Annotated in this window: 45 protein-coding genes (2 of these 45 cut by a window edge); 26 read left to right on the top strand and 19 right to left on the bottom strand. The window is 63.0% G+C overall.

The genetic code is table 11. The annotated features are described in order from the left end of the window. The 7 genes from ACU8YE_RS05420 to ACU8YE_RS05390 all read left to right on the top strand — a co-directional run. On the top strand, positions 1 to 837 hold the 3' portion of the coding sequence (locus tag ACU8YE_RS05420) for an aldehyde dehydrogenase (NADP(+)) (protein WP_232039382.1). 735 nt of this gene lie to the left of the window's left edge; the window shows 837 of its 1572 coding nt (coding positions 736–1572); its start codon lies beyond the left edge, outside the window; it ends in the stop codon at positions 835 to 837. A 99-nt stretch (positions 838 to 936) separates the two neighbouring features. Beyond that, on the top strand, positions 937 to 2289 hold the full coding sequence (locus ACU8YE_RS05415) for an MFS transporter (protein WP_313903718.1): 1353 nt from the start codon (positions 937 to 939) through the stop codon (positions 2287 to 2289). An 18-nt stretch (positions 2290 to 2307) separates the two neighbouring features. Further along, positions 2308 to 3717 carry an enolase C-terminal domain-like protein gene (locus tag ACU8YE_RS05410; protein WP_446928262.1) on the top strand — a complete coding sequence of 470 codons (1410 nt, stop codon included), beginning with the start codon at positions 2308 to 2310 and terminating at the stop codon, positions 3715 to 3717. Between the two features lie 35 nt (positions 3718 to 3752). After that, entirely contained in the window at positions 3753 to 5354 is a 1602-nt protein-coding gene (garD, locus tag ACU8YE_RS05405) for a galactarate dehydratase (RefSeq protein WP_440838829.1), read from the top strand. A 1-nt stretch (position 5355) separates the two neighbouring features. Further along, on the top strand, positions 5356 to 6201 hold the full coding sequence (locus ACU8YE_RS05400) for an NAD-dependent epimerase/dehydratase family protein (protein WP_232039385.1): 846 nt from the start codon (positions 5356 to 5358) through the stop codon (positions 6199 to 6201). A 4-nt stretch (positions 6202 to 6205) separates the two neighbouring features. Beyond that, on the top strand, positions 6206 to 7108 hold the full coding sequence (locus tag ACU8YE_RS05395) for an SMP-30/gluconolactonase/LRE family protein (protein ID WP_260804284.1): 903 nt from the start codon (positions 6206 to 6208) through the stop codon (positions 7106 to 7108). Between the two features lie 54 nt (positions 7109 to 7162). Further along, positions 7163 to 8464, top strand: a complete 1302-nt coding sequence (locus ACU8YE_RS05390; protein ID WP_440476436.1) for an MFS transporter — start codon at positions 7163 to 7165, stop codon at positions 8462 to 8464. Between the two features lie 23 nt (positions 8465 to 8487). On the opposite strand, the gene ACU8YE_RS05385 is transcribed toward ACU8YE_RS05390, so the two are convergent. Further along, positions 8488 to 9069 carry a hypothetical protein gene (locus ACU8YE_RS05385; protein WP_446928261.1) on the bottom strand — a complete coding sequence of 194 codons (582 nt, stop codon included), beginning with the start codon at positions 9067 to 9069 and terminating at the stop codon, positions 8488 to 8490. 256 nt (positions 9070 to 9325) lie between these two features. Here ACU8YE_RS05385 and ACU8YE_RS05380 point away from each other — a divergent pair, with 256 nt between their 5' ends. Continuing rightward, positions 9326 to 10111, top strand: a complete 786-nt coding sequence (locus ACU8YE_RS05380) for an MHYT domain-containing protein (protein WP_322018294.1) — start codon at positions 9326 to 9328, stop codon at positions 10109 to 10111. A gap of 95 nt (positions 10112 to 10206) precedes the next feature. Continuing rightward, positions 10207 to 12960 carry a DNA translocase FtsK 4TM domain-containing protein gene (locus ACU8YE_RS05375; RefSeq protein ID WP_446928260.1) on the top strand — a complete coding sequence of 918 codons (2754 nt, stop codon included), beginning with the start codon at positions 10207 to 10209 and terminating at the stop codon, positions 12958 to 12960. A 27-nt stretch (positions 12961 to 12987) separates the two neighbouring features. Here ACU8YE_RS05375 and ACU8YE_RS05370 read toward each other — a convergent pair whose 3' ends face one another. The 10 genes from ACU8YE_RS05370 to tssJ all read right to left on the bottom strand — a co-directional run bounded on the left by ACU8YE_RS05370 (position 12988) and on the right by tssJ (position 24904). Further along, positions 12988 to 13500 (bottom strand): hypothetical protein, encoded by a 513-nt coding sequence (locus tag ACU8YE_RS05370; protein WP_446928259.1) that lies wholly within the window; start codon positions 13498 to 13500, stop codon positions 12988 to 12990. 51 nt (positions 13501 to 13551) lie between these two features. Then, positions 13552 to 14262 (bottom strand): hypothetical protein, encoded by a 711-nt coding sequence (locus tag ACU8YE_RS05365; RefSeq protein ID WP_446928258.1) that lies wholly within the window; start codon positions 14260 to 14262, stop codon positions 13552 to 13554. A 28-nt stretch (positions 14263 to 14290) separates the two neighbouring features. After that, positions 14291 to 15238: a hypothetical protein gene (locus tag ACU8YE_RS05360; RefSeq protein ID WP_446928257.1), complete on the bottom strand. Its 948-nt coding sequence runs from the start codon at positions 15236 to 15238 to the stop codon at positions 14291 to 14293. Between the two features lie 157 nt (positions 15239 to 15395). Continuing rightward, positions 15396 to 16436 carry an Imm71 family immunity protein gene (locus ACU8YE_RS05355; RefSeq protein WP_446928256.1) on the bottom strand — a complete coding sequence of 347 codons (1041 nt, stop codon included), beginning with the start codon at positions 16434 to 16436 and terminating at the stop codon, positions 15396 to 15398. 212 nt (positions 16437 to 16648) lie between these two features. Further along, a complete protein-coding gene (locus tag ACU8YE_RS05350; protein ID WP_446928255.1) occupies positions 16649 to 17638 on the bottom strand; it encodes a PoNe immunity protein domain-containing protein in 990 nt (329 codons plus the stop codon). Between the two features lie 10 nt (positions 17639 to 17648). After that, positions 17649 to 19214: a hypothetical protein gene (locus ACU8YE_RS05345; RefSeq protein ID WP_446928254.1), complete on the bottom strand. Its 1566-nt coding sequence runs from the start codon at positions 19212 to 19214 to the stop codon at positions 17649 to 17651. Beyond that, positions 19211 to 21985 carry a type VI secretion system Vgr family protein gene (locus ACU8YE_RS05340; RefSeq protein ID WP_446928253.1) on the bottom strand — a complete coding sequence of 925 codons (2775 nt, stop codon included), beginning with the start codon at positions 21983 to 21985 and terminating at the stop codon, positions 19211 to 19213. Before ACU8YE_RS05340 ends, ACU8YE_RS05345 begins: the two co-directional genes overlap by 4 nt. Positions 21986 to 22055: 70 nt before the next feature. Then, positions 22056 to 22841 carry a type IVB secretion system protein IcmH/DotU gene (gene icmH, locus ACU8YE_RS05335; protein ID WP_232039397.1) on the bottom strand — a complete coding sequence of 262 codons (786 nt, stop codon included), beginning with the start codon at positions 22839 to 22841 and terminating at the stop codon, positions 22056 to 22058. Beyond that, a complete protein-coding gene (gene tssK, locus ACU8YE_RS05330; RefSeq protein WP_027678923.1) occupies positions 22838 to 24184 on the bottom strand; it encodes a type VI secretion system baseplate subunit TssK in 1347 nt (448 codons plus the stop codon). The genes icmH and tssK overlap by 4 nt, the downstream gene beginning before the upstream one ends. A 15-nt stretch (positions 24185 to 24199) precedes the next feature. Beyond that, complete coding sequence (tssJ, locus tag ACU8YE_RS05325) at positions 24200 to 24904, bottom strand: type VI secretion system lipoprotein TssJ (protein WP_392397745.1); 705 nt, start codon at positions 24902 to 24904, stop codon at positions 24200 to 24202. A 328-nt stretch (positions 24905 to 25232) separates the two neighbouring features. Here tssJ and ACU8YE_RS05320 point away from each other — a divergent pair, with 328 nt between their 5' ends. The 17 genes from ACU8YE_RS05320 (at position 25233) to tssA (ending at position 47077) form a co-directional block, all read left to right on the top strand. Next, positions 25233 to 25865 carry a hypothetical protein gene (locus tag ACU8YE_RS05320; protein ID WP_232039398.1) on the top strand — a complete coding sequence of 211 codons (633 nt, stop codon included), beginning with the start codon at positions 25233 to 25235 and terminating at the stop codon, positions 25863 to 25865. Positions 25866 to 25899: 34 nt separating this feature from the next. Then, positions 25900 to 26412: a type VI secretion system contractile sheath small subunit gene (gene tssB / locus ACU8YE_RS05315; RefSeq protein WP_009241817.1), complete on the top strand. Its 513-nt coding sequence runs from the start codon at positions 25900 to 25902 to the stop codon at positions 26410 to 26412. Continuing rightward, complete coding sequence (gene tssC / locus ACU8YE_RS05310) at positions 26405 to 27889, top strand: type VI secretion system contractile sheath large subunit (RefSeq protein ID WP_232039399.1); 1485 nt, start codon at positions 26405 to 26407, stop codon at positions 27887 to 27889. Before tssB ends, tssC begins: the two co-directional genes overlap by 8 nt. Before the next feature lie 105 nt (positions 27890 to 27994). After that, a complete protein-coding gene (locus tag ACU8YE_RS05305; protein WP_009241815.1) occupies positions 27995 to 28498 on the top strand; it encodes an Hcp family type VI secretion system effector in 504 nt (167 codons plus the stop codon). Positions 28499 to 28566: 68 nt separating this feature from the next. After that, on the top strand, positions 28567 to 29040 hold the full coding sequence (tssE, locus tag ACU8YE_RS05300) for a type VI secretion system baseplate subunit TssE (protein WP_009241814.1): 474 nt from the start codon (positions 28567 to 28569) through the stop codon (positions 29038 to 29040). 78 nt (positions 29041 to 29118) lie between these two features. After that, positions 29119 to 30969, top strand: coding sequence for a type VI secretion system baseplate subunit TssF (tssF, locus tag ACU8YE_RS05295; protein WP_446928252.1), 1851 nt, complete (start codon positions 29119 to 29121; stop codon positions 30967 to 30969). Beyond that, positions 30933 to 32024 carry a type VI secretion system baseplate subunit TssG gene (gene tssG, locus ACU8YE_RS05290; protein WP_260801760.1) on the top strand — a complete coding sequence of 364 codons (1092 nt, stop codon included), beginning with the start codon at positions 30933 to 30935 and terminating at the stop codon, positions 32022 to 32024. The genes tssF and tssG overlap by 37 nt, the downstream gene beginning before the upstream one ends. Before the next feature lie 39 nt (positions 32025 to 32063). Next, positions 32064 to 34787 carry a type VI secretion system ATPase TssH gene (gene tssH / locus ACU8YE_RS05285; protein WP_316871083.1) on the top strand — a complete coding sequence of 908 codons (2724 nt, stop codon included), beginning with the start codon at positions 32064 to 32066 and terminating at the stop codon, positions 34785 to 34787. Positions 34788 to 34808: 21 nt separating this feature from the next. Then, entirely contained in the window at positions 34809 to 37568 is a 2760-nt protein-coding gene (locus ACU8YE_RS05280) for a type VI secretion system Vgr family protein (RefSeq protein ID WP_446928251.1), read from the top strand. Positions 37569 to 37585: 17 nt separating this feature from the next. Beyond that, positions 37586 to 38719, top strand: a complete 1134-nt coding sequence (locus tag ACU8YE_RS05275) for a DUF4123 domain-containing protein (RefSeq protein ID WP_446928250.1) — start codon at positions 37586 to 37588, stop codon at positions 38717 to 38719. Then, the gene (locus ACU8YE_RS05270; RefSeq protein WP_440838844.1) at positions 38697 to 41426 is read left to right on the top strand and encodes a T6SS effector BTH_I2691 family protein; all 2730 of its coding nucleotides are present in this window, start codon (positions 38697 to 38699) and stop codon (positions 41424 to 41426) included. The genes ACU8YE_RS05275 and ACU8YE_RS05270 overlap by 23 nt, the downstream gene beginning before the upstream one ends. An 8-nt stretch (positions 41427 to 41434) precedes the next feature. After that, the gene (locus ACU8YE_RS05265; protein ID WP_446928249.1) at positions 41435 to 42511 is read left to right on the top strand and encodes an MFS transporter; all 1077 of its coding nucleotides are present in this window, start codon (positions 41435 to 41437) and stop codon (positions 42509 to 42511) included. 185 nt (positions 42512 to 42696) lie between these two features. Next, complete coding sequence (locus tag ACU8YE_RS05260) at positions 42697 to 43473, top strand: putative type VI secretion system effector (RefSeq protein WP_446928248.1); 777 nt, start codon at positions 42697 to 42699, stop codon at positions 43471 to 43473. A 96-nt stretch (positions 43474 to 43569) separates the two neighbouring features. Beyond that, positions 43570 to 44316, top strand: a complete 747-nt coding sequence (locus ACU8YE_RS05255) for a putative type VI secretion system effector (RefSeq protein ID WP_440838847.1) — start codon at positions 43570 to 43572, stop codon at positions 44314 to 44316. Positions 44317 to 44434: 118 nt separating this feature from the next. Further along, positions 44435 to 45388 carry a DUF6708 domain-containing protein gene (locus tag ACU8YE_RS05250; protein ID WP_446928288.1) on the top strand — a complete coding sequence of 318 codons (954 nt, stop codon included), beginning with the start codon at positions 44435 to 44437 and terminating at the stop codon, positions 45386 to 45388. A gap of 171 nt (positions 45389 to 45559) precedes the next feature. Then, positions 45560 to 45967 (top strand): hypothetical protein, encoded by a 408-nt coding sequence (locus ACU8YE_RS05245; RefSeq protein WP_446928247.1) that lies wholly within the window; start codon positions 45560 to 45562, stop codon positions 45965 to 45967. 33 nt (positions 45968 to 46000) lie between these two features. Then, a complete protein-coding gene (gene tssA, locus ACU8YE_RS05240; protein ID WP_440838849.1) occupies positions 46001 to 47077 on the top strand; it encodes a type VI secretion system protein TssA in 1077 nt (358 codons plus the stop codon). Positions 47078 to 47082: 5 nt separating this feature from the next. Here tssA and ACU8YE_RS05235 read toward each other — a convergent pair whose 3' ends face one another. From ACU8YE_RS05235 to ACU8YE_RS05200, 8 genes are all read right to left on the bottom strand, one after another. Beyond that, positions 47083 to 48654: a TIGR04222 domain-containing membrane protein gene (locus ACU8YE_RS05235; protein WP_446928246.1), complete on the bottom strand. Its 1572-nt coding sequence runs from the start codon at positions 48652 to 48654 to the stop codon at positions 47083 to 47085. Between the two features lie 73 nt (positions 48655 to 48727). Beyond that, complete coding sequence (locus ACU8YE_RS05230; protein ID WP_433868036.1) at positions 48728 to 49561, bottom strand: hypothetical protein; 834 nt, start codon at positions 49559 to 49561, stop codon at positions 48728 to 48730. Between the two features lie 155 nt (positions 49562 to 49716). Beyond that, a complete protein-coding gene (locus ACU8YE_RS05225) occupies positions 49717 to 50532 on the bottom strand; it encodes an OmpA family protein (RefSeq protein WP_037032349.1) in 816 nt (271 codons plus the stop codon). Between the two features lie 2 nt (positions 50533 to 50534). Continuing rightward, entirely contained in the window at positions 50535 to 51530 is a 996-nt protein-coding gene (gene tagF / locus ACU8YE_RS05220; RefSeq protein ID WP_045203965.1) for a type VI secretion system-associated protein TagF, read from the bottom strand. Then, the gene (gene tssM, locus ACU8YE_RS05215) at positions 51527 to 55486 is read right to left on the bottom strand and encodes a type VI secretion system membrane subunit TssM (protein ID WP_322018312.1); all 3960 of its coding nucleotides are present in this window, start codon (positions 55484 to 55486) and stop codon (positions 51527 to 51529) included. Before tssM ends, tagF begins: the two co-directional genes overlap by 4 nt. Before the next feature lie 52 nt (positions 55487 to 55538). Then, positions 55539 to 57023, bottom strand: coding sequence for a hypothetical protein (locus ACU8YE_RS05210; protein ID WP_446928245.1), 1485 nt, complete (start codon positions 57021 to 57023; stop codon positions 55539 to 55541). A gap of 11 nt (positions 57024 to 57034) precedes the next feature. Further along, entirely contained in the window at positions 57035 to 57304 is a 270-nt protein-coding gene (locus ACU8YE_RS05205; protein ID WP_024978961.1) for a PAAR domain-containing protein, read from the bottom strand. Between the two features lie 25 nt (positions 57305 to 57329). Then, positions 57330 to 57671, bottom strand: partial view of a M15 family metallopeptidase gene (locus ACU8YE_RS05200; protein ID WP_232039413.1) — the final stretch only. It continues 516 nt past the right edge of the window; 342 of the gene's 858 nt are visible here — the last part of the coding sequence; the start codon falls outside the window, past its right edge — the gene reads right to left on this strand; the stop codon is at positions 57330 to 57332.

The following is a 57671-nucleotide window of genomic DNA, read 5'->3' as shown; positions in this document are numbered from 1 at the left end:
CAGGCGCTGTTGCGCATTGCGCAGGCCCGTCCGCAGCCGATTCCGGTGTACGGCGAACTGAGCGCCATCAACCCAGTCTTCCTGCTGCCCGATGCTCTGGCCAAGCGCGCCGCTGCGCTGGGCCAGCAATACGTGGCGTCGCTCACGATGGGCGCGGGCCAGTTCTGTACGAACCCGGGCCTGCTGCTCGCCATCGATGGGCCGGAACTCGATGCCTTTGAAGCTGCCGCCGCTGCCGCCATGGGCGACGTGGCTGCGCAGCCGATGCTCACGGCCGGCATCCACACCGCTTACACGCGCGGTGTCGACAAGCTGGCCGCCGAGGCCAACGTGCGGTGCGTCGCACGCGGGCAAGAAAGCGACCAACCCAACCGCGGGCAAGCCGGCTTCTACATCACCGATGCGAAGAGCTTCCAGGCGCAGCCGGCGCTGCACGACGAGATCTTCGGCGCGACCGGCCTGGTCGTGCGTTGCCGCGACGCAGAGGAGCTGCGCACGCTGGCCGAATCGCTCGAAGGCCAGTTGACCGCCACGTTGCATCTGGACGCCGGCGACACAGCCATCGCGCGTTCGTTGCTGCCGATTCTGGAACGCAAGGCGGGCCGCATTCTGGCCAACGGCTGGCCGACCGGCGTCGAGGTGTGCCACGCCATGGTGCACGGCGGCCCCTGGCCGGCAACCACGGATGCACGCACGACTTCGGTCGGCACGGCGGCCATCGAGCGTTTCCTGCGCCCGGTGTGCTACCAGGACCTGCCGGCCGAACTGCTGCCCGAGGCCCTGCAGGACGCCAATCCGCTCAAGCTGCGCCGCTTGGTGGATGGAAGCTGGGCCTGAAGCCGTAACAGTCGAATAGCAAAAACAACACGCCGGGCCGAACAGGACCCGGCAACTTGAACCGACCGGCACGACGGGTGCCGGCTTAAGGAGGAGACGATGGACATCAAAGCCCCTGCAGTGGGAGCACAGGCCGTTCCGCGCGCTGAGCGCATGAGCCGCGTGCGTTTCGTGATCCTCGCGATGCTGTTCATCGTGACGACCATCAACTACGCCGATCGGGCGACCATCTCCATTGCCGGCTCGGCCATGCAGAAGGAACTCGGCATCGATGCCGTGTCGCTTGGCTATATTTTCTCGGCGTTCGGGTGGGCCTACGTGATTGCCCAGATTCCGGGCGGCTGGCTGCTTGACCGCTTCGGTTCCAAGCGCGTGTACACGTTCAGCATTCTGCTGTGGTCGCTGTTCACACTGGCGCAGGGCGCGATCGGCTTCTTTACCGGCGCCACCGCCATCATCATGGTGTTCTGCCTGCGCTTCCTGGTAGGGGCGGCAGAGGCGCCGTCCTTCCCGGCGAATAGCCGTATCGTGGCAGCCTGGTTTCCGGCCAATGAGCGCGGCACCGCAGCGGCCATCTTCAACTCTGCGCAATATGCCGCCACGGTGGTGTTTGCCCCGCTGATGGCCTGGCTGGTGCACGCGTTCGGCTGGCATCACGTGTTTATCGTGATGGGCGTGATCGGCATCGTCATGGCGGTCGTGTGGAAGGCATTCGTGCACGAACCGAAGGACCACCCGGGCGTCAACCGCGCCGAAATCGAGTACATCGAAGCCGGGGGCGGCCTGGTCAACATGGACCGCGCGGGCGTGGCCAAGGCCGAGGGGCCGAAGCTCGGCTACGTGAAGCAGCTCCTGCAGAACCGCATGCTGATGGGTGTGTACATCGCGCAGTACTGCATCAATGCGCTCACGTACTTCTTCATCACGTGGTTTCCGGTGTATCTGGTGCAGGCGCGCGGGATGTCGATCCTGAAGGCGGGCATCGTCGCGTCGATTCCCGCGGTGTGCGGTTTCCTGGGCGGCATTCTGGGCGGAATCATCTCTGACGCGCTGCTTCGCCGTGGTGCTTCACTGTCGGTGGCGCGCAAGGTGCCCATCGTGCTGGGCATGCTGCTCTCCATGACCATGGTGATCTGCAACTACGTCGACGCGCAGGCCATCGTGGTGGCGGTAATGGCGCTGTCGTTCTTCGGCAAGGGCCTCGGGGCACTGGGCTGGGCCGTGAACTCGGATACGGCGCCCAAGCAGATCGCCGGCTTGTCGGGCGCGCTGATGAACACGTTCGGCAACCTGTCGAGCATCACCACGCCCATCGCCATCGGTTACATCGTCAACACCACGGGTTCGTTCAACGGTGCGCTGGTGTACGTCGGTATCCACGCGGCGGTTGCCATCGTCTGCTACCTGTTCATGGTGGGCGAGATCAAGCGTGTGGAACTCAAGCCGCTGTAAGCCAGAGGAGCCTTGCAAGTGACGTTGCAATCGATCGAGTCCAGTGCACGCACGCACACTCCGCGTGTGACGGAGATGCAGGTGATCCCGGTCGCAGGCCGCGACAGCATGCTGCTGAACCTGTGCGGCGCGCATGCTCCGTTCTTTACGCGCAATCTCGTCATCCTGAAGGACAACGCCGGGCGTACCGGCGTGGGCGAGGTGCCTGGCGGGGAGGGCATCCGTCTGGCGCTGGAGCGCGTGATTCCGCTGGTGGTTGGTCAATCGATCGGTCGTACCAACGGTGTGCTGAACAGCATTCGCCGGGCGCTGGCCGGTGGCGGCAATGCCGCGCATCAGGCGACGGTGCACCAGGTGACCTCCGCTTCGGAAGCCGCCGTGCTGCGCCAGCCGCACGAGATCAACCTGCGCATGGACAACGTCATCACGGCGGTGGAAGCCGCGCTGCTCGATCTGCTTGGCCAGTTTCTGGAGGTGCCGGTGGCAGAGCTGCTAGGCGCCGGTCAGCAGCGCGATAGCGCGCCGATGCTCGCCTACCTGTTCTACGTGGGCGATCGCCGCAAGACCGATCTGCCGTACCTGGATGGCGCCAGCGGCGCCGACGACTGGCTACGCCTGCGCCACGAAGCCGCCATGTCGCCCGCCGCCATCGCCCGCCTGGCCGAAGCCGCCACCGAGCGCTACGGCTTTGCCGATTTCAAGCTCAAGGGCGGCGTGATGCGCGGCGCTGAAGAGATGGAAGCGATTGCCGCCATCAAGGCGCGCTTTCCGCAAGCCCGTGTCACGCTGGACCCGAATGGCGCATGGTCGCTGAACGAGGCGATTGCGCTGTGCAAGGGCCAAGGGCATCTGCTGGCCTATGCCGAAGACCCGTGCGGCCCCGAAGCCGGCTACTCGGGCCGTGAGGTGATGGCCGAATTCAAGCGCGCCACCGGCATCCCGACGGCCACCAACATGATTGCTACCGATTGGCGCCAGATGGGCCACGCCGTCCAGCTGCACGCGGTCGATATTCCGCTGGCCGATCCGCATTTCTGGACCATGCAAGGCTCCGTGCGTGTTGCGCAGTTGTGCGACGAGTGGGGCCTGACGTGGGGCTCGCACTCCAACAACCATTTCGACGTGTCGCTGGCGATGTTTACGCATGTGGCCGCAGCGGCGCCGGGCAACATCACGGCCATCGACACGCACTGGATCTGGCAGGAAGCCGAAGAGCGCCTGACGCGCGAGCCGCTGCGCATCCACGGCGGCCATGTGGCCGTGCCGGAGCGTCCGGGCCTCGGTATCGAAATCGACATGGACCGCGTCATGGCGGCCCATGCGCTGTACAAGACTTTGGGCCCCGGCGCGCGTGACGACGCCATGGCCATGCAATACCTCGTGCCGGGCTGGACGTACGATCCGAAACGTCCGAGCCTGGGGCGTTGAAGCAAAACCCGTTTGTATCAATCACGGAGTCTGTGATGTCTGAACCGACGCTGGCCCCCGAGGCCGGCAACGCAACTGAAAAGGCGCTGACGATCCGCGTGCACGACAGCGACAACGTCGCCATCGTCGTCAACGCACGCGGCTTGCCTGCCGGCACGGCACTGGCCGATGGCACTGTGCTTGTGGAAGGCGTTCCACAGGGCCACAAGGTGGCGCTGGTCGACCTGGCCGAAGGCGACGCGATCATCCGCTACAACGAGGTGATCGGCCATGCCGTGAAGCCGCTGCCGCGCGGTAGCTGGGTCAACGAGCATGCTGTGAAGCTGCCGTCCGCTCCCGCGCTGGATGAGCTGCCACTGGCCACGCGCCCCGATCCCAAACTCGCCAAACTCGAGGGCTACACGTTCGAGGGCTATCGCAACGCAGACGGCACGGTCGGCACGAAAAACGTGCTCGGCATCATGACGAGCGTGCAGTGCGTGGCCGGCGTGACGGACTACGTCGTTGGTCGCATCAAGCGCGAGCTGCTGCCGCGCTTCCCGAACGTTGACGATGTGGTGGCGCTGAACCACGTGTACGGCTGCGGCGTCGCCATCAATGCGCCGGCCGCTATCGTGCCGATTCGTACGCTACAGAACCTGGCACTCAACCCGAACTTTGGCGGCGAGATCATGGTGATCGGCCTGGGCTGCGAAAAGCTCGTGCCCGAACGCCTTGTGCCGGAAAGGCTCGCACCCGGCGGCCGCATTCCCATCGAAGTTGCCGGCACGGCGGATTCGCCCGTACTGCGCCTGCAGGACGAAGCCTTCGACGGCTTCATCGGCATGACCGACGCCATCATGGAGATGGCCGAGCGCCGCCTGGAACACCTGAACAAGCGCCAGCGCGAAACCTGCCCGGCATCCGACCTCGTGGTCGGGGTGCAGTGCGGGGGCAGCGATGCGTTCTCGGGGGTGACGGCCAACCCCGCCGTCGGCTTTGCGGCCGACCTGATCGTGCGTGCAGGCGGCACCGTGATGTTCTCGGAAGTCACCGAAGTGCGTGACGCCATTCACCTGCTCACGCCGCGCGCCATCGATGAAGACGTCGGCCGTGCGCTGCTGCGCGAGATGGCCTGGTACGACAACTACCTGAGCGGCGGTCAGACCGACCGCAGCGCCAACCCGTCGCCGGGCAACAAGAAGGGCGGCCTGTCGAACGTGGTGGAAAAGGCGCTGGGTTCGATCGTCAAGTCAGGCAGCACGCCCATCGTCGACGTGCTTGGCCCCGGCGAGAAGGTGCGTCGCAAGGGCCTGATCTTTGCGGCCACTCCCGCGAGTGACTTCGTGTGCGGCACGTTGCAGCTGGCCTCCGGCATGAACCTCCAGGTGTTCACCACCGGCCGCGGCACGCCGTATGGACTGGCCATGGCGCCGGTCATCAAGGTATCGACGCGCAAGGCGCTGTCCGAGCGCTGGCATGACCTGATCGATCTCGACGCTGGCCGCATCGCCACGGGCGAGGCGACCATTGCCGACATCGGCTGGGAGCTGTTCCACCTGATTCTTGACGTGGCGAGCGGACGCAAGGAAGTTTGCGCCGACAAGCTGGGCCTGCATAATGCGCTGGCTCTGTTCAATCCCGCCCCGGTGACCTGATATGACCACTGAAGTACACGTTCAACCCGACCCGCTCGCGGGGGTGACCACGCGTTGCCACCGCCTGCTGCTCACTGGCGCAGGCGGCAACCTCGGCAAGGTGCTGCGCGAGCGCCTGCCCAAGTACGCCGATTTTTTGCGCTTGTCTGATATATCAAATCTCGGCGAAGCGCGCACCGGCGAGGAGCTCGCACCGTGCGACCTGGCTGATGCAAAGGCCGTCGATGCGCTTGTTGCCGGCACGGATGCGATCGTGCATCTGGGCGGCGTGTCGGTCGAGAGGCCGTTTGAAGAGATTCTGCCGGCCAATATCGCGGGCACTTACAACCTGTACGAAGCCGCACGTCGCCATGGCGTGCGCCGCATCGTGTTCGCCAGCTCGAACCACACCATCGGTTTCTACAAGCAGGGCGAGGTGATCGACAGCACCGCGCCCACCAAGCCCGATGGCTACTACGGGCTGAGCAAGGTCTTTGGCGAGCAGCTGGCCAGCTTCTATTTCGATCGCTACGGCATCGAAACGGTGGCCATCCGCATCGGCTCTTCGTTTGCCGAAGCGAAGGACCGCCGCATGCTCGTCACCTGGCTCGGCTATGACGATCTGGAGCAACTCATCCGCCGCGCGTTGTTCGTGCCGAGCGTGGGCTTTACCGTGGTCTACGGCATGTCGAACAACCGCGACCGCTGGTGGGACAACCGCCACGCCGCGCACCTTGGCTACACACCTACGGAGACGAGCGAGATCTTCCGCGCCCAGGTCGAAGCACAACCGCCGCTGCCCGCCGATGACCCGGCTGCGCAGTACCAGGGCGGAGCGTTTGTCAAAGCCGGCCCGTTCGGAGACTGACGCAATGCACGTGAATGTAGAGCCGACAGTCGAGCGCGTTGGCAGCATGCAATGCGGTGTGGGCGAAAGCCCCATATGGCACGCCGGCGAGCAGGCGCTGTACTGGACGGATATTCCGGGCCGCAGGCTGTGGCGCTGGAACTTCTTCTCCGGCCAGACCAACAGCTGGGCGCTGCCCGAGATGGCCGGCTGTATTGCCATGACGTCCAACGGTTGGGCGATGGCCATGGAGACGGGCATTTTTCTCGCGCTACAGCCCCGCGCCGGCGCCGAGCTTGGCCCGCTGCAGCGTCTCGCCACGGTGGCGCACTCGCGTCCCGACATGCGCTTCAACGACGGCCGCTGCGACCGCCAGGGCCGTTTATGGGCCGGCACGATGGTGTTCGACACCTCGCTGGGTTTGCCGCTCGGCAAGCTGTATCGCTTTGACGCGGAGGCCGCTCGCGCAGGGCGTGTCGATGCCGTCATTGACGATCTGATCGTGCCGAACGGCCTGGCCTTCAGTCCCGATGGCAAGACGATGTACCTGTCGGATTCGCACGCAAGCCGGCAGACCATCTGGGCCTTCGACTACGACATCGACAGCGGCACGCCGCACAACCGCCGCGTCTTCATCGACATGAATGCGTACCCGGGCCGCCCCGACGGCGCCGCGGTTGACGCCGACGGTTGCTACTGGATCTGCGGCAACGATGCGGGGTTTGTGCATCGTTTCACGCCGGACGGTCGTCTCGATCGCAGCATTGCCATTCCCACGTCCAAACCTGCCATGTGCGCGTTCGGCGGGCCTGGGCTGGATACTTTGTTCGTGACGTCGATCCTGATCGGCGACGACCCGCTCTCGGGCGCCACGTTTGCAGTGCGCCCGGGCGTGACCGGATTGCCCGAACCCGTCTTGCACCTCTGAACCTGCAATACGCCCCGCACATAAGAACAAACCGGGGCTCTTAGGAGACAACACATGAAACCCATCAAAGGCTTGCGCTGGTGGATCATCGTCCTGGTACTCAGCGGACTGATCATGAACTACCTGGCCCGCAATGCGCTGGCCGTGGCGGCGCCCGAAGTGAACAAGGTGCTGAACATCAGCACGCAGCAGTACGGCTATATCGTCGCTGCATTCCAGGCGGCCTACATGGTGATGCAGCCGGTGGCGGGCTACGTGCTTGACGTGCTGGGCACCAAGCTGGGTTTTGCGCTGTTTGCAGCGGCGTGGTCGGTGGTCTGCCTGCTGCACAGTACGGCGGGAAGCTGGCTGTCGCTGGCCGCGTTCCGGGCGATGCTGGGGATGACGGAAGCGGCGGGTTTCCCGTCGGCGCTGCGGGCAACGGCAGAGTGGTTCCCGGCCAAGGAGCGGTCGATTGCAACCGGCTGGTTCAACATCGGCTCGTCCGTGGGCGCGGTTGTGGCGCCTCCGCTGGTGGTCTGGTGCATTTTGCACGGCAACTGGCGTTTTGCCTTTGCCGTGATCGGTGGGATCGGGCTGGTGTGGAGCGTGCTGTGGTTCCTGTTGTATCGCGTGCCCGCCAAGCACCATCGCCTGTCGGATGAAGAGCGTGACTACATCCGCGCAGGCCAGGAAACGCCGGATGACACCGCCAACGTGCCCAAGCCCTCATGGGGCAAGATCGTCAGCGGGCGACGGTTCTGGGGTATCGCCATTCCGCGCTTTCTGTCAGAGCCGGCGTGGCAGACGTTCAATTATTGGATTCCGCTTTATATGGCCACCGAGCGCCATATGAACCTGAAGGAAATTGCCCTGTTTGCGTGGCTGCCATTCCTGGCGGCGGACGTGGGCTGCGTGCTGGGCGGCTATCTGGCGCCATGGTTCCAGAAGCGGTTCTCGGTATCGCTTGTGACGTCGCGCAAGCTGGTGATGGTGACGGGCTGTCTGTGCATGATCGGCCCGGCTTGCATTGGTCTGGCGACGAGCCCCTACACGGCGATTGCGCTGTTCTGCGTGGGCGGCTTTGCGCACCAGACGCTCTCTGGCGCGCTCTACACGCTCACGTCCGACATGTTCGGCAAGCATGAAGTCGGCACGGCCGTGGGGCTGGCGGGCATGTCGGGCTACATGGGCGGCATGCTCTTCTCGCTGGCTGTCGGCACGCTGGCAACGACCATCGGCTACAACCCGCTGTTCGTGGCGCTGGCCGTGTTCGACATCGTGGCGGCCATCCTCGTGTGGACCATGCTCAACGACAACCAGGCGCGTCCGGTGCCGGTGCAGCCGAGCGGCACGGCAACCAGCACGGCTGCCTGAACCGCAACTGCAAAGGCCGTCGGTCAGGCGGCCCGCTGAGCAATCGTCGGGTTGAGCTTGGCCGGGCTGAGTGGGTCGAAGTCGACCCATTCCCCGTTGCGCCAGCGGCCCGCGGCTTCTTCGACATCCATCCCGCCGGTGCTCGCCAGAATGCGCGCGGCTTCAGCTTCCCGGTCGGGTGTCACGCGCACTGCAAGCAGCACGCCGGAATGGCGTGTGCGCAATGTGGCGTCGGGTGGCTGCGCAGGATTGGGCTCGTCGCGTGTTGCGAACATCGCACCCGCCAGCGAGCCGATATAGGCGCCCACCCCGGCCGCCACCACCGAGAAAAGCACGGCCACGTGCAGCGCAAGCAGCACCGCCACCCCTGCGACGGCGCCAATGGTGGCGCCAATCGCCATTCCTTTGCCCGCGCCTGCATGGGCACGCGCAGCACCCGGGTCGGCGTTGCGGTCGCCGCCAATGGGAAACGCCGCGTGCTGGCCGGATGGGTTGACGAAGAAGACGTTCACATCGTCCTCGGAAAAGCGCTGGGCGAACAGCGCACGCGCGGCGCCTTCGGCGCGTTCAAACGTGTCGAAACGGGCAGCGACGATGAGCGACATGGGGCCTCCTGAGAAACGCATTTCCCATAGCGCAAGCAAGCGGGGGGGCTGGGCCCAAAGTGGACCCAAAGTTACCTAGATCAGGTAATTGGCCGGGCAATCACTCGTCGCCATACTTGCCCACCAAGGCCCGAATCGAGGCCAATTTTCCAGCCACACGATAACGAAAACGTGGCTGCCCAGAAATCGGGGGGCAGTCGGCCGATACCGCCCGGCAATCCGGCGGTCTTTTGGTATCCCAACGGGAGGGTGTGTCATGTTCAACGGCTTTTCTGCGGTGCCGGGCGCGGTCGTGCCCTATGCGTACGACTGGCTGCTGGTGGGGCTGTCGTATCTGATCTCGGTGGCGGGGGCGTATGTGGGCTTGCGATGGTCCAGGCGCGTGCGCAACAAGAACGGTGCCATCGACATGGACAGGCTCGTGTGCGCCAGCGTAGCCCTCGGCGGCGGTGCCGTCTGGTCGATGCATTTCATCGGCATGGCGGCCTACCGGACACCGGTCCGGATCGAGTTCGATCTCTTCATGACCCTGGCGTCGCTCGTGGTGGTGATGGTGTTTGCCGCTGGCGGCCTCGTCATTGCATCGCGCACAAAGGGCAACCGCATGCGAAATGTCGCTGAGGGTGGCGTGCTGACCGGCCTGGGCGTGGCGGTGATGCACTACACCGGCATGGCCGCCGTGCACACCAACAGCAATTTCGACTGGGACATCTCCATCATGGGAGTCTCGGCCTTGATTGCAGTGCTGGTGTCGATGGTCGCGCTGTGGCTGGCAACAACCGTCAAGACACGCGGTCAGCAGTTCGGCGCGGCGCTCATCATGGGGGTGGCCGTCTGCGGCATGCATTACACGGGCATGACGGCCGGCACGATGATCTGCACGGGGCAGAGCTACTCGCCGTCGCTGTTCGCCATTGAAGGCAGCAACATCGGTTATGCGGTGTTTGCGCTGGCCGGCACCATCCTGATGATCATCCTGCTGATCGAAGCCTCGCGCAGCGCAAGCAGCGCACGCGCCACTGCATCGGGCACGCTGCGCTGAAACATGTTACGAGAACGCCCGGCCCGGTGTTTTTCGGTCGGGCGATTCTCATGGCGGTGGCGCGCACCGCTACAATCGCGGCCTGGCATTTGTAGATGGCGTTTGAAATGGTGCTTGGCTGGTTTGGCATTTCCACCGTGTGGCTGCTGCCCTTGGTTTGGCGGTATGTAACGCGCGCGCTGGCGGGGGAGCGGGATTTTCTGAAAGGCCGGGGCACCGTGCGGCTCTGGCTGGTGACGCTCGTCGCGCTGAGCGCCAGCGCCGCGCTTGAAGCCCTGACGTCTGGCGCCGACCCGCAGGACAAGGCCGGCGGTGCTGCCGGGCGCGCGGTGTCGTCGCTCTTCTCGCACATGTTGGGCTGGACGGGCGCGTTCCTGCTGATGCTGGGCGTGCTGATCTGGGTCGCGCCCATGGTGTTCGGCCGATCGTGGGGCCAAGTGTTCAACCGCCGCCGCACGGCTGATGCCGAGACGTCTGCCGAGCCAGACACCCGCCACGACGAACCCGTTGACGATGGCTTGAAACCGACCGCGCTTGGTCTTGGCGGGGCAGGGGAGGCGCGTTGGAGCGGTAATACTGGCCACACGCAGCCGGCCGTGCGTCATCGCGGCATCGAAGCCGTTTCTGCGCGGCGCCAGCCGGCGTGGCAGCCACCCCCGCGAACGCGCCCCTCGCCGCCACAGCCGGGCGAGATCTGGCCACTGATCGATGCAAAGAAGGGCACGCCCGCAGAGGCGCCCGCAAGCGCGAAGGCCGCGCCACCCGTCGCAGTGCACACTCCGCCGCAGGCGCCTCCGGCACGCCCCAAACCGCGTGCCACCATCGTCAGCAGCCCGTTCCATCAACCGCAACTGGGTCTGCAGACGCAGACGAGGGTGTCAGCACCAGCATCCGCGGCACCTGTGACGCAGACCACGCCGCCAAGCGAGCCCGTTGTGGTGGCAGAGCCTGCGGTGCCGGAGTTGGTGGAAGCGCAAGCCGCCGTTGCAGAAGCCCACATCGTCGACCTGGACGCCGTGCGTCAGGAGGCGGAAGCGCTCCTGGCCGAACTGCGCGGGCTGATGGCGCCCGCCGTAACGACGACGCCAGATCCGCAGGTTGCCGAACCGCTAGTTGAAGCTGAAGTCGTCCCCATTCTCGAAGCACTGCCCGAGGCGGTAACGCTGCCCACCACGCCGGCTATCGAGCCGGCCGCGCAGCCGGAAGCCGCACCAGCATTGCTCACGCCCAAGCCGCGCATCGTGTTGCCTGCGGTGGTGGGGGAGGTGGTGTCACGTGCGGCACCGGCAGTCGCCGCAGTACCCTTACCGGCGCCCGCTTCTGCTCATGCTCCTGTGCCGGCTCCTGTTGCACAGCGCATTGTCGATTACCGCCTGCCGGGCGCCGCATTGCTGACCGCCGCATCCTCCAGCACTGAAGCGGTCTCCGCTGAACACCTGGAGGAGACCAGCAATCTGATCGCCCAACGTCTGGCGGAGTTCAAGGTGCCGGTGACGGTCGTGGGTGCCTCGGCTGGGCCGGTCATCACGCGTTTCGAGGTCGATCCGGCGATTGGCGTGCGCGGCGCGCAAGTCGTCGGGCTGATGAAGGACCTGGCGCGTGCACTCGGCGTGACGTCCATCCGCGTGGTCGAGACCATTCCCGGCAAGACGTGCATGGGCCTGGAGTTGCCCAATGCCCGCCGCGAAATGATCCGCTTGTCGGAGGTCGTGAACGCGGCGGATTTCCAGTCGCATGCGTCGCACCTCGTGCTGGCCATGGGCAAGGACATCACCGGCAATCCGGTGGTGACAGATCTCGCACGCGCCCCGCACCTGCTCGTGGCCGGCACGACCGGCTCGGGCAAGTCGGTGGCCGTGAACGCGATGATCCTGTCGATGCTGTACAAGGCCACGCCCGACGACGTGCGCATGATCATGATCGACCCGAAGATGCTGGAACTCTCGGTGTACGAGGGCATTCCGCATCTGCTCGCGCCGGTCGTGACCGACATGAAGCAGGCCGCACACGCGCTCAACTGGTGCGTTGGCGAGATGGAAAAGCGCTACCGCCTGATGTCTGCGCTGGGCGTGCGCAACCTGGCCGGCTACAACCAGAAGATCCGCGCGGCAGAACAGGCCGGGCGCAAGGTCCCGAATCCGTTCTCGCTGACGCCTGATGCGCCCGAACCGCTCTCGACGCTGCCGCTGATCGTGGTCGTCATCGACGAACTGGCCGACCTGATGATGGTGGCCGGCAAGAAGATCGAAGAACTGATCGCGCGCCTCGCACAGAAGGCCCGTGCCGCGGGCATCCACCTGATCCTGGCGACGCAGCGGCCATCGGTGGACGTCATCACCGGCCTGATCAAGGCGAACATTCCCACGCGCGTGGCGTTCCAGGTGTCATCGAAGATCGACTCGCGCACGATTCTCGACCAGATGGGCGCCGAATCGCTGCTCGGCCAGGGTGACATGCTGTTCCTGCCGCCGGGCACGGGGTATCCGCAACGCGTGCACGGCGCGTTTGTCGCCGACGAAGAAGTGCACCGCGTGGTCGAACACTGGAAACAGTTTGGCGAGCCCGAGTACGACGAGGCCATCCTCGCCGGCGATCCGGCCGAAGCTGCTGCGAGCGGTGATTTGTTCGGTGGCGAAAGCGCAGATGCAGAAGCCGATCCGCTCTACGACGAGGCGGCGGCGTTTGTGCTCAACACGCGTCGCGCGTCGATTTCCTCCGTGCAGCGGCAACTGCGTATCGGCTACAACCGTGCCGCGCGGCTCATCGAACAGATGGAGGCGGCCGGGCTGGTGTCGCCGATGGGGCGGAATGGGCAGCGTGAGGTGCTGGCGCCGGGAGGTGGGGAGTGACAGCTGCGTGGCTACCGGCGGTTGCGACTAAGGTGCGACATATTCCAGGTACAGAACCCAATCTTCGGCGCTGACCGGGATGGCGATCGCGCGCTTTGCCGGACCAGTCACGAGCGCGCTGATGTTGTACGCCACGCTGGCCTGAGTGGAGACGCGTCGCAACGCGTCTTTCTCCGGAGCCGACAGCCATGCGCGCAGGAACGCTTCGGGAACGGGAGTCGATTCAGAAGAGCGGGGTTGGCTTTCTATCAGCGAGGCACCTGAGCGTGGCAACTTGATCGCGGCAACCAACGCCACATAGTCAGTGGGGCCGGGTACGCCAATGCCGGTGTTGTTCTCCGGCAGCGTGGCAAGCTCGAACCGCGACGCGGTAGGTGGTGTGCTCAGACGAACGTATTGCCGAAGCTCGGCGGCGTTGGTGTTGACCGGCAGCTCGGTTCGAGTGCAGCCAAAAATAGTCGCCGCCACGCAGAGTATTGCCCATCGTTGCGAGATACATCTGTGCATGCGTGCGCTTCGCGCGGCCGGTATCAACTGCATTCCGTCTGATTCACTCTTGTGTTGGCTGTGCATCAACTGCCGGGAAAAACCTCAACTCTCGGCGGTGGCACTCAACGATTGCACCCACTGTTTAAGCTGCGCCTCGCCTTCCTCATCCAACTGCCCCGACAGCACGCCATACCATTGAACAATAGCCTCGCTGGGCAGATTCGCCTTGAGAATGGGCAAGCTGTTTTCAAGGAAGCTCGGGAAGAACGGGATGCCGCGCATGTACAGGAAATGCGAATCCGTAATGCGGACGTGTGCGTAGACATCGCGCAACCAATCCAGATACGGCAATGCTTCGGCCATGTGCCCGCTCTGCGTGAGCGACGAGATGAACTGCGTGCGGGCCGCGACGCTGGACATCTCGTGCGTCTGCTCATTGACCTCGTCGAACTTCATCAGCCAGGCGTCGCCGCGCTTCAATTCGCCGCACATGACGGAGGTCGTCGCCAGCTGCAGCGCGTTATGTGCGCTGGGCTCCTGTTCGAACAACGCAAGCCAGTAAGGGAAGGCCTCGGGATAGCGGCGCATATCTGAATAGGCGAGCGCGCATAGGCGGTTGGCGTCGGCGTGGCGATTCGCGTAGGGTGCCGCGGCGGCGATGGCAGCTTCGTGCCGGCCTTGCTGGTAGGCCTCCAGGGCAGGGGCGAGTTCGGGGGCGATGTCGGGCGAGGGGTCGTCGTCTTTCGGCGATGGGGGCGGGTTGGCGACGCGGTCGTTGGCGTTTCTGCCGAATAGTTTTTTCAGTAGGCCCATAGTTTGTTCCTGAAACTGTGCAGTAGCACTAGAGTCTTGGCACACCCTGATCCGTATCCCACTGCCAGATGGTGCTGCCATAGACAGACGCGATGATCGGCATGACCTCGCCTTGGTTGAAGTGCCGGCGCGAATTGGCCGCTGCAGGCGTGAACCACCAGCCGCTGCGTGGGCAGGTATCCCCCCCGGGTGCGCGTCCCACCGGCCTCTGGCGATTTTGCGGAAGGAGATCAAGCAGTCCATCTGAGGCAGTAGCGCCTGGCACGCGGCGGATGCGGGTCCAAAGCGCTGGCGCTTCGGACGTGTTTTGTTGGCCGTCGTAACCGACTAGGGCCGTCGGGGCTTCGTCTCCGGCGCACAGAAACTGAGCGCTGGATTCATCCAAGTCGGGTAGATAGATGCCTGATTCAACGATCGTCTTGCCTGTGCTGACCTGCAACGTTGGATCCAATTCGTAGCGCGGCCAAACGGTTGGCGCATCCAACGGACCTCTGGCAGTCGCGTTGTAACCCGTGGACAAATTCGTCGCATTCCAGCCGATATGGATCGTGTGGCTAATATTGAGCGCGTATTGGTTAGCCTGATACAGAAGTTCTTCATACCGCGATGCTGCATCCGGCTGTACCTCATCAAACCAGTCCACGGAGAAATCCCGTTGTCCGCGCACATCGCCGGTTACCGCGTCTGCCGCTAGCAATGCGTCATAGTCTTGACGGGTCAATCGGATGACGCTGTCGTCCAGCATGAGTGCCGTTTGGCGGAAGTTCGGAAGTGCACGCTGTCCCCAGCCGATGTCGGGTTGTAGAGGTTGCGGCCGGCTGCGATAGTCCGGCGGCAGCTTGGTCATGAACTGGGCAAGGCAGTCCTCCACATGGTTGACCGCCGCGTGCCACGCATCGCGCATCGCGCCGAAGTACTCGACAGAGGTGTAGCGTTCGAGCAGATAGATTTCCTGCGGATAAAGCGGCGTGCTCATTTGAAACTTCGCATCGGGTGATGGGGCGGTCGATGTCGCCGTCGATGAAAGTCAGCAGCACCTGCGTGCCAGCGCGCGGCAGGTGATTGCCAAAGGGGGGGGCGACGAGCGAACAAGCGCGTTGCCGCTTTCAGGCGATAAGGCGTTTGCCGCCCGGTTACGCCCGCGCGAGCGTCCAACGAGATTTTCTTCCCTGATGCATCGGCAAGATTTCTCCGGCTTGGAGTGTGATGCTGGCTTGTAGGTCATGTTCGGCCAGCCAGCGGCCCGTTTGGGGGGCCGGCTGCCCGCTCTCAGCCCAGATGAGCGGATCGAAAGCGTCAGATGCTACAGATAGCGTTTCCTTCTCTGCTGGATCGGGTTTGAGGAAAACGTAGCCCGCTTCTTCGGCGGGGACGGTCCCGTCCTCGTAGCGTGTATCGCGCCAGAGCAGGCGCCAAGTAACACTTACCCGCAGGCTGTCATCTGCAGTTTCCTGTTTCGCTATTGGCGCAGGCGACCCGCCATGCAAATAGTTCATGCAACCAATGATAGGAAATGGCCCCGTGGGTTTCTCATTGTTGCGGAACAGACTGAACAGTGGGGGCTTTGGCGCATCCACCGGTTCCCATATGCCCGAGTAGGGAATTGTCTTGCCAGTAGGAATAAGTACCTCATCTCTAGGGGTAGGTACGTCAGGTAGGGCAGAGGGGAAATGCATCTTAGGCAGGTTTTCCCGGAACCAATCGCCGTAGATCGTGTGGGCAGGCTCATTTAGCCATTGGCTTTCGAGAATGTCGGGAGAGCACTCGCCCCAGGCATCGGACAGATCCACCAGTGCTTGATGAAACTGCGTCCAGCCAGGCGTGTTACTTTCATCGCGTTGCAGTGTTTCCCCATCCTCCATGCGGAAGAGCATCTTCTCCCAATAGGTGGGTAGGCGGTCGGCCATAGCCAGTTCGCCATTTGCATCAAACTTGAAGATGCGTTTGTCACCTTTCTTGAGACGAAGTACGGCCTCCTCGCAATGCGCCAACCCGTTGAGGATAAGTCCGTAATCTGCAGCAGGCCCTCCCGATTCTGTGGTTTGGCGGGCGCACTCTTCGGTCGCTCGAGCCCAAGCCTGATAGAAGCCGAAGATACGGTTCCATGCGGTATACGAACTAATCTGCTTCAGCCAGAAAAAAATCTGCTTGCGTTCGTGCTCGGTCGGCAGCATGACGCCGCCTTGTGTGGCTTGACTCGTGCTCATGAGGTAACGACGACTTCGTGGTTGTCTTTGAATCCCTGTCAGAAAGCCGTGGTTTGGGTGCGACATGCGATGCGGCCTGCGCTCCGGCGTAGACGAGCAGGCCCAGGTAGAGGACCCAGAGCATGGAAAAATCTCCTCAGCACTTCATTGCTGAAGAAGGCGGTCAGGAGTTCTTTGCTTCACAGCTTAGGTTCGGGCTTCACTTGGTCTTTGTCCCATTGCCAAAAAGTCGAGCCGTAATCAGATTTCACCTCCGGCATGGTCTCGCCTTGCTTAAAGAACTGACGGGAGTCGGTTGCTGCGGGCGTGAACCACCAACCCTCTTTGGGACAAGGCTCGCCAGCTGGTGTACGTGGCGGGGTGCCGTCTGATGCTGAGCTGGCATGCGAGCGGTACCAGTCCACCAAGTCCCGCGGATAAACAAGGTTGTCACGATAACTACTGTCGTCGATATCCCACAGCACAGTGACCAGTGCGGCTTCGAACGCCCAGTAACCGAAGTAAGACGTGCCGTCGGTGTGTGTGCCATGCCAATAGCACGGCTTCATGTGTTTGTACCAAGTCTCGACGAATTCCTTGACCAGCGCGGGGCGCTCTTCGGGCGCGTACACGGTGGCCCGGCCGAGTGGTCGATACGGAAGCGGATGCAGCAAAACCTTTTCGGCTTCGACGTGCTTTCCGGTCAATGCCTGTACAACATTCTCAAAAAGGATGTCACGGCCTCGGTTGAACTCGTAAGTCTTGTCTACCCAGCTCATAACCTTGGGAATCAGCGCCTCATGCCGGAGCAGCTTGCATAGGGCCAGCAGCCAGAATACGTTGACGTAGGCTTCGAGTTGGGTGATTTCAAGTGTGTCGGCTTCGTTTCGAGGAGGATCGTCCTTGCGAGGCGATATCTCATTTGCAACAAAAGTGTCAAAATCTTCAACCACTTTTGTCAGATGCGCACGTAGCTCGCTGATCGACTTGCCCGCGGTGTACTGCAAGATCAGCAGGCTGAGATTGTCGGAGGCGATCCGCCATCTGAAGCTTTCTTTGGCCTCTGGGATCAGCTCCTCGTCCACAAGAATTTTCCGTGCTCGTCGGACGCCATCCTCAAACCAATCATAGTTCGTGAGGTAGTCTTTTTCGCTCAGAAATTTCTGACGACGTACGTCTTTGAAAGCCATAGATCAATAGTTAAAGTGCGTTGCCGCCGACTGGGCTGGGTGTGCCAGTTGGCGGAGCTCCGCTATCCAGATTCATCCCTGTCGCCACGACATCAATGAAGACGTATAGCTTGCTTGAAGCACCCGCCCCAGTTGGGCCAGGCAAACATGCGAAGATCCAGCGTGCGTAGCGGTAAATGATGATTTCGTCCAGCTTCGTCTTCTGTTGCGTTACTGTCAGGCCGCTATCTTTGCGCCCCAGCGCTTGCGGGATGCGTCTCTCTGTCCATTTTGTACCCATTTGTGTGCCATCCTGAGTGCAACCCAAACGATTCTTTGCGGCTTTCTTTATGCCGTCTGTATCACCAGGGTCGAAGCTTCTTGAAATATGCTTGGCTTCCAAGACAACAAATTTTGGGTACGTAGGCGAAGTGGGCCTTTTCAGTTTGGTCGCGACGTAGTCGTAGTCCGATAGCGGGGGCTTTTTGTCCGTGGGGATAAAGACAAGCCTGCCGGGCTTTGGGATGGTTACGGTGGTGGGCATTGGCGCTGGTTGATTCAACGGCAGCTGTTTCTCGAACAGTCCATCCAAGCCCCTGCCTTTGGGTGGGTTGATCAGGCGTTTGTACTCGAGCGCGTTCTCCATTAGTACATAGCCATCATTCTCGCAAACAGCACCGTTCTTCTGGTTGTCCTCGATCTGCGCCTTGCATTCGTTGTTGGACGTGTCGGTGGCTGCGTCAGCCTGTGGCTTGGTATCCGGAATTGGAAGTTGCTTCTTGCGCTCATATTCTTCGCGCATGCGCCGCAGGTCTTCATCCTCCGTGTTCTTCTCGAACGCGTTGCTGGGGATGAGGATCAGCACAACGGCAAGCAGTACAACGGCGCCACCTTCAGCCAGCACTGCAACCAGGCCGCGTCCTGCTGCCCGTGCGGCCCCGCCTCCGGGAGGCGGCAACTCGGGTGGCGGCACAACTCGCAGCGGCGGTCGTGGCTTGGGCATGTACGGGTCATTGGCGGGTACATCCGTCATTGGCCCATTCGGCATCGGCTTGGGCTGTGCCTGGGCGAGCAGAATCGGTTCCCCATACGTTGCCGTTTGCAGTTTGGTGTCCTGCTCGCGCAGAACAGCCTTCCACGCATCAATTTCCGCCTGTGCCTTCTTTTGACCACCGGCCCAATCGAAACCCTCAACGTACTGGCGTGCGTTGCCATACGACTGGCTGTGCATGAACGATTGAACTTCCGACCACGGTTGCCCAGCGGCGACCATGTCCACGAAGATGCATGCCGAACCGTAGCTCGGCATGAATCCCGAGAAGTAGTACGCCAGTTGATCAGAGATGCGAGAGCGTTCGCCACCGCTCAGTACATAACTCAGGAAGTCTCGCGTCAGATGCAGGAAGTCATCATCTTGATGGAAGCCCTTGATGCGGGATAGCCACTGGCCTGCAATCGCCGTCCCTGCATGGGTTTGATTGATCGCTTCGGCGGGATAGAACATCGCCAGGAAGCGTTCGATCTCCGCGACCGCCATGCGCAGCGAGTCGTTCAGGTCGGGTTTGACCTGTGTAATTGGGATGGTGCGAGCGATCATGACAGCAGGCTCTTGATAAGGGCGATTGCAGAATCAGCGTCGGAAGCTGCGCCGAATCGATCATTCGGGCGCTGTGACTCGGCGGCCCATTTGCGCGCGTCCTCGCCCCACTCAACCTTGGCGTCACCCGGCGGTACGCCCTCATGACGAGCGAACCCCTTGTCGTCCACCTTCCCTGAAATAGTGGTGCCGTCACTGAAGTGCAGCTTATAAGGCGCGCCTTTCACGGGCTCAAGATCATCGTAGTGATGATTGAGTTCAATAAAGTGCGTGGGTTCACCCAGAGCGCCTATCGGCAACGCCGGCAACCCCGCCGCCTGCCCCCCCGGGCCCTCAAACGGATGCCCAGCCCCTTTAACCGACAACAACCCCGACGTCTCGAACGTCACCGCGTTCCCTTCCAGCCGGATCAACGAATCCCCACCATGCAGCACGATGTTCTGCTGCGCGAGGATCTCGACCGAATCGGCCGACGAGGTGACGGTGACGGCCTTGTCTGCCAGCACAGCCAGCGCATCGGTATGCGCCTGGATGGACACCGGCCCGCCTTCGGCAATCGCGCGGATGCCGTTGCGTTGGGCGAACAGGCTCACGCCCTTTGCAGCCGCCGCGGCGATGACATTGCCTGCGGCGAGGTGCCAGTCGGCCTGAGCGGTGCCGTGCAAATGCCGCCCCGCGTAGACAGTGGTCGTGGCTTGCGAGGCGAGCGCGATGCTCGATGGCGATTCGGTCACCAGCAGCGGCTGGCCGAACTTGTCGACGGGCTGCTGTGAATCCTGGCCATTGACGTTGCTGGGGTACTTGCCGTCCTGCGCAGGGTCGAGCGCCTTGTCGATCGGCTCGAAGGCTTCGTTGGCGGCCAGCGGCAGCGCTTGCTGGCTTGCGGCAGCATCCGACAAGCGCTGTGCGGTCTTCTGCGCGGCGGTGAGCTGCCCGCGCGCTTCGTGGGCGTCGAGCAACGTGCCGACGGCTTGTGCTCGCGCCGTGGTCGAGAGCAGCAGGCCCGCGCCTGCACGCACGACGGCCCAGGCATCGGTGCGTAGCTCCGCGCCGGTGCCGCGCCAGGTGCCGCGGTCTCCGCCCGTGGCGCCGTGCGATGTGACATAGCCGAGGTTCAGTTGGCTGTTGGCGGTGGAGCTTGCCAGGCGCGTGCGTAACTGGCCCGGGTGATCGTCAATGACCCACTGGTTGTAGCCGTCGCCGCCAAGACCCTGCGAGTGCCAGCCGGACAGCGCCTGCCCAAGCGGCGCATCGGCCGGGGCCCAGGGCAGGGCGTCTTGCGTGTTGTGCAGCTGCATGGCGATCATCGGACGGTCGATGTCGCCGTCGATGAACGTCAGTAGCACCTGCGTGCCGGCGCGCGGCAGGTGATTGCCGCCCCAGTTCGGGCCGGCGCTGGCGCTGGACACGCGCACCCAGGCGGTGACCTGCGTGCGATCGCTGCTGGACGGGTCGGAAAACGCATTGACCTCCGGCGCGCGCAGCCACGGGAAGCGCACGCGCACGCGATGGTCGCGGTCGGTGGTGAGCGGCGCACCGTCGTCGGCAATGACCACGGCAGCCTGACCCTCCGGCGCGGTCGGGCGGCGTCGATAGGGCGGCACGATGGGCGCCTCGGCCGGCACGGCGACGAACCGATTGCGGTAGCTGCCCGATTCGATCTCGGTGGTGGAGAGCAATCTTGCGATGTCGGCGCCGAGGTTGTTGGCGGCTTCGTGTTCGACTTGGAGCGTGACGAACTCGCTGTGCTTGCTGTCGAAATGCTGCGTGAGCGTAAAGCGCTGGCCGGCGCCCAACTGGCGCACGCTGCCTTGGCCCTCGTAGCGCAGGTACGCGCCTTCGTGTGCCTGCATGCGCAACTGCGCAGCGCGGCTGGCCTCTTGCGTATTCGAATATTGATACGAGCCCGAGGCTTCAAAGCGCTCCAGCGTGGGCAGCTCGCCGCCAGGGTCGCTGGCGCTGGCTTGGGCGCTGGTGGCGGCCAAGGCCTTGTAGTCCCACGAGGCGAGCGTCACTGCGTTGGTGCCCACGCTGTGCGCGTGCGAAAAACGCTCGATGGCGTCGTCGCTTTCGGTGGCGTCTACGCGGTGGAAGCGGATCTCCGGCTGCGGGCAGGCAGGCCGTTGCGCATCGTTGTCGAAGATAACGACGGTGTGGCGCGACTGGGCGCTGCCTTGCTGCTGCTTGTCTTCGCTTTGCTCGTGTTCGATGCGGAACGACAGGCCTTCCTCGGCCAGCAACCGCATCACGAAGGCATAGTCGGTTTCGCGGTATTGACAGCAGATCGAGCGCTTGGTGCACGGCTGCGTGGCCGCAACCTTGTAATGCGCGGTGGGGTATTCGCTGAAGACCTCTTCGACGATCTCGAGCGCGGTCTTGTCCTGGTAGACGAAGCAATCGCTGCGCGTGCGCAGGCGATCCAGCCACGGCACCACGCGCAGGCGGTAACGTGCGAGGCCGCCGTCGCCGCCAAGCGATGCGCAATCGGCCACATAACCGTGCCACGCGCGCCGCTTGCCGTCGGCTTGCACCAGGCGCAGCGTGACTTCCTGCGAAGCCAGCTTGGCCGTATCCAGATGCGCCGATGGGCTCAGGCAATCGATATGCAGGACGAACGAGGCCGACACCGCTTCAGTGGCGGTAAAGCGCTCCACGACGAGGTTGTCGGAAGCGAGTGCCGTCTCCAGCGTGATCTGGCGGGTCTGCTGCCCGAGCAGCGCGCCCAGGACGGCTTGTGGCACGGCGGCCGGCAGGTTGGACAAAGGCTTCATCGGAACAGCGTCGCGCTGGGGTTCGTGTTGCGGTTCAGCAGGAGGATGGGCACGCGGCCCATCGTGGCCATCACGGCAGCGAAATCGTCAGGTGCGAGAAGCGCGGCCCGAGCTTGATGACTTGCGAGTAGCCTTCCAGCGTTTCGTTGGTCTTGGTGCTTAGCGTGTGCGACAGCCCCAGGAAGCCCAGCAGCCCGATCAGCGCAAACACGGCGCCAAAAATCCACAGCGGCGTTTCGCGCTTGAGCATATGCGCAACCTTGTCGGGCAGCGGCCAGTGCGGTGCAAATGCGGCGCGCTTGCCTTTGATGGCGGAAATCTCGTCGCCCAGGCGCGCGGTCAGGTAAGCCAGCTTCTCCGGCCCTTCGAGGATGTATTTACCGCGAAAGCCCAGCAGCAGGCACATGTGGAAGACCTCCAGCGCCTGCAGGCGCGGCGCGCCGTGCGCACGCAACTCTTCAAGCTTGACGAAGAAGGTCTCGCCGGCGAGTTGCTCGCCAAACAGCACGAGCTGCAGCGGGCGGCGCTCCCAGGCCGGACGGATCGCAAAGTTGGACGACAGGATGGTTTCGTCCACCGCCGCGCAAAACGCGTACTTGGCGTCGAACACGTCTTCTGCCGACACGTTCAGGCGCTTGGCGCCACGGTCGAAATCGTCAAGGAAGGCGCGTACGCGGTTCAGGAAATCTTCTGCGCTGGCCGGCTGCTGGGCATTGCGCAACTGGAAGAGCATGAAGAAGCCGTCGTACAGCAAATCAAGCAGCGTGCGCGCGTGCGTGTTGGATTCACGTGCATCCGCGGCAGCGGCTGCCGGTGCCGAACCGCCAAACAGTGAAGGGGTGGAGGTAGCGCTCATGAAGTCACCGCGATCAGTTCAAGTTTGAGTTCCCGGATACCGGCCGGGGCATAGATGGTGAGGGTCTGCGCCTGCAGCATGCGTTCGTACAGCATGCCGCGCGCTTCCACGGCGAAGTAGCACGCGCCCGGGCGCACCGGAATGGCAGGCGGCACCTGCGGCGTGTACGTGAGCGGCACGCCGGGCATGGACGACAACACGAGCTTTTCCACATCGTCGGGTGCGCCGACCTTGAAGCGCGCCGGAATGGCTTCCACCAGCTCGGCTGCGGGCATGTCTGCCGACACCGACAGATAGAAGCTGGTCTGATCGTCGATCTTGCCGGAGTCGATGCGGCCAAGGTGGAACGACGGGCGCGTCTCTTCCAGCGCGATCGCAAAGTAGCGTGTGGAGATGACGGTATCGAGCAGCTCGCGCACGATCGTGTCGAGCTTGGCAAACACCGGGCCCGGATTGTCGTGGTCGTAGGCGGGCAGGTCGGCCAGCGTGTAGCTCTTGGTGAACGTCATGAGCGCGCCGGCCAGCCGCAGCATTTCCTGGAACAGGCGCTCCGGGTGCAGGTCTGGGTGGTGATACAGATGCGACAGCGCCGCAAAGGCCGCATTGGCCGTATGCAGCAGCCAGAACGACGCAATGTCGCCGGAGCGGAATTCAATGATGTTCTTGGTCGGTTCGCGGTGGAAACCGTACAGCGCGTTGACCTTGGCCTGCAGCGCGTCCAGCAGCCGGCGCAGGCGCTGATACAGCACGGCCGAGGCGTTGATCGCCATACTGGGGGCGACAAAGTTCTCATCCAGTTCAAAGCCGCCGGTGCCGGTGCGTCGCACGCGCACCACGGGCAGCGAGATGAACTGCTCGCGCGGTTCCGTCTCGGCAATCAGCTTGACCGACTTCTTCAGATACGTGATGGCCGCGGGCTCGGCCTCTGTATACAGGTCGGCCGTTTCCTCTTCCGTGCCGACAAAGCGCGAGACCGATGCGCCTTCGATCTGCTCGCGGTAGTTGCCGCCGTTGTCTTGCAGCGGATACAGCGCGATATGGAAGGTCAACTCCGACACGCCGGCGGGAATGGCGTCGAGCACCAGCGGCGGCGGCAGCGCATCGGCCTGCGGCGCGAAGTACAGCTCGCCGTCGGGAAAGAACAGCGACAACTCGATCACACGCAGCACGCCGCTGGCCAGCGCATCGGTATCGAAGCGTGCATGGCGGATGCCCCATGCGTAAGGCTGGATGACTTGCGCAGTCGCGTGCAGGCGCGACTCGTGGTACGCGTCTTGACGCTGGAAGTGCTGCGGACGCAGGAACAGCCCTTCGCCCCAGAGAATCTTTGCGGAGTAACTCACGTTGGCCCTTGTTGTTCAGCTACCGCAAACCGCGGGGGAGAGCAGGTTGACATCAGTCAGCGGCGTGGCGCCGGCGGGGGTGGTCAGCGTGCCGGACGTGACCGTCATGGCGCAGGCGTGGAGCCCGATCACGATGCCCGACTTCTCGTTCTTCTCGGTGTTGAAGGCAAACTTCCAGCGCTGCGATGCGGGGCTGCGGAACAGCGCCACGATGCCCAGCGTGGTGGCTTCGCGCGAGACTTTCTCGGTGAAGTCGTAACGCTGGCCCGGAATCAGCGTCATCTCACGCACGTTGACGAGGTCGGCGCCCAGCGTTTGCTTCTCGCGCGCCGGGTCGATGAACGTGTCATACGGTGCCTGCAGGAAGCTGGTCGGATCCTTCAATGCATACAGGCGCACCACGATCGCCACCGGACGGCGGTCGTTTGCTGCGTTCAGGTTATTGCCGGCCGTCAGCTTGAGCGGCACTTCGCGCGGCGGCTTCTGCGCGTCGGGCAGGTTCGACGATTTGAGCCCCATCGCTTCCAGGGCGCCGTTGGCCGCACCAGCCAGCACGCTCGCGCCGGTGGAGCAGGCGGCTAACGCGGCCACGCTCGCGCTTACCAGCATCAACTTGAGCGCCCCTGCGAGACGGTGCTTCAGAGAGTGCTTCAGAAGGCTGCCGCAGCCCGGCTGCCTTGCCGCTTGCCCCCAAGCAGCATCGAATTTCATCATCTTCATGCCTGATTTCTGAATTACTTAATTCTCTTTGTTTGACTGCTGTCGCGCCTGTTCCGCTTAAGGAAGTCGGTGAATTGTTTCGATTCCTTAATAAAGGAAAAACGAAGAATGTTTCCGTTTCTTAATAATCGGAGATCGTTGCCTGGTGAGGCTCTAAGGCGTTGAATACAAAGGATGTTTCGGTTCCTTAATAATCCGTTTTTGGTTGTCAACGGCAACGAGCGGAGTGTACTATTTCGCGCCAGTCGAGACCAACATTTAACTCGCCAATTCCGGCGAATTTGATTGGGTATCGACACACCGCTTTGAAACTTTGAAGAGTCTCGCCGTGGCCAAATCCTCGTCTACCTCCGTTCTCCGTTCCTTCATCGTGCTGGCTGCTGCCACCGCCCTCTTTGCGGGTTGCGCGACCAACAACCCCGGACCCCAAACCGACGAGGCCTTCGGCCAGAGCATGTCGGAGGCGGAAGCTGCGGCCAAGGGCGGCCAGCAGGACAAGGCGATTGATCTGTACCAGCAGATCGCCAAGCAGAACCCAACCCGTGACGAGCCGTGGGTGCGCATCGCGCAGATCCAGTTCGGCGCAGAGAAGTACCCGCAGGCCATCCTGGCTGCAGAGGAAGCCCTGCAACGTGACAACGCCGATCGCCAAGCCAAGAGCATCCTGGCTGTGAGCGGTCTGCGCGTGGCGCGCCGTTCGCTGCAAGAGCTGCGTGCAGACAGCGCGCTGGCCGGCGACGTCAAGACCGACGCGCAAGTGCTTGCCAAGATGCTGCGCGACACGCTGGGCGAGCAGGTCCTGTTCCCGGGCGAACAACCGGTTGTCAAGCAACCTGTGCGCCGCCCGACCCGCGTCGTTCGCCGCCCGGCTCACGCTGTTGAGCACGGCACCACTGCTGCGCCGGCAGCTGCCACCGGTGCTGCCAGCGGCAGCGCAGACCCGTTCGGCGCCCTGCGTTAAGCGCAGCGCTGGTTCGCATTCCTGGAGGAACGTGATGGCCAAGAAAGAAAGCGTACAGAAGCGTCTGCAGAAGGTGCGTCCGCCGCGTGTGCAACTGACGTATGACGTCGAAATCGGCGACGCAATCGAGACGAAGGAGCTGCCATTCGTGGTGGGCGTGGTGGCCGACCTGTCGGGCCAATCCGAAGTGCAGCAACCCAAGCTGCGCGATCGCAAGTTCGTCAACATCGACCGCGACAATTTCGACGAGGTGATGAAGGGCGTGGAGCCGCGCGCGGCGTTCCAGGTGCCGAACACGCTGACGGAAGACGGTGGCCGCTTTGGCGTCGACCTGAAGTTCCGCTCGCTGGAAGACTTCAGCCCCGAAGCCGTTGTCGAGCAGGTCGAGCCGCTGCGCAAGCTGCTCGAAGCCCGCTCCAAGCTGGCTGACCTGCGCAACAAGATGGCCGGTAACGACAAGCTGGAAGACCTGCTGTCGGAAGTGCTGAAGAACACCGAAAACGCGAAGAAGCTGGGCGCCAAGCAAAACGGGGGCGAGGATGCTTGAGAACCAATCCGCTGCGCAGGGTGCCTCGGTTGCGGAAGAGGTGAGCCTGCTGGACAGCATCGTCGAGCAAAGCCGCGTCGCCAAGTCCGACTCCGAGCGCGAACGCGCGAAAGACATCATCGGCGAGCTGGCCAGCCAAGTGCTGAGCGGCACCGTGGTGGTGTCCGACAACCTGTCGGCCACGCTCGATGCACGTGTGGCCGAGTTGGACCGTCTGATCTCGCAGCAACTGAGCGCAATCATGCACGCACCGGAATTCCAGAAACTGGAATCGACCTGGCGCGGCCTGCACTATCTGGTCAAGGAAACGAGCACCGGCCAGACGATCAAGATCAAGGCGCTCAACGCGACCAAGCGCGATCTGACGAAAGACTTCAAGACCGCGATCGAGTTTGATCAGAGCGCGCTGTTCAAGAAGGTCTACGAAGAAGAATTCGGTACTTTTGGCGGTGCGCCGTTTGGCGCGCTGATTGGCGACTTTGAAGTCACGCGTCAGCCCGAAGACATGTACTTCATCGAGCAGATGGCACACGTGGCTGCGGCTTCGCATGCGCCGTTCATCGCGTCGTCGTCACCGGAGCTGCTGGGTCTGGAATCGTTTGCCGACCTGGGCAAGCCGCGTGACCTGGCCAAGGTGTTCGACACGGTCGAATACGCCAAGTGGAAGTCCTTCCGCGATTCGGAAGATTCGCGCTACGTGGGGCTGACCTTGCCGCGTTTCCTCGGCCGTCTGCCGTACAACCCGAAGGACGGCACCGTGGTCGAGAGCTTCAACTTTGTTGAAGACGTGGACGGCACCGATCACAGCAAGTACCTGTGGTGCAACGCCGCCTGGGCGTTCGGCGCACGCCTGACCGCCGCGTTTGATGACTTCGGTTGGTGCGCTGCCATCCGCGGTGTGGAGGGTGGCGGCTTGGTGGAAGACCTGCCGACGCACACCTTCAAGACCGATGACGGCGAAATCGCACTCAAGTGCCCGACAGAGATCGCCATTACCGACCGCCGCGAGAAGGAGTTGAGCGACCTCGGCTTCATCCCGCTCGTGCATTGCAAGAACACGGACTACGCCGCGTTCTTCGCAGCGCAATCGGCGCAGAAGGCGAAGAAGTACGACTCCGACAGCGCAAACGCCAATGCGGTCCTGTCTGCGCAGTTGCAGTACATCTTCTCGGTGTCGCGCGTGGCGCATTACCTGAAGGCGATGATGCGCGACAAGATCGGCAGCTTTGCCTCGGCCAAGAACGTTGAGACGTTCCTGAACCGCTGGATTTCGCAGTACGTGCTGCTGGACGACAACGCCACGCAAGAGCAGAAGGCGCAATTCCCGCTGCGCGAGGCGTCGATCCAGGTGGCGGAAGTGCCGGGCAAGCCTGGCACGTACCGCTCGGTGGCGTTCCTGCGGCCGCACTTCCAGTTGGATGAATTGTCGATCTCGCTGCGTCTGGTGGCGGATCTGCCCAAGTCGGCCAACTCGTAATTCCTGACCGGACTCTCCCCGGGGGGGAATGTTCGGGCATAACCACCCGTTACGCTCGTTACCCGTTGCAGTACCAACAACCAATCTATTGAAGAGGGTCTCTGTATGAAGGATATCTACGTCAAGTTCGACAGCCCGGCGATCAAGGGGGAGTCGCAAGACAAGGATCACAAGGACTGGATCGAAATCAACAGCTGGTCGCAAGCAATCAGCCAACCGCGTTCGGCCACGGCTTCGACCGCCGGCGGCCACACGGCTGAGCGTTGCGAGCACCGCGACATGGTCTTCACGAAGGATCTGGACGTCGTCAGCCCGCTGCTGTATCAGCACGCTTCGGGCGGCACGACCTTCGGTGAAGTGACCATCGAGTTCTTCCGCGCAGACGGCGAAGGCAACCGCGTGAAGTACCTCGAAGTCAAGCTGAAGAACGCCATCCTGAGCGAAGTCGATTCGCAAGTGGTGGCCCAGGGCATTCCGACCGACACCTTCAGCCTGCGCTACGCCGCTGTGCAGTGGAAGTACACGCAGCAGAAGAGCGCCGGCGGCCAAGGCGGCAACTCGCAAGGCGCCTGGAGCCTCACCAAGAACGACAAGACCTACTCGGTTTAACGTTTGGTGTTCTCCTGATGACAAGAGCCGCAGCCGCCGTGCTGCGGCATCTTGTTTTCTAGCAGCATATGAAAGGCTTCGAACCCAGCCTGCTCGACAAGCTCTTCGACGACGAGCCGCACGCGCCCATGCCCACGGCATTGCGCCAGCTCTCGCTTGAAGAACTCAAGAGCACCGTGGCACGCGATATTGAATCCTTGCTCAACACGCGCATCGTGTTGGAAGAGGAAGACCTGCACGGCTTGCCGGAATGCAAGCGGTCGCTGCTCACGTATGGCCTGAACGATTTTTCCGGCCTGAGCCTGGCCAGTTTCTACGACCGCAATTACATCTGCCAGTCGCTTACCAAGGCGATCGAGCGGCACGAACCGCGTCTGCAGCATGTGAATGTGTCGCTGGAGATCAATGAGCGCGCGACCAATGCCTTGTGCTTTGGGATCAGCGCGGTGCTGCTGGTGGGGCCCGCCCGCGAGCCCGTGAGTTTTGACGCCATGCTGCAACCCTCGACGCTGCGGTATTCCGTGTCGCGCGGACGCGGCTGAGATTGCACGACCCTGCATACGGCACCACCCGCAACACGCTGAAGCACCCGCAGGATCGCCACCGGACCGCAACGAAGAATGGAAGAGCTGCTGCCTTATTACGAACGAGAACTGGCCTTCCTGCGCCGGTACTCGCGCGACTTCGCCGAGCGGTATCCGAAGATCGCCGGCCGCCTCGCCATGTCGGGCGACGGCTGCGACGATCCGCATGTCGAGCGGATGATCGAATCGTTTGCCTTCCTGACCGCCCGTGTCAGCAAGAAGCTCGACGACGACTACCCCGAATTTACCGAGGCGCTGCTGGAGGTGCTGTACCCGCACTACCTGCGGCCCTTTCCGTCGTGTTCTGTGGCGCATTTCGACGTGCGCGGCGTAGCTGCGCAACTCAGCGTGCCGGTCACGATTGCGCGCGGCACGTTTCTCACTACACGCGTGGTGCGCAAGGTCGAATGCCGTTTCCGCACCGCATACGACGTCACGTTCGCGCCAGTGCGTGTTGCAGGTGCAACGTTCGAGCGCGCGGTGTCGGCGCCGGCCGCCGTGCAATTGCCCAAAGGCGCGACCGGCTCCATTGCGATCACGCTGGAATACGTCGGCGAGCGCGGTGGTTTTGAATCGCTGTCGATGGACAAGCTGCGCGTCTACATGGACGGCGAGCCGTCCTTCGTGGCCGCGCTCGGTGATGCGTTGTTCCTGCACACCGCAGCCGGATATGTGGAAGCCGAACGCGCAGGCGTCTGGAAACGGCTGATCTCGGTGCCCTTGCACGAAGTCGGCTTTACTGAAGACGAGTCCCTGATTGATTGCCCGGCGCGCTCGCACCCGGCCTATCGTCTGCTGACCGAGCACTTCAGCTTTGCCGAGAAGTTCAACTTCTTCGACATCGACCTGGCCGCATTGCGACGCGGCATGACGCCGGGCGTGCCGGTGCGCCGTCTGACACTGCATCTGGTGCTCAAAGACCTGCGCAGTGATTCGCACGCTGCCCGCCTGCTTGAGAACCTTCAACCCGAGCACCTGCGCCTGCATTGCACGCCCGTGGTCAATCTGTTCCAGCAGAAGGCAGACCCGATCCGCATCGAACATACGGCCAGTGCGTATCCGGTGGTGGCCGACAGCCGGCGCGCGCACGGCTTTGACATCTACTCCATCGACAACGTGCAGCTGGTGCGCGAAACCACGGCGCACGAGAAAGTCACAGAGTTCCGGCCGTTCTACTCCCTGCACCACGGCGAAGAGCCCGGCCGCGCGGGCCATTACTGGCTGGCGCGCCGCAATGAGCTGATCGCCCAGCGCAGCCCGGGGTTCGAAACCGAGATCTCCATTGTCGATACACACTTCGACCCGGCAAGCCCGCAGACCGACACGCTGAGCCTGACCGTCACCTGCACGAACCGTGACTTGCCTTCGACGCTGGCGTTTGGCCAGCCCGATGGCGATCTGTCGATGGAAGGCAGTTCCATCGCCCGCAACATCACCTTCCTGCGCAAGCCCACGCCTTCGATGCGGTTTGGCGGTGGGCGTGCGGCGCAGTGGCGGTTGATCTCGCTGCTGGCGCTCAACCATTTGTCGCTCGTGCAGAACGGTCTGCCGACGCTGAAAGAGATGCTGCGCCTCCACGATCTGCCGCGTAACGCGATCTCGGCGCGGCAGATCGAAGGCATCGTCGCGCTCGATTACCAACCGGCGACGCAGTGGCTGGCCGGCAAGCCGTTCGCCACATTCGTGCGCGGCCTGGAGGTGCGCCTCACGCTGGATGAAGACGCCTTTGTAGGCACCGGCATGCATCGGTTCATCCGTGTGCTGGACCACTTCTTCGGCTTGTACGTCCACATGAACAGCTTTGTGCAGTTGATTGCGGTCTCGCGCCGCAGCGGCAAGGAATTGGTCAAATGCGCACCCCGCAGCGGCGAATCGATCCTGGTGTGATCCGGCGGCTGCTCAAGCAGCCGCACCGGTACCAGTTCTTCCAGGCCGTGCGCCTGCTGGAGCAGCTGTTTGCGCGCGAAGGCGGCATGGCGCCCGAGCAGGCACTGGCCACGCGCCTGAGTTTTCGCAACACGCTGTCGCTGTCGTTTCCGCCTAGCGAACTGCAGAACGTCGAGGCCGAGGGCATCACCGCCGAGATGCTCGAAACCGACGCCGCGTTCATTGCCGCGCTGGAAGAAGGCGCGCTGGATTCGCTGGCAATCACGCCCTCGTTCTTCGGCATGCTGGGCGGGCAGGGCGCCTTGCCGTTGCGCTACACCGAAATCGTGGCGGAGCGAGAAAGCCTCTGGCGCGACCGCGCTGCACGCGCGTTCTTCGACATCTTCTCGAACCGGGCCACGGCGCTGTTTTACCTGGCGTGGAAGAAATACCGGCTGCCGTTCCAGTACGAAGTCGACAGCAACAAGCATTACCTGCCGCTGCTGTTGTCGCTGGCGGGCGCGGCCGACAAGACGCTGCGCCACGACCTTTCCACCACGCCCGGGCCGATCCTTGACGAAGCGCTGGCCGGCTATGCCACGGCGATCCGGCATCGGCCGGTGTCTGCGGCGTATCTGCAGCGCGTGCTGTCGGACTACTTCCAGGCGCCGATGCGGGTGGAGCAGTTCGTTGGCGGGTGGTATCGCGTGCCGGCGTCGCAATACACGCGGTTGGGCAGCACCAACAACCTGCTGGGCGCCACGGCGTTGGCTGGGGGCCGGGTGTGGCAGCGGGACCTGCGCGTGCGCCTGTGGGTCGGGCCGCTCAAGCGCGCGCAGTACCGCAATTTCCTGCCGGGCGCATCGGGCGCGCTGGCACTGCGCAAGATGCTGACCATCCTGTGCGGCACCACGCTGGAGTTCGAGATCAAGCTGATCCTGCGCCACCAAGACGTGACCGGCAGCACGCTGGATAACAGCAACGACGGGCGCCTGGGCTGGGACACCTTCCTGTGCTCCCGCCCCGCGCAGCAGGACCGCAGCGATGCGCAATACACGCTCGCGCCGCTGCATTGATACCGACACATTCATCGATTCTTCCGGAGCGCTGCCGCCATGGCCATCCCACTCAAAACCCTGATCACCAAGCTGAATGCGACAAGCCGGCAAGCAGCCGAGCGCGCCGCGTCGCTGTGCATGGCGCGCGGCAACTACGAGGTCGATCTCGAACACCTGTTCCTGGCGTTGCTGGAAAACCGCCGCAGCGACTTTGCCGTGGCGGCCCGCGCCAGCGGCATCGACCTAGCCGCGCTGCAACGTGACCTGGAGGCCGAGATCAGCCGGTTCCAGACCGGCAACACGCGCACGCCGGCGTTCTCGCCGTACCTGCCGAAGCTGTTCGAGCACGGCTGGCTGATTGCCTCGCTCGATTCGCAAATCACGCGCATTCGCTCGGGCCATCTGCTGCTCGCGCTGCTGACTGAGCCGAGCCTGTCTGCGCTCGCGCAACGTGGCTCGCGTCTGTTTGGGCAGATTGAAGCAGACCGACTGAAGCACGACTTCGATCGGCTGACCACCGGCTCGGACGAACAAGAGCAGGCCGTGGACATTGCCGACGACGGCGCAGACGCAGCGCAAGGCCAAAGCGGCAAGCCTGCCGCCGCGCTGACGGCCACACCGGCGCTGGATCAGTTCACCGTGGACCTCACGCAATCCGCGCGCGATGGCCGCATCGACCCCGTGATCGGCCGCGATGCCGAGATCCGCCAGGTGATCGACATCCTGATGCGTCGTCGCCAGAACAACCCGATCCTCACCGGTGAAGCCGGCGTGGGGAAGACCGCTGTGGTGGAAGGCCTGGCCCTGCGCGTGGCTGCCAACGATGTGCCGCCGCCGCTGCAAGGCGTGACGCTGCGCACGCTCGACATGGGGCTCCTGCAGGCAGGCGCCAGCGTCAAGGGCGAATTCGAGAACCGTCTGAAGAACGTGATCGACGAGGTGAAGAAGAGCCCCAAGCCGATCATCCTGTTCATTGACGAGGCGCACACCATCATTGGGGCAGGCGGGCAGGCCGGGCAGAACGATGCGGCCAACCTGCTCAAGCCCGCACTGGCCCGCGGCGAGCTGCGCACGATTGCGGCCACCACGTGGAGCGAATACAAGAAGTACTTCGAAAAAGACGCCGCACTGGCACGCCGCTTCCAGGTCGTGAAGGTGGAAGAGCCGAGCGAGCCGCTGGCTGCTGCCATGCTGCGCGGCATGGCCGGGCTGATGGAGCGCCATTTTGGCGTGCGCGTGCTGGACGAGGCGATTACGGAGGCGGTGCGCTTGTCGCATCGCTATATCAGCGGCCGTCAACTGCCGGACAAGGCCGTCAGCGTGCTGGACACGGCCTGCGCCAAGGTGGCGCTGGGCCAGAGCGCCACGCCGGGCGCCATTGAAGACGACCAGAAAACGCTGGAACGCCTGCAAGGCGAGATCAATGCACTGGAGCGCGAGCAAAGCGCCGGTGCGGAGCACGACGCGCGCCTGAAGGCGCTGAATGAGCAGCGCACGGAGCTGGAACAACGCGTCGCGCAGAACACCGAACGTCTGGCGCAGGAGCGCGCGCTGGTCGCACGCATTCAGGCGCTGCGTGAGGCGCGCGAAAGCGGTGCAGCACAAACCGGCGAGGAAGACGCACTGCCCGTGGCTGCCAACAGCGACGTGGTGTCGATGCCCAAGCGCAAGCGTGCCGCCGACAAAACGGAGGAGCAGGACGAACTGGCCAAGCTGCTCGCCGAACTGCGTGCGTTGCAAGGCGAATCGCCCATGGTGCCGCTGCAGGTGGATGGCCATGTCGTGTCGGAAATCGTCTCCGCCTGGACGGGCATTCCGCTGGGCCGCATGGTCAAGGACGAGCTGCGCACGGTGCTGAACCTCAAGCCGCTGCTGGCCGCCCGCGTGATCGGACAGGACCACGCGCTGGATGCCATCGCGCAGCGCGTGCGCACCGCCACCGCCAACCTGGAAGACCCGAACAAGCCGCGCGGCGTGTTCCTGTTTGCGGGCCCGTCTGGGGTTGGTAAAACGGAAACCGCGCTGGCACTGGCCGACATTCTCTACGGCGGTGAACGCAAGCTCATCACCATCAACATGAGCGAGTATCAGGAAGCGCATAGCGTGTCAGGCCTCAAGGGCTCGCCGCCGGGTTATGTCGGCTATGGCGAAGGCGGCGTGCTGACCGAAGCCGTGCGTCGCAACCCGTACAGCGTCGTGCTGCTCGATGAAGTGGAGAAGGCCCACCCGGACGTGCTGGAGATGTTCTTCCAGGTATTCGATAAAGGCGAAATGGACGACGCTGAAGGCCGCCCGATCGACTTCCGCAACACCATCATCATCCTTACGTCGAACGTTGGTTCGCAGGCCATCATGCAGGCTTGCCTGAACAAGCCTGCTGAAGAACTGCCCGACACTGATGCGCTGGCAGAGCTGCTACGCCCGACGCTCTACAAGGCGTTCAAGCCCGCATTCCTCGGGCGCATGAAGGTGGTGCCGTACTACCCGATTTCCGACGACGTGCTGGCCGAGATCATCACGCTCAAGCTGGGCCGCATCCGCGATCGCGTCGCCATCAACCACAAGGCCACGTTCCAGTGGGACAACGCGCTGGTTGAATCCGTGCTCGCACGCTGCACGGAAGTGGATGCGGGCGCCCGCGCGGTCGATCACATCCTCAACGGCACGCTGCTGCCGCAGATTGCCGAGTCGGTGCTGACGCGCATGGCCGAGGGCGGCAGTGTCGAGAAGATCAAGGTCGGCGTCGGCAAGAACGGCGAGTTCAAATACCGCATCAACTAAGTCGCTTCGCTGGAGCACATCATGGTCTCTCCGACCGAGTTGGCAAACCTGCTGCGTGCGTCGTTCTCCCAGGCTGACCGGCTGCTGCGCCTGGAAACGCCGCTGGGGCCGAACGCGCTGCTGCCAGAGCAGCTGGAAGCCGCCGAGCACATCGACGCAGGCGGCTTTCGGCTGGAACTGACGGCGCTGTCCGACAACGCTGACATCGATTCGGCCAAGCTGCTTGGCCAGCCCGTGCGGCTGGATCTGCTGACGCAGCAGAGCCGGAGCGCGCTGCGGCCGTTCCATGGCCACGTCACGCGCTTCGAGCAGGTGGGCGCCAACGGTGGCCTGGTGCGGTATCGGCTGGTGATCGAACCGTGGCTGGCGTTCCTGCGCCATCGGCAAGACAGCTTCCTGTTCCAGGACATGTCGGTCATCGAGGTAATCGACAGCCTGTTTGGCGACTACCAGGGCCAAGGCCGCCTCGTGCCTGCATGGCGCTGGGCCTTGCGTGACAGCTCGGTCTATACGCGCCGCAGCGTCATCACGCAATACGACGAAAGCGATTTCGATTTCGTCACGCGCCTGCTGGCCGAAGAAGGGCTGTTTTACTTCTTCGAGCACGAAGCCAAGGACGGCGACGCGCTGGGCGTGCATCGCATGGTCATTGCGGATTCCAATGACGTCTTTGCCGACAACGCACAGGCGAGCATCCGCTTTGGCCGCGCAGACGCCACCGCCACCGAAGACGTGATCGACCGCTGGCAAGGCGCCCGCCGCTGGCAGACCAACGCCGTGTCGATTGCCAGTTGGGACTACCGCGCCAACGCCAAGCGCACGGCGCAACTCGGGGCGCAGCAGCAAGGCAACGACGGCCCACAGCTGACGTTGCAAGACACCGACTACCCCGGCCAGTACTGGTTTGAAGACAACAACCAGGCGCAGCGCGTCGCACGGCTGATGATGGAAGCGCTGGAGCTGCGCGACAAGCAGTTCGACGGCGAAGGCACAGCCCGCACGTTGGCGACGGGCACGCGCTTCCAGTTGCTCGATCACTTCGATCATGACGATGGCGAGCAGCGCTTTGCCGTGTTGGCCGTGACGCACCAGGCGCGCAACAACTTCAACGATCGCTTCGGCCAGGTACTGACCGAAGCGCTGGGCGCACTGCGCGGCGGCGATGTGCTGGCTGCAGGAAGCAACCACGGCACGGGCGACGACGCGCCGTTTTACCGCAACCACTTCACCGTCGTGCGCGACAACGTACCCGTGCGTCCGCAGCAGAGTGACGAGCAAGGCCGTGCGCTGCATCCACGTCCGACCGTCAATGGCAGCCAGACTGCGCTGGTGGTGGGTGCGGATGGGCCCGTGCATACCGACCGGGACCATCGCATCAAGGTGCAATTCCATTGGCAGCGCGGCGCTCGGTCCGCCAGCCGCCAATCGCACCCGGCTGGCGACGATAACGCGCGTGCGAGCGCCGGCCTTGGCGCATGGGTGCGCGTAACTGCGCCCGTGGCCGGTCCGAACTGGGGCGGCGTGGCGCTGCCGCGCGTCGGCCAGGAAGTCTTGGTCGAGTTCCTGCAAGGCGACATCGATCGGCCCGTCGTGGTGGGCGCCGCCTACAACGGCAGCGGCCAGACCGACGCGCAATACAACCAGAACCAGGCTGGCGCTGCAGGTGCGACCGGCAATGCCCCCGCCTGGTTTGCCGGTGACAGCAAGAGCCAGGGCGCGTACGCTCACAACGCAGTGCTGTCCGGCATCAAGACGCAGGCACTGGCCGGCAGCCAGTCGGGCTCGTCGGGCTACAACCAGCTCGTCTTCGATGATTCCGAAGGGCAGGGCCGCACACAGCTCAGCACCACGCAGGCGGCGACTGGCCTCGTGCTTGGCCATCACAAGGAACAGGTCGACAGCGCGCGGCAGACCGATCTCGGCCACGGAGCCGCGCTCGCCACTGACGACAGCGGCGCTGTGCGCGCCGGCGCCGGCCTGCTGCTCACCGCGCACAGCGCCGGCACCAGCGCGTCGCTGCAAGACAGCGAGGATGCCGCCAGCCAGATCGAAGCCGTGAGCGACCTCGCCGAATCCCTCGCCGACGCAGCGCAGAAGCAGAAAGCCGGCCTGGCCGACGAACCCGCCGCCAAGGAACTCCCCGCGCTCAAGCAACTGCGCCACACCACCGAAGTGCTGCGTCATGCCGAGAGCGCCGGTGAAGGCGCGCAGGCCGTTGCCTACAGCGAGCCGCATCTGCAAGTCTCGGCGCCCAAGGGCATCGTTAGCACGACGCCGGTCGATGCGGTGCTGGTCGCGGGCACGCAGGCCACGCTGGTTGCGAAGCAGGACACCAACGTCGCTGCGGGCGGCAATCTCTCAGTGGCGGTAGCCGAGGGGCTGAGCCTCTACGCGCACGGCAAATCGCTCGGGCAAGCCGGCGATGCGACACCGGGCATCGCCATGCATGCCGCAAGCGGCAAGGTCGGGCTTTCGAGCCTCAAGGGCGAGACCCATCTGGTTGCCGAAAAGGCCGTGACGGTTGCGTCCACGCAGGGCAACGTCACTGCGGAGGCGAAGCAGCATGTGCTCGTCAATGCGGCCGGGGCGCAGATCAAGGTGACGAACGGCACGATTGAGCTGCATGCGCCGGGGATGGTGACGTTTAAGGGGGCGGGGCATCGGTTTGTGGGGCCGGGAGGGGCGGGGGTGGATAACAGCCTTGCCAGTGGCAATCTGAAAGGCTGCGGCGTGCAGGAAAGCAGTGCCGCTGCCAATGGCGCCGGCTCGGTGTCGCGTTGAACCGGCAGGACCAAAGCATGACCAATCGCACATTGGCGAACTTGGAAGCTTCGCTATTTGCGGCGGACAGTACAGGTACAGACGTGCCACATCCCGACACCCTGGCACGGTGCGGAGAGTTGGCCACCGGCTATCACGCAATGAACCGGCAACAACGGCATGGGTATCCCCCATTGCGTGCCTATCTTCTATTGGGCGCCTGGGAAGGCAATCCACTGGCCGCCGCTATTTCCGAGGCCTGGCCGGAAGCCGCCACCATACGCGCCGCCGTGCCAGACGACTTTTACACGGGGCGTGAGGACGAAGCACCCTGCGTCGTGCCGCTGCCCGACAGCGCGTTACCAGACGGCGAGACGGACACGTTGGAGCAAGGGCTGTCACGAGATGTACTCGCCCGCTTGCTGGAGGCCGCGAGCGGGCATGCACATCAACGGCTGGTGCGGCAAGGTTTGGGTGCCGTGCTGTTCAGCGCCGATTCCCCGGCCGAGGTCGCACAACACCTCCGCATGCTGGGGTTTCAATATCCCCCCGAAGGCCGAAATGCCAAAGTCTTTCGCTACCAGGACCCACGCGTGATGCAACGCGTGTGGCCAGAACTGAGTGCCACGCAGCAGAGCATGTGGCTGGGCCCGGTGCAAGCATGGTGGTCATTGACGCAGCCATGGGGGCCGTGGGCATTGGAGGACATGGTAGCGACGGAGGATGCCGCTGTGTCGGTACCCGTTTGGTTCAAGGCCGAGCAGCCGATGGAGCCAGACAGGCGGTCAGAAGGGCTGGTATTGAACCGCTTGATGGATGCGAAGCAATGGCGGGCAGCACATTCGGCGCCGGTCGGGAATCGAGTGTGGGCGCGATTTGCGGAAAACGGCGTCATTGCAGGTGAACAACCTAACGGCAACCTGATGCGGCAATTGCTTGCAATCGGTACCTCGCACCATCTCGATGAGGGCAACCTCGAAGACTTCGTCTGGTGCAGCATCCGTTACCGCGAAGCACCGCCTTCCATTGACTGGGGCACGCCGCAGTGGTCGCGCGTATTGAACCAAACGCTGGAAGTATTGAATGCAGATCCGGACGCTCGCTTTGTGAGCGCCTTCGATGCCTGCCTGAACCCCGGAGACGAAACACATGGTTTGCACCAACCCGTGTGATGATTGCAAGCGCGAAGGCTTGCCGATTCTCTTTACACGCTACGCCGTTGGCTACAGTTCGCGGCCGGAAGGGCTGAGCCTTCTCGATAAGTTCAAACCGACCGGCAAGTTCCAACCCCAGCCCGGAGGGGTATCCATTAATACAGCGCGCTATGGCGTACGAATGCTGCGTGCCGGTTACCTGTACCTACGCATCGAGCGGCGTGGCTTGCTGGAGTGGGAGGGTTACGCCATCCACCCGCACGGGTATTTGAAACAGTTTCCGGTGATGTTGCCGCAGCAGGCGGAAACCAAGATTGCCTGCGCGCGTGACGCGCGGCAGGCCAATAACAGCCTGGTCTGGATCAAAGACGCAAAGAACGTCAAATCGCTCTGGTATGCGTTCCATCCCGATCCGATCGACCCGGAGCACCTCAAGCGCGAGATCGAACCGAACCCCGCAAAATACATGCAGCAGTTCGACGTTGCAGGCTGGCTCGGTGGCAATACCAGCCAGGCAGACAGCATGCAGCCTGCGCAACTCGACAAGCAGGTGCTGGAATATGCTGCGCTTGGGGATGAGAAAGTTCAGGTTGTCGGGAATGAGCAGTTCTTCGGCCTGATGGGCATGACGCCGCAGGAGCGTGGCTGGGGCAATTACGAGAAAACCGTGACGGAGCAGCAGGTCATTCCAACCCCCGATGCGGCTCCCGTGATTATCGAAGACACTCGCGTTGAAACGGTGACGCAGCCGTCCTACAAGGCCAAGCACGGTTCTCGGTTGGAGGGCATGCGTAAGTTCCTGCAGGACAACAAAGGCGCGGTAGTTGCGTGCGAAGACGCGCTCGGTGTCGCGCAGGAACTGAGCCTTCATCACCTGTCGGCATCAGTGCCCTATGTCAAGTGGCTTAAGACGGAGGACGGGCGAAACATCACAAACGCTTGGAAGGACAGCGCCAGTCGCAGTATCCAAACGGTTAAGAAGGCGCTCGAGAAAAAAGCGATCGATGACTTTGATGGCGCGATCGATCGTATGCGTGAAGTCCGCGAAAACATGGGCGGGCACTATCCGGGCTCGGACAGCCCTCAACCTGTCAGGGTTCGCCGGCCGGATGGCACCTACGAAACCATTAGCATTCAAGAGTTGAATCGGCGTCGTCGTGAAGACTTGCAGAAGCAGATCGACCAGAAGACAGCGAAGCGTCAAGAGGCTGTTGACGACGCTGCAAAGAAGGCACAAGCCAGCATCGACGCCAATTGCGATATGGCGTTGGTCAGTGCCTTCGACACCGAGCACGAAAAGGAAATTAGGAACCGCGATACAGAGATGGACCGCGTAGCGGAAGACCTTGTGCAATGGCTGAAGTCGGATAGTTTGACGGACAAAGCACTGGGTTTGTACAGCGATACTGCTTCCGCAGATATGGGCGACGGCGATCGGTGTGCTGGTCAACTGTGCGTCATCCTCATGCAGTTGGACAACAGTCCTCGTGGTCGCGAGTGGTATGGGTCACTGGACTTGTTCACTCCACATAAGAAGAATCTGGTCTGGCGAATGCTCAGCTTGAACAATCGTGCTCTGAGCTCGGAACTGCAGTCGGCGCTGCAGCTTCTCGTCACGCCGATACCCCCCTCTGAGCAGGCGGTGACAGGAGCGCAAGACAACGCGCGTAGCCAGAAAGCCTACGCAGATATGGCAGCAGCGCTCAACAAGATGAGCGGCACCCTCAAGACGTCGGACAAAGTTGAGAAGGATCTGTTGACCGTGCTCGATGGAGCAGCGGCCGCCGCAGATCGGCGTACTTCGCTGATGAAGCTTGCGAAGGAAGCGAAGAGCGGCATGGCGGGAATCGTATTGTCCGCCGTCATGATCCAGGTCAAGGGGCTCTCGCCGTCCGAGATGGAGAAGCGCATTGCCCGGACACAGGCTTTGCTACTCGCTCGAGGTTTGGGTACCAAAGCTATAGCTCACATCAAGCAGCTCGAACAGGACGCACTCAGTTCAGCGCTGATGAAGCAAGTCAAATCCATTGACCGGCGGATACGAAATGCTATCAAAGGGGGCAGCGCTAACAGCGCCATGCAGGAGATGCGAACCACTCATGCAATCGGCGCCGTCAATGCCTTAGCGATTCTTCCAGCCATCAGCCGGGCCTACGTTCGGCACGATCTGCGCACCACGACAGAGTTGGTCGGATCAATGGCCGATCTGCTGGGGATGTTCAAAGACACGAGGGCAACCTTTTATGAAAAGGTGCTCTATAAGCAGGTGCCAGACATTGTGTATAAGACTCACAAGGTCGGTACGGCCACGGTCGCAGAACGCGAACTCCTCACATTGAAGGCAGGGGCAGCGCGATATGTTGCTGCGGGGGCGGTTGTTGGGGTTATCTGGGATAGTGTGGACGGCGTGACTGCGTACAAGGAAAAAGAAAAATATTTGATGGTCGCGTACGCTGTGCGCGCCGTTAGTGGCAGTGTTGCGGTTGGTGGCGCCATTTTGAGTGCGCGCTATTTGACTGCACCTCTCTGGTTGCTTCGACTCAACCTGGTTTCGGGGTTGTTGACGGTCGCTGCCACCTTCGTGATCGGGAAGCTTAAAGGCGTGGAGTGGGAGAATTGGCTTAAAGCACAGCCGTTCCACAAGGCCAGTAGCACGAAAATCCCTTACAAGAGCGAGGCGCAAATGATGGACAAGCTTGCTGATGCACTGGCTGATATCGGTTGAGGTAGGTAATGTTTGATTGCGAAGCAGCTTTCCAGCAGCACCGGAAAAAACACGGTCAGAAGGAGGCCGTCGAATTCCTGGCTGATATCAATCGGTACACCGTACTGCACGCTCCCAAGGAGCGCCGCAAGGATGATGCTAAGCCCAGCTTAGAATGGGCGCGCACGCTGTTCGATCATAACGAGCACTTCATCGAACTCTCCAACATGGGCGAGGAAGATCGCTCCGTTGAGTTCATGGCGGTGGGCTTGTTATGGCTTGCGCTCGGTGTTTGTTTGTTCTTTTGGATGCTGCTATCCACGATGGACCCCGTGTTTTCCAGCGGGTGGTACATCTCCATGCTGATCGGCGCCGGCATGACAGGAGTCATGGGATTTGTGTTGTCTCTCTTTTGGCCAGAGAAGATTGCGCCTAACTATTTCACGCTGCTGCGACCGCGTTATCGCTTCAATCGCACCACACGCAAAGTGTATGTGGTGCGTCCGCAGCGTTATGGCGGGAACGTCGTTTTGGAGTGGGATCGCGTCAGGGCGCATACCAGTTGGTGTGCACCACGTGACATGCGGCCAGACCAGATTGATGACAAATTCGCTCGCCAGCGCAGGCAGGAGACAGGTGGAGGCTATTTTGGGCTGCGTGGCCTGGTGCTGTACTGGCCGCCGTTGGACCCCGGCGACCCCGAACGCAAGGGCGAGGAGGTTCTTTGGGTCGGCCCTAAGCTGGCCGGAGAAGGGTTGTGGCAGTACATCCGCACATTCATGGAAGAGGGCATGGAGAAGGTGCCGCCCCCGACCGAATATGAATGGCTGCGAAAAGGCTTCCACACCCCGAGCCAGCATCTTGAGGAAACGGAGTTGTCGGCCTCGCGCGTACTGGATCGTGTCGGTGGTCGCGGCGAGAATTCCGCGCAAACGCAGCTCACATTCTTGGCGACGTTTCTGTGGGCACCGCTGCATTGCTTGGCCGAGCGCCTTTGTGCCTGGCCGACGTTCCCGAAGGAGTGGAACAGCGATTGTGGGCGGCCGCGTCGAGAAGACGGGATTGGGCCAGAGGAACCACTAAGGTGGGTGCCAGAAAAAGTGTGATTTGGCTGGCCATAGAAACGCGCCGCCTCCTTAAAGCCGAATCGCGTAAAGCAAAGCCATGTTGATGCCTTGAAAAAGTGGTGTGACCGCTGCGCCATCGGCTTGAAACGGGTGCAACCGCAAGACAGCTACAAGGCGGTCTAGGCGCAGCGTTCCGCCTTCAACAAAGCTTTGACGGGGGCGGAATGAGCGATGGACTGGAATTGATCTCGGGCATGGTCAGCGGCCTGACGATTCACGATGGCGAACAAGCTTTCTTGAGCACAGCACAGCAGGGCTCTGGTGCGGCTGTGGCTGCTGGCCTTGCGACGGCGGGGCTGGCTGGAGCCGCCGCGGGCGCGGGCTTGGCGGCCACATCCACAGGTGACGCGGTGCAGTTCTTTACTTGCCAGTTGGGCGAGCGCACCGTGGCAGGTGGTTTCAGCAAGGTGACGTTCAAGAATGGGGATGAAGTTTCGTTTGTGGTGGCGCGTCAGCCACGTGCAGCCGATCGGGCCTTGGCGGCCATCAGGCCGAGGGACCGCACACTATGGATGAGCTTGCATTGCTCGCGCGGTGTGCGAGCGCATAGGCGGTTTGCGTATGGAGTTTTTTTGCAACTGGTAGTGGGTTTGCCCGTATTCTTTTGTGCCAGCTATTTGGCATCAAGCCTGTTTTCGTTTGGCCCAAAAATCGATGCCGGAACATTTCACGTTGTGTTGCCGATGTTTTCTACATTCGGGGTTGTAGCAGCGATTTACTATGGCCTTCGCTTCTACTTCCAATGGCGCCCCGTTGCTCAGCAAGCCGAACGTATCTTTGCCGCCCTGGGCTACCCCAATCCTTCACACGTCGATCTGCCGCGCGACCACAAGCGTTACAGCAAGGCCCGCGGCATAAAATGGCCTTACCTCAGCGATGGGCCATGGATCTACCACTATCTTGATCCGCATGAAGAACGCGCCAGAGCAACGAGGCCTTGACAGGGGCAGCATGAGCGGAGGGCTGTCGGCTAAAAGACAGCCAAGGAACAAGGCGAAAAATTGTCGGCTGCTTTGATCAAAATGCGTTTCCGATAAATGAGCGTCGAGCAACGGCCTGAAGGGCTGGTAAAGCTGACTGGCACGATAACGAACTACAAGGTGACCCGTGCAGAAGCGAGTTTCGTGTTTACGGAGGCCGATCGGGACAAGCTCGGAGTGGTCGCCATTGCAGCGGGCATCGCGGGGTTGAGTGGACCCGCGATCGCGACAGCAGCGTCCGCATCGAGTGCGGAGGAGCATGCTGATTACGTCGAATTTGACCTCGACGGCGATCCGGTCAAGGGCTGGGTCTGGCGCAGTCCTTTCAAAGAAGGGGACAAAGTCGAAGTGGCCGCCGAATGGCGTAACGATCACTATGAGACAGCGGGCATTGCGAGACCAGAGGACCGCATCATCGCGTTGTACCCGCATTGCTCTCGGGGTAAGGCCCGGCATATCAAGAATGCGGTGAAGTGGTGGATTACGGGAGTGGCTGGAATACTTGTTGGGCTCGGGGGACCGATGCTGGGAATCATGCTGCTGCTCGTCGAGTCGCCGCAGAGTTTGCTGCGCGACGTTTTCCCGTACGGCTTTCTAGCCATGACCGCAGGCTTCTACGCGTTCTTCGGTCTGATGACCTTTAGCCTCGCCAAAAAATGGATGCCATTTGTACGTCTGACGGAGAAGGTTTGCCGCACGCTGGGCATTCCCGATTCCGGGAACGTCGATCTGGTCAAGTCGGCCAAGGTCCAACGCAGGCCGGATGACCCGGGCGAATACGGCACCTTCTACTTCAGATACTGATGCGTTGGCAGGCGGCGAGAAACAGGGTTTGGCCGATTCAACCCGGAGGGCTGTTGCGCAAGCCGGCCATGTGCCTATGCACCTAGGATTCCAGAGGGAACGATGATGAGTGGTCGAGATGACGGGAAATGCATCGAAACTGCAGCCGCAGAGCCCCTACTGGTATGAAGACTTGCCCGGCCCAACCATGCCGCTCAAGTCCAGCAACAAGAATGACCAACCAAACCTCGCACTCGACCTCAATTACGTGAATGAAGACGTGTTTGAGTTGTCCCGGGCGTCGTCCATCCAGCGTGGTTTTGGTCTGATGTTTGGGGTGGGTGTCTCCGTCGCGTTTGTGGCCATGCTGCCGTTCATCGGCCAGATGTATCAGGAGGGCCACCCTGAAGAGTCGCCGGTCATCGCGTCGGTGCTGGCCTTGATGCTGCTGGGGCTTGCGGTTCTTTTGCTTCACCTCATCAAGAGAGGGGTGCGGACGCCGCGAGACCTTCCAGTTCTATTCGATCGAAAGAATCGGAAGGTCTTTGCGTTTGAGTATGTGCCCAAGGCGAATCCATTCGCGAAATGGAAGACCGTGATCAAGGAGCTGGATTGGTCGCGCGTCGAAGCGGAAATTGGAAAGATCGCCGGATACAACGGCAAGACGTACTCGGTGCGCTATGGGCTGATTTTGGCGCAGTGCGAAGCGAACACGACCAAGGTCCAGGATCGGATCATCGTGAAGTCGCAGGTGGCGACTCCACTCGTGCTGCATCAGATGTGGGCGTATATCCGCTGCTTCATGAGTGAGGGGCCAAAGAATTTGCGAGACATCAGGCCGTTCCCGCGCGATATCAGTTTCCGGCGGTGCCTGCTGGAGTTTTACCCCTTGTTTGACCGGACAGAGGAGGGCGCACGGCTTCGCGCCAATATGCACGTGGTTGAGTTGGTGCTGCTGACGGCGGTTGGGATCCCGCTGTTTTGGCTGTTTCTTCCTGCGGGTATTTTTGAGTACGTCGGGCAACGCCTTGCGCCGGAGCCAAAGTGGCCGGCAGAGATCGTTTCGGAAACCGGGCGACCCTCCCACGATTGAGTTTCCTTGTGCCGGGATGCGCCACCAGTGAAGCTCAACCCTGCAGATGTAAGCGATCGGCCCGCCCGCACATGAAGATTTAGAAACAATCCCCCCAACCGCCCCAAGCCTGCGTAGCATCTCCACCGTCCGCCCGTGCGCGTGCGGACGTCACATTTCACGCACGCTGATATGAACGCTTTGTCCCGCCTCGCCGCCGCTTCTGCAGTGGCTGCGCTGCTCGCCACGCCCGCCTTCGCCCAGGACGACACCCCGTTGCAGGTTTCGTACCGCCAGGTGCTGACCGAATATTTCAAGGACGCGCCGACAGCGTCGAAGAAATACGACGGCCACCGCCTTGTCTTCACGGGCCAGGTCTATCCGCTGTCCGACGACAGCCTCAATACGCTGGCGGTGACCGAAGACCTGAAGGTGGGCGCGCCGTTCCAGGACGATCAGCGTGACGCGCTCAAGGCGCTGTTTCCCGATCACAAGCTTGCGGCGTACAAGCCCAGCAAGGACATCACGCTGGACTGCCTGAACCGGCAGTTCGTTGGCCTGACGCTGGCGCTGGCGGACTGCCGCGTCGGCAAGCCCTGATTTTTGTATTGCATTCCAGTTTCGTTTCCGACCATGGCCTCTCTTCCGTTTGACCAATTGCTCGCTCCGCTGCCTGGCGCTCAGCCCTGCGGCGAAGACATGCTCTTCTCTGCAGAATTCGACAGCATCCAGGATGCGCGCCGGTTTGATGACCCGTCGCTCGATCAGGGCGAGTGGGTCACGGAGATCAAGGAGGCCGACTGGCGTGCCGTCATCGCCCAGAGCACGTCGCTGCTGCAAAACCGCACGAAGGATCTGCGGCTGGCCGCATGGTTGGCCGAGGCGTTGTCGAAGGAGCGTGGCTTCGCTGGCCTGCGCGAGGGCTACGAACTGATCGCCGGTTTGTGCGAGCAGTTTTGGGAACACATCTATCCGCTGCCTGAAGCCGACGACCCCGAAGCCCGCACGGGCAGCATGGCGTGGCTTGCGACGCGATCGAGCCAGCTCATTCGCGAGGTGCCGCTGGTGGATGCGGCCAAGGGCGGCTATAGCCTCGTCGATTGGGAAGTTGCGACCAGCCTGGTCGAAGCCATCCGCCGCGATCCGGAACAGGCTGACGAGCTGTCGCGCGGCAAGATCACGCAGGACCAGTTTGAATCGGCGCGGCGCGCCACACCGCCGGCGTTCTATAAGACGCTGCATGATGATGTGGTGGGTTGTGGCGCTGCGCTGTTGCGGCTGGAATCCGTGCTGGATGCTCGTGCTGGAGACCATGCGCCGAGCTTCCGCCCCGCACGTGAAGCATTGCAAGCAGTGCGTGCGTTGGTGGAGCGCTTTGGTGGCAAGCCGGAGCCCAAGCCAACTGCAGTGGAGGCGAAGAGTGTTCCGCAACAGACAGCGCAGTCTGCCACCGGCGCCGCCATCGAAACCGTGGTTTCTGGCCCGATCCGCACGCGCGCGCAGGCGCTGAACCAGTTGCGCGATGTGGCTGAGTTCTTCCGTCAGACCGAGCCGCACAGCCCTGTTGCCTACCTCGCCGCGCGCGCCGCGAAGTGGGGCGACATGCCGCTGCACGCCTGGCTGCGCACGGTGGTCAAGGATGATGCGACGCTGTCGCAGATTGAGGAGCTGCTGGGCCTGGGCGATCCGCCGTCGGAAAGCGCGAGCTGAACAGGCTAGCTGCTTGAACAACCGCCGCAGCCGCTGGATCCGCAGCTACTCGAGCTGCAACTGCTGGAGCTACTGCTGCTTGAGCTGCAGTTGCTCGACGTGTCGCCTCCGGAGCCGCCGGAACTGGCGCCGGCGGGTGTTCCCATCATCGGTCGGTATCCTGCCCACACTGTGTTAGCCAGCACGCTCGTGCCGCCAAACGCCGCCAACCACAGTAGATCGCTTGTCGACAAACTAGCCTTGGGCGCCTGCTGGCTACGCTGACGATGCACATCGAGCGCGGCGCGGGCTCCTGCGGTGGGGCCCGCACGACCGACGCCGATCAGCTGCACGGTCACGCACCAGTAGACGATTCCGAACAGCGCCATCTCGACCAGCAGCCACATCACCGGGCGCTCTCGGGACAGGCCAACAAATACCTTTATCACCCCGAGCCACAGCACCGATAGTCCGATCGCCCATGCAGCGACAGTCGTTGCGCGCATCGCGCCGGCGGCCCACATCCAACCTTCGTGGCGCAGCCGATCTGTCATGTCTATGGCTTCGTCGAGGAATCGATCCCGAAAGGCTGGCCATGGCGAACGGCGCTGGGGTTGACGTGCGAGCCATGTCCACGCGTTGACGTGGCAATGGGGCATTGGTGTTTCGTTCGCGACCACGTATGTGTTGCGGTCACGTTTTCTCTTTGCAGGAGAAGCAACGCGGATCGCACCCGCGTCGAGCAGTGCCAGCGTCGCAACCTGCGCCATTCGCGTGGCGTCGCCGTTGATGAGCGCGGCTTCGGCCGGCGCCAACTGGCGGGGCACGTTGCCATCGGCGGCGCCCCATGGCTGGCGGTCGTACGCCGCGCGATGCAGGCCCCGGATCAGCAGACACGCCATCACGCTCACGCCCAGATAGAACGCGAGAAAGCGCGGCCCCGGAAAGTTCAGCACATCGAAATCCGATGCGATGTTCGTGGTGATGACGAGGAGGATGACTCCGATCAGAAGCCATACGGAAGGTATGATCGAGCGAGCGGTGGACGTGCGCGGCGGTGTGGCAAGGGGCGGCGGATGCGGTGCGCGGCGGGCAGCCTCAGGCGCACCATCCGGCTGCGCAGGTTCCGGCACTGGCCAGACGTCGGCAGGCGGCTCGACGCCGAACGTGCGCCGGTAGCTATCGATCGTCTGCTGGTAGTGCTGCGCGTAGGTGTCGTCTTCGTCCTGCGCTCCGATGCCCGGCGCATGGTGGAGCGGCGCGCGCAGTACCTCTCCGCAAAACACCGTCCAATACTCTTTCGAATATTGCAGATGGAGATGCCAGGCGGCATCGATGGCCTCGGAAGGCGTGACAGGGTGCCCCGCAAACACCGCCAGATACGCAAAGCGCTTGTATTCCTCGATGACGGCCAGCGTATATAAACGCGACCACCCTTCAGCCTGGGCCAGACGTTGGCTGTAGGGCACCGGCGCGCCAGGCGCATCGGGTGAATACTGGCTCAGCCGAAGCAGGCAGGCTTGGCGATCTGCTTCGGTCGAAGCGGCCTGGTGTGCGGAGACGGAACCGGGGGAGGTCGATGGAGTGAGCGATGTCATCTGTGTTGTTGTCCGCCGTATGTGCCTAGAGGCTGAGCCGCCGGCCAGTAGCACTGGCAGCAGATCGCGACGATTACTCCTGCTGTGGCTGCTCCAGCGCCTGAAACACCGCGCGCTCACAGCGGCCGAAGTCGAAGCTGCGCAAGCGGAGATGGCGGTTGCCGTATTCACCAGCCACCATCATTTCTGGGATCGGGCGCAGGGGCCCCGCCATCAGGCGCATCAACGTCTGTGAAATGATCACGAGCAACATCGGCGCCAGGGTAAACATCCCGACCATCATCCCCGCGACAGGGCCGACGCCTTCGAGGCCAAACTCGCTGCCCACAAAAAAAAGCATGATCACGAGCATCAGCGCGCTGAAATAACCGAGAAGTCCGATCGCCTCGCTAAAGTGGGGGCTCCTGCGCGACACTATGGTGTCCAGCGGTTCGGGCAACTCTCGAGGGCGCTTTGCAACATAGACAGTCTGAGCCTCGCGACGGCCGGTTAAGCGCATGCCCCACGCTGAAAAGCAGTCGTTGTCCCACCAGCCTGCAGCACGCACGCGCATGCCGTTCAGGCCCGCGAAATAGGGCGCGTTGGACGAAACCCGACGGTCCGTGACCTGGTATTCGCAGAAGTGGATGACCCGGTCGTCCATCAGCGTAATGACGACGGGGGTCACGCGATAGTAGGTGTCTCGCGAGATATCGTCGGTGTAGTCATGTGCGCTGCGCGCATTGGTGTCGACGCTCCATCCCATGGCCTCATATGCCTTGAATGCCGCGTTATCCACCTGTACTGAGCGAATGATTCCGCTGACGATCGCGACGGGCGCGCCCTGTCGTCGACTGGCAAGCCAGTGCTCAAGCTGCTGCCACGCCCATACCAAATGGCACCATAACCACCAGATGCGCTCTTTCATCGGAGAAAATTGCGCGATGGGCTGCGATGGTCTCCTGGTGGGGTCGTGGTACTCGAGGCGGATCTGGATGGAGGCACGCCGTTCATCACCCGGCTGTAATGGGGTAGCTGTCGACGGCTCACGCAACCGCGCCCGTCGGCGTGCATCCTCCCGCGTCACTTACTCGCCCGAAACTCGATCCGCCGATTGCGCGACCGGCCTTCATCGGTGTTGTTGGCCGCCACAGGCTGATCCGGCCCCACGCCCATCGCGGTGAGCGTGCCTTGCTCGGCGCCCTTGGCGATCAGGTAGTTCTTGACCGTCTCGGCGCGCGCCTGGCTCAGGTTGAGGTTCAACGCACGGCTGCCGGAGTTGTCGGTGTGGCCGACGATCTCGATCTTGCGGCCGTTCAGGCGCGGCAGCACGGCGGCCATTTCATCCAGAATCGCGCGGCCCTTGGGCGTGAGCGTGGCGCTGCCGGTTTCAAACTCGATGATGCGGTTGGCCAGGGTCTGATCCAGCAGCCCTTGCTCGGACACCGCGGCCACGCGCAGCCCGTTCTTGATCGTGTAGCTCTGGCCGAGCGCCGTCGCCATGTCGCTCGTGAGCTGTTGTCGCTGTGCCTCGTTACCGACGTCGCCGTGCAGGGAAACCTGCGTGCCGTCGATGTTGAGCTGCCCACGGTTGACCTGCTTGATGGCCGGCGACAGGATCTTCTGCACGTTGGCCGACCAGTTGGGCGGCGACACCACGTTGCCCACTTCGATCTGATCGACCACGTTGGCGCTGCCGTACAGCTCGCGCAGCTTGGCCAGCACGGTCGCCTTGGTGGCTTCGTCCGGCACCATGCCACCGGCCACGACTTGACCCGGCACGGGAGCGTCGCCAGCAGCGGCATGCGCGGGCAGGGCGCTGCCCAGGCACACCAGCATTGCAGCGTTCGCCAGGAAGGTTGCAGGCCGGAAGCCGCGCTTGATTGCATCCAGACCCATGTTCATTCTCCGATGAAGACTTCGCGGAAGGTATCGACCGCCACGCGCAGCGAGAGCTGCGGTTGATCCAGGTAACTCACGAACTTGGCCAAGCCGTAATCTCCGCTGACGTGCTGGTCGACCCATTCCGGATCGTCGATGTTGATGTTCTGTTCGGCATACGCCAGCGGCGACATGACGCTGTGCAGCGTGCGCGACGAGGCCCCGTTGAAGCCGATGACCAGCCGCTCGGCGCCGTTGATATCGCCCAGGAACAGCGACAGCTCGAAGTCGGCCCGCTGGAGGAAGCGCGACACCAGCTCCAGCCAGAAACTCGCCACCAGGCTGCGATAGAGCGGGTCTGCCGGCAACGGCAGCGTGAGCCCTTTTTCAAGCCGCGACGAGCCGTTCGCCATCACGGGTTGGAGCAGCGTGCCGAGCGCCAGCAACGTACGGCGCAGGCGGATGTTGTGGCCTTCCGAGCGCAGCATCTGCTCAAGGCCGGCAACGGTCTGGAAGTCGATGAAATCCGAAAAGCTGGCGTCGTGCGATTGCGTGCTCGTGCCGCCCGTGCCGGTCTCCACGCCGTGCTGACCTTCGGCCAGCAGGCGCAGGCCCTCAGTGGCGTCGGTGGCCGTGCCGAGCGAGATCATCTGCTGGCCGGCGCGTGTCCACAGGCGAGCGAGCGCAATCGGGCTGCGCGCGATGAAGTTGATCGGGCGATCGACCTCCATGGCTGCCGCCGTCAGGAACGGAAAGCGGCGCGATGACAGATCACTGCTGGCCATGAGCGTGCCCGCAATGGCGAGCTTGCTCTGCGAGCCGAGAAACGCAAACTGCACCGGCTTCCAATTGTCGTAGGTCGTCTTCCAATCCGGCGCTTCGGCCAGCAATTCCATGCCTTGCGCCAGCCAGCGGTCCAGCGTGTCGAGCAGTTGGACGTTATTGGCGCTTTTGACGAAATCGCCACGCGACGGAAGCTTGCCGAAGTACGAAAGCTGCAACTGGGTCTGGCTCATTGCGCCGTCCCTCCTTGCTCTTCCGTGATGCTGTGGCGTGCGGCCTGCGTTGACACGGCCGCTTGCGCCGCAGGCGGCGTGCCTGCGGGCGCTGCCGGGGCGGGCGGGGTCAGTGTGTTCTGCGGTGCCGATGCATCGGCAATCGACGTCGGCAAGCGCAGGCCGCGCAGGCCCTGGCCTTGCGGCGAATCCGATGCCGTCGTGCCGCCAGTCTGCGGGCTGCTGATGATGCGCAGGCTGATCGATACCGTCAGGTTGTCCTTCGTCCAGGACAGATCGAACGCGCCATCCGGACGACGCTTGCGTTGCGCCGTGGCAATCAGTCGCTCCAGGCCAAAGCGGCCGGGCTCGTTGAGCAGCTCCACGGTGCGGCCGTCAAACGAGGTGGCCGTCACGCGCGCCCCCGGCGTGCCTTGCGGATTCGGCCACACGAAGTTGGCCCACTGCGGCGGCGTGTTGCGATAGCGCAGTTGCTGTCCGTCGATCTCGATCGTGTACTCGGTCGCGCCTTGCGACGGCACCGGCAGGATCTGGAACACCGTCTGCGGTGCTGCGGCTGCTGCACCGCCTGCACCTCCGGCCGCACCACCCGTGAGTGGCGCGATCCAGCGCGTGAAGCCCGTGGTGAACTCTGGCACAAACGCGATGCCCAGGTCGCCCCAGGTGCGGGAGGCGATCATGTCGCCACGGCGCACCGACAGCGGACCGATCGTCGTGCTGGCGAACTTGGCAATCGCGCCATCCGGGCCGAACACCTGGCCGATCTCGGCCGCGCTGGCCTCGATCTTGGCATTGGGCGCAAACGGGTACTTGTCAGCCAGCGTGGTGGCAAACGGCTGATACACCTGCGCGTTCCACACCTTGTTGACTTCGGTCGTCGCCGGGCGGATCGCCACTGCGTACGACTGCAGCAGCGGACGCACCAGCAGCGGACGCAGCGTTGCGCGCTCACTGTCGGTCATGCCGGTCAGCATTTGCTCATCCACGTACTTGAGCGTGTCGGCCAGTTCGGAGCCGTTGCCGTCCAGTGTCTGCTGCATCAACTGCCGTGCACCCGGCCCCGGGTCGCCCTGGTTCTTGATCTGGTTGAAGCGCGTGCGCACCTTGGAGAGCGAATCCATATAACCGCGCAGCAGCGATTTGTCGTCGCGCATGACCACCACGCGTGCGAGCCCCGAGAACTCCTTGCCAACCGGGCCCATCGGGATGGCGCCGGCTTCAGCAGTGCCACCCACGTCCACGTTGACGTTCACCTGCGACGGCGTCTGGCGCGCGAACAACTGCTTGAACCAGCCCAGCACGCCCGTCTTGGCCTGCTTCAGGCCGGCGTTGAACATCGACGGGTTGTCCCACGACGTCTGCTCGTACGCGGTGTCGAGCACCTTGCGGATCGGCGAGTTGGTCGGATCGCCCAGCAGGTTCATGCCGGTGACGGCCTGATCGAAGCTGGTGAAATCCTGGATCGCCACGCCCTGCATGAAGCGTTGCCATTCGCGCGCGTATTCGGTCTTGTACATCGTGACCAGCGCCTTCTGGATCTGCTCTGGGCTGCCTTCCAGCGTGAGGTCGTCGCGGGCGGCGACGTTCAACACCCAATCCTTGGTCTGCAGTTCCTTGTTGGCAGCTTCCTTGATGGCGGACTGCACATAGCCGAACCACGCTTCCTTGGTGAACGTGCCGGGCACGGCGTAGCTGCCAGCAACCAGGCCTGCACCGGTGTCACCAACGATGCGTGCGACCGTCATCGGGGCGTAGCGCGTGGACGCGCGGGCCTTGATCTCGGCGTACGCGCGTTCGCGTGCGGGCATGCCGCGCACCACGCGGCGCAGGTTCTCACGCGTCTGGTCGACCAGCGAGAGGTTGGCTTCCAGCAGCGGCCAGTTGTCGTCGTTCACGCGGGCGAGGAAGAACGACAGGTTGCGCTCCGCCGAGCGGATCATCTGCTCGCGGGGCATGTTGCCCCGGTTGTCTTCCAGCCAGCCGCGCCAGAAGCGTGTGATCTGATCGGTCAGGTGCGCGACTTCCACGTGGCGCTTGTCCGACAGCATCAGGTAGGTCTTGAGCGCGTTGTAGCCGTCTTCCACGTTCGTGGGGGAGGCATCGGTGTAACGCTTGGCTCCAGTTGAAGCTGTGGCCTGGTTTGGTGCAGCAGGCGCATTGGCGGCCGCGCCCGAGGCACCTGAGACACCCGACGCACCAGCCATGGTGGCGGTGGCCGTCGTCACGGACGTGGTCATCACCGCACCGGTTTCCGGCGGCCGCACCATCGGGGCCAGCTGATCCGGATGCGCGTTCACTTCGGCGAGGAAGGTTTCGATCGCGCCGCCCACCGGCTTGAGCATGACCTGGCGCAGGCCGTTGTAGTACTCGTCGAGCAGCTTGTGCTGCAGCGTGTCGCCCTGGTACAGACCCAGCGACAGCGCCAGCGGGTGGTCATTGCGATAGCGGTCGAGCTGTTCGATACGGTCCTGCAGGATGTCGAGTGCCTCCAGGCGGGCCTGCAGGTCTACCCGGTTCTGCTGCATCTTGACGATCTTGTCGAGGTCGGCCTGCACGTTGGCAGTGAGGGTGCGGTTGCCCATGTACGACCACGTCCAGCCGCCGAGCATCACGCCCAGCGCCAGCACCAGCGCAAAGAACGTGGCGATGCGCAGTCGCGTCTTGGCGGGGCTGGCGAATTGCCGCACCGTCTGCTTGTCGGCAAAGATCACCTTCGAGAACAGGTCGCGCAGGAAGAAGCCGTTCTTGGAGAACACTTCGCGGGTGCGTGCGGCGCCGTCGGTCGACAGGCCGAAGCGGCGTGCAATGCGCTCGGCCGACACGCTGTTGGTGGCGCCTTCCTGCAGCGCGCTGGTGAAGTAGAAGCCGCGGAACACCGGTTTGTACTGGAACGGATTCTCATCGAACAGCGTCATCAGGAACGCACGCAGCGTCGGCTTGATCGATGCAAACTCCAGCGGGAAGCTGAGCAGTCCCGGCGAGAGCTTGTTGTTCCGGTGCAGCGCGATCTGCGCCACGCTGATCTCCTTCAGCCCGTCGCACAGCTCGTCAAAGCGCTGGTCGAACACGGCCGCCACGTCCGGCTTTGAATCCGGCTCGAAGGGCAGGGTGGCGCCCCAGACGCGGTCGCGCTCCTGTTTCTCGCTGTCGCCAAAGAATTCGGTAAAGCCGGTGATCAGGTCGGCCTTGGTGAACATCACGTACACAGGGGCAAACACTTCCAGGCGTTCGGTCAGTTCCTGCACGCGCTGGCGCAGGTTCTTGGCCAGGTTGATGGCAAATTCGGGGCGGTTTTGCGTGAGTTCGGACACGCTCACCGTGACGACGATGCCGTTGATGGGCGCCTTGGGGCGATAGCGCTTGAGCAGGTCCAGAAAGCCGAGCCACTCGCGGCGGTCTTCTTCGTGCACCGAGTAGCGGCCGGCCGTGTCGAGCAGGATGCCTTCGGTGGTGAAGAACCAGTCGCAGTTACGCGTGCCGCCAATGCCCTGGATGACGGCACCGCCCTTGTCGGCAAACGGAAACTGCAGGCCGGAGTTCAACACGGCCGTGCTCTTGCCCGCCGCCGGGTTGCCGATCACGATGTACCAGGGCAGCTCGTACAGCGCTGCGCTGCCCGACATCTGTCCGAGCTTGGAGCGCTTGATGGTCTTGACGGCTTCGGCCAGGCGCACGCGCAGGGCTTCCACTTCTTCACGCTTGTCTGGCGTGGCGGCCTTGTCGGTGGCGGCTTGTTCGAGCACGCCCTCCAGCTTGTTGCTGGCCTGACGCGCACGCCAGCGCTTCCACAGATACGTCAGCAGCCACAGCGCGAGCAGTACGCCTAGCGCGACGCCGACCCAGACCAGGCCAACCTCAAAGGTCTGCGCCATCAGGAGCAGGAAGATGGTCAGCACGATCACGCCAAGAATGGACAGCGTGCGTGAGTTGGTCAGGAAGTTCAGGAAGCGTTGCATGTTGCCTTCGGCTCGGGAACAGACAGAATCGGAATCGAAATCAGGAACGAGGTCACGTCAGGCTGGGCACCACCGCGATGGCGCCGCGCTGCTGGATGTCGTTGGCGGTAATGGCCAGCACCGGCTTGCCGGTCTGCTGGCTCAACTGGTGCGCCACCACCACGGAGAGCAGCGGGCCCGCGGCGCCCACATAGCCGCAGGGTGTGCCAATCGGCAGCAGATCTGCCGCCAGGTCGAGCGCTGGAAAACGTTCGGAAAACACGCGTGCCACCTCGACGGTGCGCACGGGGTGCATGCCAGTGTCTGAGACAACGCCGGCAACGGTGATGGGTTCGGAAGTCGACTCGCCTTCGGCGGTATCAGCCTTCTCGGCGGGCGCTGCGTCCTGCTTGGCCTTGACCGGTGTGGCGGCCAAGGTATCGAGCACGTGGCCCACGGCATCGCCCAGCGCCTGCAGTTGCGGCTGGCCGCGATCCGGCGTCGGCGATTCAAGCCGCGCCACGCCGGCGCGCGTGATCGTGAACGGCTCCGCTGCAGCGGCTTCGCCTTCCAGCGCCGGCGGGAGCAGGCTTTGCGCCATGGCCGGCCCACACAGCAGCACGCCCGCAGCGGCTTCGCCCGGCACGCGGCCGTGTTGGCGATTGGCTTCGAACAATTGCTCGTGCTGCATCAGTTGCTCAACAGCGCTTGGGCCGACCAGCGAATCCGCCACCACCACCATGCGCAGCACGCGCTCGTCGCTGGCGCGATTAACGCCTTGCGTCGCGCGATCGAGCAGCAGCAGCGCATCGGCATCGCCCTTGGCGGTGATGGGCTCCAGCGTCAGTCGGTCTGCGGGCCAGATCAACGCGATGCGTTGGCGCAGCCACCCATCGGCGGCGGCTTGATGCTGCGGTGTCCACTCGCGCGGCAGCAGGGCGGTGATGATCAGTCGCGTGCTTTCCGGGGCGGTCGATTCCGGAACCTGCGCAACGGCATGTGCGGCCAGCTCTTCGGCCACCTGGCCAGCGAGCGAGAGGGCGCGCAGGCGTTCGTCCAGCCAGTCGATGTCAGGATGATGCTCGGCCAGCTCGGCGCGCAGGTCTTCGATGTCGATGCCTTCCACTTGCGCTGCAAAGATCGGCTGGCCGAAGCCCTGGACATCGGTCAGGCCCGGTTGCGTGTTGGCTTGCACTGCGTCCACCACCGATGCCGCATCACTGCCTGCAGGCGCGCGCAGAGCGCTGGCCAGCAGCACGGCGCGCCATTGGCGCGTGGCGTCTTGCGGGTCTGCGGCTTTGGCGTCGGTGCCTGCGGCGGCCGGCGTGGCGGCAGCCAGCTCGCGGCCCGCGACCACATTGGAGCGGATGCCATCCAGCGCGCGCTTGATGACCCAATAGCCGACGATCATGCCCACCGGCAGCAACAGCAGGTAGGTGAGGATGTCGCCGGTAGTCGGCATGCGGTTGACGGACTGCCACCACACAATGACGGCAATCCACACCACCACGAAGACAGCGAGCAGCGTCAGCCCGGACCGGAAGAGTCTTGCAACCATGTCGTGCGCGTTCAGATGCTGCCGGTGTTGCCCTGGCTGGACAGGAGCGTGGCGCCGCAGGCGGTTTTGTCGCCATGGCGCGCCGCCTGCTTGCCGTCGATGATGACGTTCGGGTCGCCCGTCACGATGACGGTCGTGCCGCCGTGGCCGTTCCGCGGGCAGGTCACCTTGTCGCCCACGCAGGCGATGCCCTTGCCGCCGGTGCTTGTGTTGCCCGATGCGGTGATCACCACGCCGCCGTGGTCGGTCTTGTCACCCAGCAGGATGAAGGGCCGTGTCATTGCATGCTCCCCATGTGTCCTATCGTCATTGCCTTGGTGCGGGCTGCTTGCCGAGCACGCCCTTGCGGCGCAGCTCGACGTGGCCCAGATCCATCATCTTCCAGCGGCCGCCCCATACCAGGCCGACCGATTCCGCCGTCTGGCCGTACAGCTCGTAGCCGCGCATTGCCCACGGGTCCTTTTCGCTGATGACCAGCTTGCCGTCGCGGAAGAACGCGCTGTCCGCCGCCAGGCCGTACTGGTGATAGCTCTGGAACGCCGTGGCCTGCGTGACATTGCTGCCCATCGCCGCCAGCTTCACTTGCCGCTCGGGGCTTCGGTAGCCTTCGAGCAGCGCCATCTCGTATCCGTGTTCGTCGCGCATGAT

Source organism: Ralstonia sp. VS2407 (assembly GCF_052950655.1).
This window is presented reverse-complemented; position numbering and strand designations above follow the sequence as displayed.

Bases quoted from the DNA above. Each gene is read 5' to 3' on its own strand.
- ACU8YE_RS05260 (WP_446928248.1), top strand. From the start codon at position 42,697: ATGAGCGATGGACTGGAATTGATCTCGGGCATGGTCAGCGGCCTGACG.
- ACU8YE_RS05395 (WP_260804284.1), top strand. From the start codon at position 6,206: ATGCACGTGAATGTAGAGCCGACAGTCGAGCGCGTTGGCAGCATGCAA.
- icmH (WP_232039397.1), bottom strand. From the start codon at position 22,841: ATGAGCGCTACCTCCACCCCTTCACTGTTTGGCGGTTCGGCACCGGCA.
- ACU8YE_RS05365 (WP_446928258.1), bottom strand. From the start codon at position 14,262: ATGGGCCTACTGAAAAAACTATTCGGCAGAAACGCCAACGACCGCGTC.
- ACU8YE_RS05350 (WP_446928255.1), bottom strand. From the start codon at position 17,638: ATGGCTTTCAAAGACGTACGTCGTCAGAAATTTCTGAGCGAAAAAGAC.
- ACU8YE_RS05305 (WP_009241815.1), top strand. From the start codon at position 27,995: ATGAAGGATATCTACGTCAAGTTCGACAGCCCGGCGATCAAGGGGGAG.
- ACU8YE_RS05385 (WP_446928261.1), bottom strand. From the start codon at position 9,069: ATGTCGCTCATCGTCGCTGCCCGTTTCGACACGTTTGAACGCGCCGAA.
- tssF (WP_446928252.1), top strand. From the start codon at position 29,119: ATGGAAGAGCTGCTGCCTTATTACGAACGAGAACTGGCCTTCCTGCGC.
- ACU8YE_RS05380 (WP_322018294.1), top strand. From the start codon at position 9,326: ATGTTCAACGGCTTTTCTGCGGTGCCGGGCGCGGTCGTGCCCTATGCG.
- tssA (WP_440838849.1), top strand. From the start codon at position 46,001: ATGGCCTCTCTTCCGTTTGACCAATTGCTCGCTCCGCTGCCTGGCGCT.
- ACU8YE_RS05270 (WP_440838844.1), top strand. From the start codon at position 38,697: ATGGTTTGCACCAACCCGTGTGATGATTGCAAGCGCGAAGGCTTGCCG.
- ACU8YE_RS05375 (WP_446928260.1), top strand. From the start codon at position 10,207: ATGGCGTTTGAAATGGTGCTTGGCTGGTTTGGCATTTCCACCGTGTGG.
- garD (WP_440838829.1), top strand. From the start codon at position 3,753: ATGTCTGAACCGACGCTGGCCCCCGAGGCCGGCAACGCAACTGAAAAG.
- ACU8YE_RS05265 (WP_446928249.1), top strand. From the start codon at position 41,435: ATGTTTGATTGCGAAGCAGCTTTCCAGCAGCACCGGAAAAAACACGGT.
- ACU8YE_RS05275 (WP_446928250.1), top strand. From the start codon at position 37,586: ATGACCAATCGCACATTGGCGAACTTGGAAGCTTCGCTATTTGCGGCG.
- tssM (WP_322018312.1), bottom strand. From the start codon at position 55,486: ATGCAACGCTTCCTGAACTTCCTGACCAACTCACGCACGCTGTCCATT.
- ACU8YE_RS05345 (WP_446928254.1), bottom strand. From the start codon at position 19,214: ATGATCGCTCGCACCATCCCAATTACACAGGTCAAACCCGACCTGAAC.
- ACU8YE_RS05340 (WP_446928253.1), bottom strand. From the start codon at position 21,985: ATGAAGCCTTTGTCCAACCTGCCGGCCGCCGTGCCACAAGCCGTCCTG.
- tssH (WP_316871083.1), top strand. From the start codon at position 32,064: ATGGCCATCCCACTCAAAACCCTGATCACCAAGCTGAATGCGACAAGC.
- ACU8YE_RS05360 (WP_446928257.1), bottom strand. From the start codon at position 15,238: ATGAGCACGCCGCTTTATCCGCAGGAAATCTATCTGCTCGAACGCTAC.
- tssE (WP_009241814.1), top strand. From the start codon at position 28,567: ATGAAAGGCTTCGAACCCAGCCTGCTCGACAAGCTCTTCGACGACGAG.
- tssG (WP_260801760.1), top strand. From the start codon at position 30,933: ATGCGCACCCCGCAGCGGCGAATCGATCCTGGTGTGATCCGGCGGCTG.
- ACU8YE_RS05355 (WP_446928256.1), bottom strand. From the start codon at position 16,436: ATGCTGCCGACCGAGCACGAACGCAAGCAGATTTTTTTCTGGCTGAAG.
- tssJ (WP_392397745.1), bottom strand. From the start codon at position 24,904: ATGAAGATGATGAAATTCGATGCTGCTTGGGGGCAAGCGGCAAGGCAG.
- ACU8YE_RS05225 (WP_037032349.1), bottom strand. From the start codon at position 50,532: ATGGGTCTGGATGCAATCAAGCGCGGCTTCCGGCCTGCAACCTTCCTG.
- ACU8YE_RS05210 (WP_446928245.1), bottom strand. From the start codon at position 57,023: ATGGTTGCAAGACTCTTCCGGTCCGGGCTGACGCTGCTCGCTGTCTTC.
- ACU8YE_RS05400 (WP_232039385.1), top strand. From the start codon at position 5,356: ATGACCACTGAAGTACACGTTCAACCCGACCCGCTCGCGGGGGTGACC.
- ACU8YE_RS05245 (WP_446928247.1), top strand. From the start codon at position 45,560: ATGAACGCTTTGTCCCGCCTCGCCGCCGCTTCTGCAGTGGCTGCGCTG.
- ACU8YE_RS05235 (WP_446928246.1), bottom strand. From the start codon at position 48,654: ATGACATCGCTCACTCCATCGACCTCCCCCGGTTCCGTCTCCGCACAC.
- tagF (WP_045203965.1), bottom strand. From the start codon at position 51,530: ATGAGCCAGACCCAGTTGCAGCTTTCGTACTTCGGCAAGCTTCCGTCG.
- tssB (WP_009241817.1), top strand. From the start codon at position 25,900: ATGGCCAAGAAAGAAAGCGTACAGAAGCGTCTGCAGAAGGTGCGTCCG.
- ACU8YE_RS05390 (WP_440476436.1), top strand. From the start codon at position 7,163: ATGAAACCCATCAAAGGCTTGCGCTGGTGGATCATCGTCCTGGTACTC.
- ACU8YE_RS05415 (WP_313903718.1), top strand. From the start codon at position 937: ATGGACATCAAAGCCCCTGCAGTGGGAGCACAGGCCGTTCCGCGCGCT.
- ACU8YE_RS05370 (WP_446928259.1), bottom strand. From the start codon at position 13,500: ATGCAGTTGATACCGGCCGCGCGAAGCGCACGCATGCACAGATGTATC.
- ACU8YE_RS05255 (WP_440838847.1), top strand. From the start codon at position 43,570: ATGAGCGTCGAGCAACGGCCTGAAGGGCTGGTAAAGCTGACTGGCACG.
- ACU8YE_RS05250 (WP_446928288.1), top strand. From the start codon at position 44,435: ATGACGGGAAATGCATCGAAACTGCAGCCGCAGAGCCCCTACTGGTAT.
- ACU8YE_RS05205 (WP_024978961.1), bottom strand. From the start codon at position 57,304: ATGACACGGCCCTTCATCCTGCTGGGTGACAAGACCGACCACGGCGGC.
- tssC (WP_232039399.1), top strand. From the start codon at position 26,405: ATGCTTGAGAACCAATCCGCTGCGCAGGGTGCCTCGGTTGCGGAAGAG.
- ACU8YE_RS05230 (WP_433868036.1), bottom strand. From the start codon at position 49,561: ATGAAAGAGCGCATCTGGTGGTTATGGTGCCATTTGGTATGGGCGTGG.
- ACU8YE_RS05280 (WP_446928251.1), top strand. From the start codon at position 34,809: ATGGTCTCTCCGACCGAGTTGGCAAACCTGCTGCGTGCGTCGTTCTCC.